The organism is Streptomyces sp. NPDC002054 (assembly GCF_040296685.1).
In the GTDB taxonomy this organism is placed as follows: domain Bacteria; phylum Actinomycetota; class Actinomycetes; order Streptomycetales; family Streptomycetaceae; genus Streptomyces.
Window position 1 is genome coordinate 110,209 of the sequence record NZ_JBEOXT010000018.1, and the last position, 57,671, is coordinate 167,879.

General features: G+C 71.6%; 46 protein-coding genes, 2 tRNA genes and 1 pseudogene (2 of these 49 only partly in view). 16 read left to right on the top strand and 33 right to left on the bottom strand.

Annotated elements, in window-relative coordinates:
- On the top strand, positions 1-870 hold the 3' portion of the coding sequence (locus ABT123_RS18995) for a COX15/CtaA family protein (RefSeq protein WP_351315616.1). Its footprint begins 90 nt before the window's first position; the window shows 870 of its 960 coding nt (coding positions 91-960); its start codon lies off the left edge, out of view; the stop codon is at positions 868-870.
- On the opposite strand, the gene ABT123_RS19000 is transcribed toward ABT123_RS18995, so the two are convergent.
- From ABT123_RS19000 to ABT123_RS19010, 3 genes and pseudogenes are all read right to left on the bottom strand, one after another.
- On the bottom strand, positions 859-2,022 hold the full coding sequence (locus tag ABT123_RS19000; RefSeq protein ID WP_351315774.1) for an amidohydrolase family protein: 1,164 nt from the start codon (positions 2,020-2,022) through the stop codon (positions 859-861). The genes ABT123_RS18995 and ABT123_RS19000 overlap by 12 nt on opposite strands.
- A 926-nt stretch (positions 2,023-2,948) precedes the next feature.
- Positions 2,949-3,260 (bottom strand): annotated as a pseudogene (locus ABT123_RS19005) (hypothetical protein); the annotation flags it as partial.
- Positions 3,261-3,284: 24 nt separating this feature from the next.
- Complete coding sequence (locus ABT123_RS19010; protein WP_502970986.1) at positions 3,285-4,226, bottom strand: heme o synthase; 942 nt, start codon at positions 4,224-4,226, stop codon at positions 3,285-3,287.
- Between the two features lie 287 nt (positions 4,227-4,513).
- Between ABT123_RS19010 and tkt the strand changes: the two genes are divergently transcribed.
- The 5 genes from tkt (at position 4,514) to pgl (ending at position 11,741) form a co-directional block, all read left to right on the top strand.
- On the top strand, positions 4,514-6,601 hold the full coding sequence (gene tkt, locus ABT123_RS19015; protein ID WP_351315620.1) for a transketolase: 2,088 nt from the start codon (positions 4,514-4,516) through the stop codon (positions 6,599-6,601).
- A 38-nt stretch (positions 6,602-6,639) separates the two neighbouring features.
- Positions 6,640-7,758 carry a transaldolase gene (gene tal, locus ABT123_RS19020; RefSeq protein ID WP_351315622.1) on the top strand — a complete coding sequence of 373 codons (1,119 nt, stop codon included), beginning with the start codon at positions 6,640-6,642 and terminating at the stop codon, positions 7,756-7,758.
- Between the two features lie 5 nt (positions 7,759-7,763).
- Positions 7,764-9,293 carry a glucose-6-phosphate dehydrogenase gene (gene zwf, locus ABT123_RS19025; protein WP_502970987.1) on the top strand — a complete coding sequence of 510 codons (1,530 nt, stop codon included), beginning with the start codon at positions 7,764-7,766 and terminating at the stop codon, positions 9,291-9,293.
- Positions 9,290-10,354: a glucose-6-phosphate dehydrogenase assembly protein OpcA gene (gene opcA, locus ABT123_RS19030; protein WP_351315625.1), complete on the top strand. Its 1,065-nt coding sequence runs from the start codon at positions 9,290-9,292 to the stop codon at positions 10,352-10,354. Before zwf ends, opcA begins: the two co-directional genes overlap by 4 nt.
- A 607-nt stretch (positions 10,355-10,961) precedes the next feature.
- Positions 10,962-11,741, top strand: coding sequence for a 6-phosphogluconolactonase (pgl, locus tag ABT123_RS19035; protein ID WP_351315628.1), 780 nt, complete (start codon positions 10,962-10,964; stop codon positions 11,739-11,741).
- 63 nt (positions 11,742-11,804) lie between these two features.
- Here pgl and ABT123_RS19040 read toward each other — a convergent pair whose 3' ends face one another.
- Genes ABT123_RS19040 through ABT123_RS19050 form a run of 3 tightly spaced genes read right to left on the bottom strand, consistent with a single transcriptional unit; the run spans position 11,805 to position 13,587 of the window.
- Positions 11,805-12,230: a cupin domain-containing protein gene (locus ABT123_RS19040; protein WP_351315631.1), complete on the bottom strand. Its 426-nt coding sequence runs from the start codon at positions 12,228-12,230 to the stop codon at positions 11,805-11,807.
- Positions 12,227-12,823, bottom strand: coding sequence for an ester cyclase (locus tag ABT123_RS19045; RefSeq protein ID WP_351315634.1), 597 nt, complete (start codon positions 12,821-12,823; stop codon positions 12,227-12,229). Before ABT123_RS19045 ends, ABT123_RS19040 begins: the two co-directional genes overlap by 4 nt.
- A gap of 20 nt (positions 12,824-12,843) precedes the next feature.
- Complete coding sequence (locus ABT123_RS19050) at positions 12,844-13,587, bottom strand: SDR family oxidoreductase (protein WP_351315637.1); 744 nt, start codon at positions 13,585-13,587, stop codon at positions 12,844-12,846.
- Between the two features lie 102 nt (positions 13,588-13,689).
- On the opposite strand from ABT123_RS19050, the gene ABT123_RS19055 reads away from it, so the two are divergent.
- Positions 13,690-14,592, top strand: a complete 903-nt coding sequence (locus ABT123_RS19055) for a LysR family transcriptional regulator (protein ID WP_351315639.1) — start codon at positions 13,690-13,692, stop codon at positions 14,590-14,592.
- A 9-nt stretch (positions 14,593-14,601) separates the two neighbouring features.
- Here ABT123_RS19055 and pgi read toward each other — a convergent pair whose 3' ends face one another.
- From pgi to ABT123_RS19115, 12 genes are all read right to left on the bottom strand, one after another.
- Positions 14,602-16,254: a glucose-6-phosphate isomerase gene (gene pgi, locus ABT123_RS19060; RefSeq protein ID WP_351315779.1), complete on the bottom strand. Its 1,653-nt coding sequence runs from the start codon at positions 16,252-16,254 to the stop codon at positions 14,602-14,604.
- Positions 16,255-16,396: 142 nt separating this feature from the next.
- A complete protein-coding gene (locus ABT123_RS19065; protein ID WP_007263454.1) occupies positions 16,397-16,732 on the bottom strand; it encodes an RNA polymerase-binding protein RbpA in 336 nt (111 codons plus the stop codon).
- Between the two features lie 65 nt (positions 16,733-16,797).
- Positions 16,798-17,034, bottom strand: a complete 237-nt coding sequence (gene secG / locus ABT123_RS19070; RefSeq protein ID WP_351315642.1) for a preprotein translocase subunit SecG — start codon at positions 17,032-17,034, stop codon at positions 16,798-16,800.
- A gap of 111 nt (positions 17,035-17,145) precedes the next feature.
- Complete coding sequence (gene tpiA, locus ABT123_RS19075; RefSeq protein ID WP_351315645.1) at positions 17,146-17,922, bottom strand: triose-phosphate isomerase; 777 nt, start codon at positions 17,920-17,922, stop codon at positions 17,146-17,148.
- 6 nt (positions 17,923-17,928) lie between these two features.
- A complete protein-coding gene (locus tag ABT123_RS19080) occupies positions 17,929-19,140 on the bottom strand; it encodes a phosphoglycerate kinase (RefSeq protein ID WP_351315648.1) in 1,212 nt (403 codons plus the stop codon).
- A gap of 117 nt (positions 19,141-19,257) precedes the next feature.
- On the bottom strand, positions 19,258-20,262 hold the full coding sequence (gene gap / locus ABT123_RS19085) for a type I glyceraldehyde-3-phosphate dehydrogenase (RefSeq protein ID WP_351315651.1): 1,005 nt from the start codon (positions 20,260-20,262) through the stop codon (positions 19,258-19,260).
- Between the two features lie 199 nt (positions 20,263-20,461).
- Positions 20,462-23,446, bottom strand: coding sequence for a M14 family metallopeptidase (locus tag ABT123_RS19090; protein ID WP_351315654.1), 2,985 nt, complete (start codon positions 23,444-23,446; stop codon positions 20,462-20,464).
- Between the two features lie 554 nt (positions 23,447-24,000).
- Entirely contained in the window at positions 24,001-24,990 is a 990-nt protein-coding gene (gene whiA, locus ABT123_RS19095; protein WP_125639393.1) for a DNA-binding protein WhiA, read from the bottom strand.
- A complete protein-coding gene (locus ABT123_RS19100) occupies positions 24,981-26,030 on the bottom strand; it encodes a gluconeogenesis factor YvcK family protein (RefSeq protein ID WP_351315657.1) in 1,050 nt (349 codons plus the stop codon). Before ABT123_RS19100 ends, whiA begins: the two co-directional genes overlap by 10 nt.
- The gene (gene rapZ, locus ABT123_RS19105) at positions 26,027-26,962 is read right to left on the bottom strand and encodes an RNase adapter RapZ (RefSeq protein ID WP_150210444.1); all 936 of its coding nucleotides are present in this window, start codon (positions 26,960-26,962) and stop codon (positions 26,027-26,029) included. Before rapZ ends, ABT123_RS19100 begins: the two co-directional genes overlap by 4 nt.
- A complete protein-coding gene (gene uvrC / locus ABT123_RS19110) occupies positions 26,959-29,040 on the bottom strand; it encodes an excinuclease ABC subunit UvrC (protein ID WP_351315660.1) in 2,082 nt (693 codons plus the stop codon). The genes rapZ and uvrC overlap by 4 nt, the downstream gene beginning before the upstream one ends.
- A gap of 505 nt (positions 29,041-29,545) precedes the next feature.
- Positions 29,546-30,697, bottom strand: coding sequence for a sensor histidine kinase (locus ABT123_RS19115; RefSeq protein ID WP_351315662.1), 1,152 nt, complete (start codon positions 30,695-30,697; stop codon positions 29,546-29,548).
- Positions 30,698-30,858: 161 nt separating this feature from the next.
- Between ABT123_RS19115 and ABT123_RS19120 the strand changes: the two genes are divergently transcribed.
- Positions 30,859-31,539, top strand: coding sequence for a vitamin K epoxide reductase family protein (locus tag ABT123_RS19120; RefSeq protein ID WP_351315665.1), 681 nt, complete (start codon positions 30,859-30,861; stop codon positions 31,537-31,539).
- Between the two features lie 98 nt (positions 31,540-31,637).
- Positions 31,638-34,244: a YfhO family protein gene (locus ABT123_RS19125; RefSeq protein ID WP_351315668.1), complete on the top strand. Its 2,607-nt coding sequence runs from the start codon at positions 31,638-31,640 to the stop codon at positions 34,242-34,244.
- Positions 34,245-34,470: 226 nt separating this feature from the next.
- On the opposite strand, the gene ABT123_RS19130 is transcribed toward ABT123_RS19125, so the two are convergent.
- Positions 34,471-37,092 (bottom strand): valine--tRNA ligase, encoded by a 2,622-nt coding sequence (locus tag ABT123_RS19130; RefSeq protein WP_351315670.1) that lies wholly within the window; start codon positions 37,090-37,092, stop codon positions 34,471-34,473.
- 97 nt (positions 37,093-37,189) lie between these two features.
- Between ABT123_RS19130 and ABT123_RS19135 the strand changes: the two genes are divergently transcribed.
- The gene (locus tag ABT123_RS19135) at positions 37,190-37,858 is read left to right on the top strand and encodes a hypothetical protein (RefSeq protein WP_351315673.1); all 669 of its coding nucleotides are present in this window, start codon (positions 37,190-37,192) and stop codon (positions 37,856-37,858) included.
- Between the two features lie 90 nt (positions 37,859-37,948).
- Positions 37,949-38,914 carry a hypothetical protein gene (locus tag ABT123_RS19140; protein ID WP_351315676.1) on the top strand — a complete coding sequence of 322 codons (966 nt, stop codon included), beginning with the start codon at positions 37,949-37,951 and terminating at the stop codon, positions 38,912-38,914.
- Positions 38,915-38,989: 75 nt separating this feature from the next.
- Here ABT123_RS19140 and clpX read toward each other — a convergent pair whose 3' ends face one another.
- The 5 genes from clpX to ABT123_RS19165 form a co-directional block, all read right to left on the bottom strand.
- Complete coding sequence (gene clpX, locus ABT123_RS19145) at positions 38,990-40,276, bottom strand: ATP-dependent Clp protease ATP-binding subunit ClpX (protein WP_007264060.1); 1,287 nt, start codon at positions 40,274-40,276, stop codon at positions 38,990-38,992.
- A gap of 155 nt (positions 40,277-40,431) precedes the next feature.
- Positions 40,432-41,103 (bottom strand): ATP-dependent Clp protease proteolytic subunit, encoded by a 672-nt coding sequence (locus tag ABT123_RS19150; RefSeq protein WP_351315677.1) that lies wholly within the window; start codon positions 41,101-41,103, stop codon positions 40,432-40,434.
- A gap of 49 nt (positions 41,104-41,152) precedes the next feature.
- Entirely contained in the window at positions 41,153-41,770 is a 618-nt protein-coding gene (locus ABT123_RS19155) for an ATP-dependent Clp protease proteolytic subunit (protein WP_215140031.1), read from the bottom strand.
- 254 nt (positions 41,771-42,024) lie between these two features.
- Positions 42,025-43,407 (bottom strand): trigger factor, encoded by a 1,383-nt coding sequence (tig, locus tag ABT123_RS19160; RefSeq protein ID WP_351315681.1) that lies wholly within the window; start codon positions 43,405-43,407, stop codon positions 42,025-42,027.
- 164 nt (positions 43,408-43,571) lie between these two features.
- Positions 43,572-43,648: transfer RNA gene (locus tag ABT123_RS19165), tRNA-Pro, on the bottom strand.
- A 179-nt stretch (positions 43,649-43,827) separates the two neighbouring features.
- Between ABT123_RS19165 and ABT123_RS19170 the strand changes: the two genes are divergently transcribed.
- Positions 43,828-43,898, top strand: a tRNA-Gly gene (locus ABT123_RS19170).
- Positions 43,899-44,016: 118 nt separating this feature from the next.
- Here ABT123_RS19170 and ABT123_RS19175 read toward each other — a convergent pair.
- The 3 genes from ABT123_RS19175 to ABT123_RS19185 form a co-directional block, all read right to left on the bottom strand.
- Positions 44,017-44,211: a hypothetical protein gene (locus tag ABT123_RS19175; RefSeq protein WP_150209745.1), complete on the bottom strand. Its 195-nt coding sequence runs from the start codon at positions 44,209-44,211 to the stop codon at positions 44,017-44,019.
- Between the two features lie 132 nt (positions 44,212-44,343).
- Positions 44,344-44,793, bottom strand: a complete 450-nt coding sequence (locus tag ABT123_RS19180; protein WP_351315684.1) for an HD domain-containing protein — start codon at positions 44,791-44,793, stop codon at positions 44,344-44,346.
- Positions 44,790-46,190, bottom strand: a complete 1,401-nt coding sequence (locus ABT123_RS19185; RefSeq protein WP_351315687.1) for a pyridoxal phosphate-dependent decarboxylase family protein — start codon at positions 46,188-46,190, stop codon at positions 44,790-44,792. Before ABT123_RS19185 ends, ABT123_RS19180 begins: the two co-directional genes overlap by 4 nt.
- A gap of 126 nt (positions 46,191-46,316) precedes the next feature.
- Here ABT123_RS19185 and ABT123_RS19190 point away from each other — a divergent pair, with 126 nt between their 5' ends.
- Complete coding sequence (locus ABT123_RS19190; RefSeq protein ID WP_351315689.1) at positions 46,317-46,985, top strand: DUF4232 domain-containing protein; 669 nt, start codon at positions 46,317-46,319, stop codon at positions 46,983-46,985.
- A gap of 22 nt (positions 46,986-47,007) precedes the next feature.
- Here ABT123_RS19190 and ABT123_RS19195 read toward each other — a convergent pair whose 3' ends face one another.
- The 3 genes from ABT123_RS19195 to ABT123_RS19205 all read right to left on the bottom strand — a co-directional run bounded on the left by ABT123_RS19195 (position 47,008) and on the right by ABT123_RS19205 (position 51,608).
- Positions 47,008-49,479, bottom strand: coding sequence for an ABC transporter permease (locus tag ABT123_RS19195; protein ID WP_351315692.1), 2,472 nt, complete (start codon positions 49,477-49,479; stop codon positions 47,008-47,010).
- Positions 49,476-50,312 (bottom strand): ABC transporter ATP-binding protein, encoded by an 837-nt coding sequence (locus ABT123_RS19200; RefSeq protein ID WP_351315695.1) that lies wholly within the window; start codon positions 50,310-50,312, stop codon positions 49,476-49,478. The genes ABT123_RS19195 and ABT123_RS19200 overlap by 4 nt, the downstream gene beginning before the upstream one ends.
- A 150-nt stretch (positions 50,313-50,462) precedes the next feature.
- Complete coding sequence (locus ABT123_RS19205; RefSeq protein ID WP_351315698.1) at positions 50,463-51,608, bottom strand: SpoIIE family protein phosphatase; 1,146 nt, start codon at positions 51,606-51,608, stop codon at positions 50,463-50,465.
- Positions 51,609-51,748: 140 nt separating this feature from the next.
- Here ABT123_RS19205 and ABT123_RS19210 point away from each other — a divergent pair, with 140 nt between their 5' ends.
- Positions 51,749-52,990 carry a GNAT family N-acetyltransferase gene (locus tag ABT123_RS19210; protein ID WP_351315701.1) on the top strand — a complete coding sequence of 414 codons (1,242 nt, stop codon included), beginning with the start codon at positions 51,749-51,751 and terminating at the stop codon, positions 52,988-52,990.
- 19 nt (positions 52,991-53,009) lie between these two features.
- On the opposite strand, the gene ABT123_RS19215 is transcribed toward ABT123_RS19210, so the two are convergent.
- Together ABT123_RS19215 and ABT123_RS19220 are read right to left on the bottom strand one after the other, a co-directional pair.
- Positions 53,010-53,828 carry an Fpg/Nei family DNA glycosylase gene (locus tag ABT123_RS19215; RefSeq protein ID WP_351315704.1) on the bottom strand — a complete coding sequence of 273 codons (819 nt, stop codon included), beginning with the start codon at positions 53,826-53,828 and terminating at the stop codon, positions 53,010-53,012.
- A gap of 29 nt (positions 53,829-53,857) precedes the next feature.
- Positions 53,858-54,346: a ribose-5-phosphate isomerase gene (locus ABT123_RS19220; RefSeq protein WP_351315707.1), complete on the bottom strand. Its 489-nt coding sequence runs from the start codon at positions 54,344-54,346 to the stop codon at positions 53,858-53,860.
- A 243-nt stretch (positions 54,347-54,589) separates the two neighbouring features.
- On the opposite strand from ABT123_RS19220, the gene ABT123_RS19225 reads away from it, so the two are divergent.
- Positions 54,590-56,032 carry an amino acid permease gene (locus tag ABT123_RS19225; protein ID WP_351315710.1) on the top strand — a complete coding sequence of 481 codons (1,443 nt, stop codon included), beginning with the start codon at positions 54,590-54,592 and terminating at the stop codon, positions 56,030-56,032.
- A gap of 79 nt (positions 56,033-56,111) precedes the next feature.
- On the opposite strand, the gene ABT123_RS19230 is transcribed toward ABT123_RS19225, so the two are convergent.
- Positions 56,112-56,696 (bottom strand): biotin transporter BioY, encoded by a 585-nt coding sequence (locus ABT123_RS19230; RefSeq protein WP_351315713.1) that lies wholly within the window; start codon positions 56,694-56,696, stop codon positions 56,112-56,114.
- A 232-nt stretch (positions 56,697-56,928) separates the two neighbouring features.
- Between ABT123_RS19230 and ABT123_RS19235 the strand changes: the two genes are divergently transcribed.
- Positions 56,929-57,671 carry the 5' portion of an amino acid permease gene (locus tag ABT123_RS19235; protein WP_351315716.1) on the top strand. It continues 682 nt past the right edge of the window, so only the first 743 of its 1,425 coding nucleotides appear in the window; it begins with the start codon at positions 56,929-56,931; its stop codon lies beyond the right edge, outside the window.

A 57,671-nucleotide genomic window follows, 5' to 3' on the forward strand; every position in this document is an offset into this window, starting at 1 on the left:
GTGGTCATCGTCGTCACCGGCGGCGCGGTGCGGCTGACCGGATCCGGTCTCGGCTGCGACACCTGGCCCAAGTGCACCGACGACAACCTCTTCGCGACCCCCGCTCAGGGGCTGCACGGCGCCATCGAGTTCGGCAACCGGATGCTGACGTACGTGCTGAGCGCGGCCGTCGGCTGGTCGATCCTCTCGGCCCGTTCGGCCAAGCCGTGGCGGCGCTCGCTGACCCGGCTCGGCTGGACCCAGTTCGCGCTGGTGCTCGCCAACGCCGTGCTCGGCGGCATCACCGTCAAGACCGGCCTCAACCCGTACAGCGTGGCCGGGCACTTCCTGCTCGCCACCGGGCTGATCGCGGTGACCACCCTCACCTGGCAGCGGGCCCGCGAGGGGGACTCCGCGCCGAAGCCGCGGGTGCCGGCGCCGGTCCGCAAGCTGTCCTGGGCGCTGATCGCCACCACCTTCGTCCTGATCGCCGCGGGCACCGTGGTGACCGGCTCGGGTCCGCACGCCGGGGACAGCAGCGAGGTGAAGCGGATGAACTTCGACTGGACCACCACCGCCCATGTGCACGCCATCGCCGCCTGGCTGGTCTGCGCGCTCGCGGTGGCGATGTGGCTGGTGCTGCGGGTGGTCGACGCCCCGGTGGACACCCGGGCCCGGGCCCGCCACCTGCTGATCGTGCTGCTCGCCCAGGGCGCCCTCGGGTACGTGCAGTTCTTCACCGAGCTGCCCGAGGTGCTGGTCGCCGCGCACATGCTCGGCTCCTGCCTGGTGTGGATCGCCGTGCTCCGGGTCGCCCTGAGCCTGCGCGAACGCCCGGTGGCGCAGGCGGAGATCCCGGCGCAGAGCGACCAGGCCCTGTCAGCGGTCTAGCAGCACCGGGGCGGACCGCTCGGCAGCTGCCGTCCCGGCCCGGCCCAGCCGGTAGACCCGCCGGGCATTGCCCGCCGCGAGCATCCCGGCCACCCGCTCGGCGTCCCGCAGGGACCAGGCCCCGTCGGCCACCCAGCCGCCGAGCACCCGGCCCAGCGCCTCCCGGAACACCCGGGCCCCCACCACGTGCAGTTCCGGCAGCTGCCGGCCGCCGCTGGAGAACAGCAGCTTGCCGAACGGCGCCAGTTCGAGGAACTCGGCCAGCACCTCGGCGGCGCGGGCCCCGGTGTGGGCGAGGGCCGGGCCCAGATCGGCGTACACGTGCGGGAACCCGGCGGCGAGATGAGCGGCCTGGCGGTGGTGCGGATAGCCGTGCAGCAGCACCAGGTCGGTGCCGAGGCCGGCGGTCGCGCGGATGAAATCGGTCAGCAGCACCGGATCGGTCCGGTCGATCCGCTGGTACGGTTCCGCCGCCCCGGCGTGCAGTTGCAGCGGCAGCCTGGACGCCACGGCGCACCACAGCAGGTGCCGCAGCAGTACGGGATCCCGCACCGGCCCGCCCTTGGCCCGCCCGGCCAGCCAGCGGCCGGCCGCCCGGCGGACCTCTCCGGCGCCGGGCGGCTCGGGGGCGAAGGCCAGCGCGGTGCCGTGGCCGGCGGCGGGCCCGCAGGTGAAGGCGACGGCGGTGACGGCGGCGGCGGCCATGGCCTCGGCGAGGTTGCCGAGGAAGGCCTCGGCCGTGCCGGAGGTGTCGGCGACCTGCTCGGCCAGCTGCTCCAGCCGGACGATCTCGTACGCCGCTGCGTCCGCGGCGGCGGCCAGCTCCTCGGGCCGGGTCAGATCCCCGGGCGGCCCGGTGTCGACCAGGTAGACCCCGACCCCGGCCCCCCGCAACAGCCGCCGCCCGACCTCCAGCACCCCCAGCTCACGCCGGCGGGCCAGGTAGTGGGCGGGGGAACAGTGGGCCTCCAGCCCGAGCAGCGGCGGACACCAGCGCCGGACGGCGAACCCGGCCTGCGTATCGAAGAAGGTGGTCCCGGCGGCAGCCGGCCCCACGGACCGCCCGAGCCGCTCCTCAAAGCTCCCGAGCCCGAGCTCGGTGCGGAGCACCCCGTGGCAGTACTGGTCCACCAGGGGCGGCGTTTCGATCAACCGGTCGATCATCCGGACACCCCGTTGCGGACGGTGGACGGCACGCTTCTTCCACCCGTCCTAACGGGTGACCCCCACCCAAGGTATTGCCACCAACCCCCCGACCCACATCCGCCTGCGGACCCCCGCAGGCTGCTGCGCCGCCGCCGAGCGCGGCACAGCAGCCCTCGGGCCGAGGGCCCGGGCGCAGCCCGCACAAGCGCGGGGCCCGGGCGCAGCCCGCACAAGCGCGGGGCCCGGGCGGAGCCCACGGCCCACGGGGTCCGGGCACAGCCCGTGCGCGCGCACGAACGCAGGCCCGGGCGAAGCCCAGGGCCGGTTGGGTGCGGGCGCAGCGCCCGCCCGCTCGAGCGCGGGCCCGGGCGCAGCCCAGGGCCGGTGGGGGCAGGGTGCAGTCCCTGCCCGCCCGCACAAGCACGGGCCCGGGCGCAGCCCAGAGCCGAAGAGGCGCAGCCGCAGCCCCTCACCGCCGGCGCGAACGCGGGTCCGGGCGCAGCCCAGGGCCGGTGGGGGCAGGGTGCAGTCCCTGCCCGCCCGCACAGGCGCGGGCCCGGGCGGAGCCCGGGGCCGGTGGGGTGCGGGGCGGCAGCCCCGGGCGGGGGCTGGGGCCGCAGGTCCCAGTTCGGGAAGGGGCGGGGTGGGGAAAGGCCCAGCGCAGCGCCCGACCCGAGCTAGGCGGAGGCGTCCGGCTTCTTTGCCTCGGGCTCCGGCTCGGCCTCGGCAGCGGCCGGCTTCGCCTCGGGCTCAGCGGCGGCAGTCGGCTCAGGCTTGGCCTCGGCGGCAGCCGGCTCGGGCTTCGCAGCAGCGGCCGGCTTGGCCTCGGGCGCAGCAGCCGCGGCCGGCTCCGGCTTGGCCTCCGCGGCGGCCGGCTCCGGCTCCACCGCGGCCGGCTCCGGCTCCGGCGCAGCGGCCGGCTTTGCCGGGGGGTTGGGGGTGCCGCCCAGTTGGATGCCCGCCATGCGGGTCCATTCGTACGGGCCCGTCCGGACCTTCGCCGCCATCTCGCCGTCGAAGGACTCCTGCAGCGTCAGCCCCGCCTTCTCCGCCGCCGCCTGCGCAACCTCGTACGTCGGCGCAACCAGGTCGCCCCAGCCGCCGTCCTCGCCCACGAGGACGATGCGGGTGCCGCCCTGGCCGATGTACGCCAGCTGGCCCTCGGCCCCGCCGTGCTGCTTGCTGAACGCGCCGATCTGCCTGGCGAGCTTCGCCGCGGTGCGCTCCTGCTTCGTGTCTGCCATGGACGGCATGCTACCGGCGAGTAATCAACGGAGGAAGGGATCCACGGCGACGGCCACGAAGAGAAGCGACACATAGGTGATCGACCAGTGGAACAGCCGCATCTCCTTGAGCTTCGCGCCGGTCACCCCCGACTTCGCCCGCGCCTGCAGCGCATGCGCCTCCCACAGCCACCAGCCGCCCGCGACCAGCGCCACCGAGGTGTAGAACCACCCCGTGTACCCCAGCGGAGTGAGCAGCAGCGAGACCGCGACCATCACCCAGCTGTAGAGGACGATCTGCCGGGCCACCACCTTGTTGCCCGCGACCACCGGCAGCATCGGCACGCCGACCCGCGCGTAGTCCTCCTTCACCTTCATGGACAGCGGCCAGTAGTGCGGCGGGGTCCAGAAGAAGATGACCAGGAAGAGGATGACGGCGGCCCAGGACATCGAGTTGGTCACCGCGGACCAGCCGATGAGCACCGGCAGGCAGCCCGCGATGCCGCCCCAGACGATGTTCTGGGCGGTGCGCCGCTTGAGCAGCATCGTGTAGACGACGACATAGAAGAGGAGCGCACCGAGCGCGAGCGCCGCCGAGAGCCAGTTCACCAGCAGGCCGAACCACAGCGTGGACACCACGGCCAGGGTGATGCCGAAGACCAGGGCCTCGGGCGGGCTGACCATGCCGGTCACCAGCGGTCGCTGCGACGTACGGTCCATCAGCGCGTCAATGTCCCGGTCGATGTACATGTTCAGGGCGTTCGCGCCGCCCGCCGACAGGTATCCGCCGATGCAGGTGACGAGCACCAGCCACAGCGACGGGACACCCTGCTCGGCGAGGAACATCACCGGCACTGTGGTGATCAGCAGAAGTTCGATGATCCGCGGCTTGGTCAATGCCACGAAAGCCATGACCCGGGCCCCGAACGGCCGGTGACCGGGGCTCGTCCCGAGCACCCCCGCTGGACGGGATTCGACGGCGGTCACGCACACCCCTGACGAAAGACTCCTGGCAAGCCCCGGACCTCGGTGAATTGGGCCTGGAGGTCCGGTGAAGACTTGCGCGTACCACGCCACTCTAGACGCTGCCATTACGTGGCCCCGCGCGGGGGTCGCCCCGTGTTGGGCCGACCGTTGGACAGAGGTGACAGGGTAGTGACGGAGCGGAGGCACTCGAATAGCTGCACGCCGCGGCGAGGGTAGGCTCAGAATTGCGCCGGTGTCACCGTTCGTCACCGGGACAACAGACATGTGGAGAGGAGCCCTGACTCACGGTGAGCACCAAGCCGACGACCACAGAGCTCGAGTGGACCGAACTGGACCAGCGGGCCGTTGACACCGCCCGGATCCTGGCCGCGGACGCGGTCCAGAAGGTCGGGAACGGCCACCCGGGCACGGCCATGAGCCTGGCCCCCGCCGCCTACACCCTCTTCCAGAAGGTGATGCGGCATGACCCGGCGGACCCGGAGTGGGTGGGCCGCGACCGTTTCGTGCTCTCCGCCGGCCACTCGTCCCTCACCCTGTACACGCAGCTGTACCTGGGGGGCTTCGGCCTGGAGCTGGACGACCTGAAGGCGTTCCGCACCTGGGGTTCCAAGACCCCCGGCCACCCGGAGTACGGCCACACGGCCGCCGTGGAGACCACCACCGGCCCGCTCGGCCAGGGCATCGCCAACGCGGTGGGCATGGCCATGGCCGCCCGCTACGAGCGCGGCCTGTTCGACCCGGAGGCCGCCGCGGGCACCTCCCCGTTCGACCACATGGTCTACGCAATCGCCGGTGACGGCTGCCTTCAGGAGGGCATCTCGCACGAGGCGTCCGCGCTGGCCGGCCACCAGAAGCTCGGCAACCTCGTGCTGCTGTGGGACGACAACCACATCTCCATCGAGGGCGACACCGAGACCGCCGTCTCCGAGGACACCCTCAAGCGGTACGAGGCCTACGGCTGGCACGTCCAGCGGGTGGCCCAGCAGGCCAACGGCGACCTCGACCCGAAGGCCCTCTTCGAGGCCCTGCAGGCGGCCAAGGCCGAGACCGGCCGGCCGTCCTTCATCGCGGCCCGCTCGATCATCGCCTGGCCGGCCCCGCACGCCCAGGGCACCGAGGCCTCGCACGGTTCGGCGCTCGGCGACGACGAGGTGGCCGCCACCAAGCGCGTCCTCGGCTTCGACCCGGAGCAGACCTTCGAGGTCTCCGACGAGGTCATCGCGCACACCCGCAAGGCGCTGGACCGTGGCCGAGAGGCCAAGGCCGCGTGGGAGAAGGACTTCTCCGCCTGGCGCACCGCCAACGCGGAGCGCGCCGCCGAGTTCGACCGGATCCAGGCCAACGAGCTCCCCGCGGGCTGGGAGGACAAGCTCCCCGTCTTCGAGCCCGGTACCGGTGTCGCCACCCGCGCCGCCTCTGGCAAGGTGCTCCAGGCGCTCGGCGCGGTCATCCCGGAGCTGTGGGGCGGCTCGGCCGACCTGGCCGGCTCCAACAACACCACCATCGACAAGAACTCCTCGTTCCTGCCGAAGGGCAACCCGCTGCCGGAGGCCGACCCGTACGGCCGCACCATCCACTACGGCATCCGCGAGCACGCCATGGCCGCGGCCATGAACGGCATCTCCCTGCACGGCCACACCCGCATCTACGGCGGCACCTTCCTGGTGTTCTCCGACTACATGCGCAACGCCGTGCGGCTGTCCGCCCTGATGCACCTGCCGGTGACGTACGTGTGGACCCACGACTCCATCGGCCTCGGCGAGGACGGTCCGACCCACCAGCCGGTCGAGCACCTCGCCTCGCTGCGCGCCATCCCGGGCCTGAACATCGTCCGCCCGGCCGACGCCAACGAGACCGCCATCGCCTGGCGCGAGATCCTGCGGCGCCACACCAAGGTGTTCGGCAAGGGTGCCCCGCACGGTCTGGCGCTGACCCGTCAGGGCGTGCCGACGTACGAGCGCAACGAGGACGCCGCCAAGGGCGGTTACGTGATGTTCGAGGCCGAGGGCGGCCAGCCCCAGGTCGTCCTCATCGCCACCGGCTCCGAGGTGCACCTGGCCGTGGACGCGCGCGAGCAGCTCCAGGCCGAGGGCATCCCGACCCGGGTGGTCTCCATGCCGTCCGTCGAGTGGTTCGAGGAGCAGGACGAGGCCTACAAGGCGAGCGTCCTGCCGGCCTCCGCGAAGGCGCGCGTCGCGGTCGAGGCCGGCATCGGCCTGACCTGGCACCGGTACGTCGGCGACGCCGGCCGGATCGTCTCGCTGGAGCACTTCGGCGCCTCCGCCGACGCCAAGGTGCTGTTCCGCGAGTTCGGCTTCACCGCCGAGGCCGTGGCCGCCGCCGCAAAGGACTCGCTCACCGCCGCCGCGCGCTGACGCACGTACCCCAAGCACCAGTAGGAGATGCAATTCCCATGACAGACGCACTCAAGCGCCTCTCCGACGAAGGCGTGGCGATCTGGCTGGACGACCTGTCCCGCAAGCGCATCACGTCGGGCAACCTGGCCGAGCTGATCGACCAGCAGCACGTGGTCGGTGTCACCACCAACCCGTCGATCTTCCAGAAGGCGATCAGCAGCGGTGACGGCTACGAGCAGCAGCTCGCGGACCTCGCCGCCCGCAAGGTCACCGTCGACGAGGCGATCCGGATGATCACCACGGCGGACGTCCGCGACGCGGCCGACATCCTCCGCCCGGTCTTCGACGCGACCGAGGGCCAGGACGGCCGGGTGTCGATCGAGGTCGACCCCCGGCTGGCCCACAACACCGTGGCCACGGTCGCCGAGGCCAAGCAGCTGGCCTGGCTGGTGGACCGCCCGAACACGCTGATCAAGATCCCGGCGACCAGGGCCGGCCTGCCGGCGATCACCGAGGTCATCGGCCGTGGCATCAGCGTCAACGTCACGCTGATCTTCTCGCTGGAGCGCTACCGCGAGGTCATGGACGCGTACCTGGCGGGTCTGGAGAAGGCCAAGGCCGCTGGCCTGGACCTCTCCAAGATCCACTCGGTCGCCTCCTTCTTCGTGTCCCGCGTGGACTCCGAGATCGACAAGCGCCTGGACGGCATCGGCACCGACGAGGCCAAGGCCCTCAAGGGCAAGGCGGCGCTCGCCAACGCCCGTCTGGCCTACGAGGCCTTCGAGGAGGTCTTCTCCTCCGAGCGCTGGGCCGCCCTGGACAAGGCACAGGCCAACAAGCAGCGCCCGCTGTGGGCCTCGACCGGCGTCAAGGACCCGGCGTACCGCGACACCATGTATGTGGTTGACCTGGTCGCCCCGGGCACGGTCAACACCATGCCGGAGGCCACCCTGGAGGCCACCGCCGACCACGGCGAGGTCGCCGGCGACGCGGTCCGCGGCACCTACGACCAGTCGCGCGCCGAGCTCGAAGCGGTCGCGAAGCTGGGCATCTCGTACGACGATGTCGTTCAGCTGCTCGAGGACGAAGGCGTCGAGAAGTTCGAGGCGTCCTGGAACGACCTGCTGAAGTCGACCGAGGCGGAGCTGGCGCGCCTCACCCCTGCGGAGGACTGAGCATTTTGTCAGTTAACGGAGCGAACAACCCGCTTCGTGACGCACAGGACCGGCGGCTCCCGCGTATCGCGGGGCCGTCCGGCCTGGTCATTTTCGGCGTTACGGGTGACCTGTCGCGCAAGAAGCTGATGCCCGCCATCTACGACCTGGCGAACCGGGGGCTGCTGCCACCGGGCTTCTCGCTGATCGGCTTCGCCCGCCGCGAATGGGAACACGAGGACTTCGCCCAGGAGGTGTACGAGGCCGTCAAGGAGCACTCGCGCACGCCGTTCCGGGAGGAAGTCTGGCAGCAGCTGGTGCAGGGCTGCCGGTTCGTCCAGGGCGACTTCGACGACGACGCGGCGTTCGAGACGCTGAAGGCGACGATCGAGGAGCTCGACAAGCAGCAGGGCACGGGCGGCAACTTCGCCTTCTACCTGTCGGTGCCGCCGAAGTTCTTCCCCAAGGTCGTCCAGCAGCTCAAGAAGCACGGGCTGGCGCAGAAGGAGGGCTCCTGGCGGCGTGCCGTCATCGAGAAGCCCTTCGGCCACGACCTGAAGAGCGCCGAGGAGCTCAACAAGATCGTTCACGAGGTGTTCCCCCGTGACGAGGTCTTCCGGATCGACCACTACCTCGGCAAGGAGACCGTCCAGAACATCCTGGCGCTCCGTTTCGCCAACACCATGTTCGAGCCGATCTGGAACCGGTCGTACGTCGACCACGTGCAGATCACCATGGCCGAGGACATCGGCATCGGCGGCCGGGCCGGCTACTACGACGGCATCGGTGCCGCCCGCGACGTCATCCAGAACCACCTGCTGCAGCTGCTCGCGCTGACCGCGATGGAGGAGCCCGGCTCCTTCCACCCGAAGGCGCTGGTGGCGGAGAAGCTGAAGGTGCTGACGGCGGTGGAGCTGCCGGAGGACCTGGGCAAGCACACCGTGCGCGGCCAGTACTCGGGCGCGTGGCAGGGCGGCGAGAAGGTCGTCGGCTACCTCGAAGAGGACGGCATCGACCCCAAGTCGAAGACCGACACCTACGCCGCGATCCGCCTGGAGATCAACAACCGCCGCTGGGCGGGCGTCCCGTTCTACCTGCGGACCGGCAAGCGCCTGGGCCGCCGGGTCACGGAGATCGCGGTGGTCTTCAAGCGGGCTCCCTACCTGCCGTTCGAGTCGGGCGCGACCGAGGAGCTCGGGCAGAACGCCCTGGTCATCCGGGTCCAGCCGGACGAGGGCGTGACGGTCCGGTTCGGCTCCAAGGTGCCGGGCACCTCCATGGAGGTGCGGGACGTGACCATGGACTTCGCCTATGGCGAGTCCTTCACCGAGTCCAGCCCCGAGGCGTACGAGCGCCTCATCCTGGACGTTCTCCTCGGCGACGCGAACCTGTTCCCGCGCCACCAGGAGGTCGAGCTCTCCTGGAACATCCTGGACCCGATCGAGCAGTACTGGGACCAGCACGGCAAGCCCGCGCAGTACTCGGCGGGCACCTGGGGGCCGGTCGAGGCGGACGAGATGCTCGCACGAGACGGACGGAGCTGGCGGCGGCCATGAAGATCGATCTCACGGAGACCAACTCCAGCAAGATCAACTCCGCGCTGGTGCAGGCGCGCCGGGACATCGGCACGCCTGCCATCGGCATGGTGCTCACCCTGGTCATCGTCACCGACGAGGAGAACGCGTACGACGCGCTCAAGTCGGCGAACGACGCGTCCCACGAGCACCCCTCGCGGATCGTGGTCGTGATCCGGCGGGTCAGCCGCTCGCCGCGGTCGCGGCGGGATGCCCGGCTCGACGCGGAAGTCCGCGTCGGGACGGACTCCGGCACTGGCGAAACGGTTGTTCTGCGCCTCCACGGCGAGCTGGTCAACCACGCCGAGTCGGTGGTCCTGCCGCTGCTGCTGCCGGACGCCCCGGTGGTGGTCTGGTGGCCGCAGGACGCACCCACGGACGTGGCCGGCGACCCGCTGGGCGCGCTGGGCCAGCGCCGGATCACCGACACCTACGCCTGCGAGGACCCGATCGGGGCACTCGGCAACCGGGCGGCGGCGTACGCGCCGGGCGACACCGACCTGTCCTGGACCCGCATCACCCCGTGGCGCTCGATGCTGGCCGCGGCGCTGGACCAGCAGGCGCTGTCGGTGACCTCGGCCACGGTCGAGGGCGAGGACGACAACCCCAGCTGCGAGCTGCTCGGCATGTGGCTGGCCGACCGCCTCCAGGTCCCGGTCACGCGCGCCCTGTCGCGGGGTCCGGGCCTGACCGCGGTCCGCCTGGAGACCAAGGACGGCGACATCGTCCTGGACCGGGCGGACGGCTCCCTGGCAACGCTGTGCATGCCGGGTCAGCCGGACCGGGCGGTGGCACTGAAGCGGCGGGAGACGGCGGAACTCCTGGCGGAGGAGCTGCGGCGACTGGACCCGGACAATACGTACGAGTCCTCGCTGAAGTTCGGGGTGGCCCGGCTGAACGTGGCGCAGGCAGGCGACGCCTCGGCAAAGGCGGACCCCGTACCCGCCGAACCAATGCCGAAGCCAAAGCCGGCGGCGGCGGACGCGGACACCAAGCCGAAGCCCGACTCCCCCCGGCCCGCCAAGAAAACCCCGTCCAAGTAACCCCCCGGCCCGCCGCCGCAGCCCCCAAGGCTCCGCCGGCGGGCCACCCCACACCCGGTTGCGGGGCTGCGCCCCGAAGGCAGTACGGGGCGAAGCCCGGGCACCGGACGGGGTCCGGGGCGAAGCCCCGAAAGCTGGCCGGGCCAAGCCCGCGCACCCGAAGGGGTGCGGGGCCGAGCCCCGAAAGGGCGCCGGGGCACAGCCCACGGCAACACCCAACCGGGCCGGGGCAAGGCTCCGGCACCCGACAGGGTGCGGGGCGGAGCCCCGAAAGCAGCGCCGGGCGAAGCCCGCGCACCCGACGGGGTGCGGGGCGGAGCCCCTAAAAGGGTGCCGGGCACAGCCCCGGCACCCAACCGGGCCGGGGCGAAGCCCCGGAAAGGGGCGCCGGGCGGAGCCCGCGTACCCGACGGGGTCCGGGGCGGAGCCCCGGTTTCGGGAAGGGGCGGGGTGGGGAACAGCTCCGCGCAGCGGCTCCGGCTCCGGCTCCGGCTCCGGCTCCGGCTCCGGCTCCGGCTCCGGCTCCGGCTCCGGCTCCGGCTCCGGCTCCGGGGAGCCAGGACGCGTACACCACCAGAACCGACAAAAAGGCGGCACCACCATGGGCATGACGACACCCCAGGTCGTCGTCCACCGCGACAAAGAGCTGATGGCGCAAGCCACCGCAGCCCGGCTGATCACCAAGATCGTGGACGCCCAGGCGGCCCGCGGCAGCGCCTCCGTGGTGCTGACCGGCGGTCGCAACGGCAACGGTCTGCTCATGGCCCTCGCCGCCGCCCCCGCCCGGGACGCCGTCGACTGGAGCCGCCTCGACCTCTGGTGGGGCGACGAGCGCTACCTCCCCGCCGACGACCCGGAGCGGAACCACACCCAGGCCCGCGCGGCCCTGCTGGACTCCGTCCCGCTGAACCCCGCCCGCGTACACGTCATGCCCGCCTCCGACGGCCCGTACGGCCCCGACGCGGACGCGGCAGCCGCCGCCTACGCGGAGGAGCTCCGCGCAGCGGCCACCCCCGAGGACCACGGCCCGGTCCCGCAGTTCGACGTGCTGATGCTCGGGGTCGGCCCCGACACCCACGTCGCGAGCCTGTTCCCCGAGCACCCGGCCACCCGGGAGACCACCCGTACGGTCGTCGGCGTGCACGGCGCGCCCAAGCCGCCGCCCACCCGGATCTCCCTCACCCTGCCCGCCATCCGGTCGGCCCGCGAGGTCTGGCTGCTGGCGGCCGGCGAGGACAAGGCCGGTGCGGTCTCGATCGCGCTCGGCGGAGCCGGCGCGGTGCAGGCCCCGGCCGCGGCGGCGTACGGGCGGAGCCGCACGCTCTGGCTCCTGGACCGCACGGCCGCGGCGAAGCTGCCCCCGGGCATGTACCCGCCCGCATCCTGACCCGTCCTCAGGGAGTGTCCGGTGGTTCGGGGCCAGGCCCGGCCCCGAACCACCCGACACCGCCTAACCCGCCAACACCAACGGCCGGTTCGCACCGCCCTTGAACTCCACCGTGACAAACACCAGCGGCGTCTCGCCCGAGTTCTCCAGGTCGTGCAGCAGGAAGCCGCCCGCCCCGAAGGTGAAGTGCCGGGTCTCCCCCGCGTCGTAGCAGACCTCGCGCGTGGTGCCATCGTCGGTGTGCTGGCGGCTCCGGCCCGCCGTCACAGCCGTCCAGAAGTAGTCCAGCACATGCCGGTGGGCCGGCAGCCGCTCGCCGGGGGCGAGGCGTATCTCCCACACCCGGGCCCGGTCGGTCTCGCTCAGCAGCCGCCCGCCGACCCGCCCGTTGTACCGGTTGGCCGCGAACTCGGCGCGCAGCTGCGGGGACCAGCCGGCGAAGCCCTCCGCCACCACAGCCCCGGCCAGCGGCAGCGCTCTCGCACTCATCCCGTGATCCCCATCTGGGCCAGCAGGGCCGTGTTGTCCTCGATGTGCCAGTCCTCGGAGATCTTGTCCTTGCCGACGTGCTGGATGTCGATCGCGTTGAACTCGATCTTCTGGCCCTTGCCCCGGACTCCGTTGAACGTCCCGGTGAAGTGCCCGCGGAAGACCAGCCGCGCCGTGATCTTGTCCCCGGTGATCAGCAGGTCGGAGAGCTCGCAGCTCAGGTCCGGGACGGCGGTCCGGAAGTTCTTCGAGGCGACCTCCTTGCCGATCCGGCCCTGCGGCCGGCCGGCCGGCAGGGTGTTGTCCTTGTACTCCGGGCTGACGGCCGCCTTGAGGTAGCCGGTATCGCCGGTGTGCCAGAAGGTGTAGAGGAGTTGGGCCAGCCGGACCTCCTGCCGGGCCCGCCGGTCGCCGAGGCCGCCGTCGACCGTGAGCGACACGGGCCGGATCAGCCCGGGGGTACGGTCGACCAGCCGGGCGGGGTCGCCGCCCGGACGCGGACGGTGGTGCTCCGGGGCGGGCGCGGCAGCCGCGATGGTGACCAGCACGGCGGCCGTGACCGCGCCGGCGATGAGGGGCTTCTGGTAACGCATGTCTTCTCCTTGAGGGGTCGTCAGACGAGGCGGGCGCCACCGTCGACGTGCAGCACGTGTCCGGTGACGAAGGGCGCGGTCAGCGTGTACAGCACGGCGTTCACCACGTCGTCGGGTGTGCCGGTGCGGCGGGCGGGGTTGCGTTCGGCGATCCCGCGCAGGAAGCCGTCCTTGCGGTCGCCGAGCCCGTCCCAGGCCCCGGAGTCGACAATTCCGGGCGAGACGGCATTGACCCTCAGCGGGGCCAGTTCGACGGCGAGTGCCTGGACCAGGAAGGCGAGCGCGCCGTTCGCGGTGGCCATCACCACCCGTTCGGGGGACGGCCGCCAGGCGGCCACGCCGGAGAGGAAGGTGCAGGAGCCGCCGTCGGCCGCCTGTCCGGCGAAGTGCTTGGCGATCAGCAGCGGGCCGAACACCTTCGCCGAGAACGCCCTTTGTACGTCGGCGAGTTCGAGCTCGGCGACCGGCCCGTTGGCCGGCATGGACGCGGTCGAGACGAGGTGGTCGAAGGAGCCGGCCGTCTTGGCGAGCTCGGCGATGGAGTCCTCGTCCGCCAGGTCGACGTGTTGGACGGCGGCCGGGCCGGCCAGGGTGGCGGCGGTGGCCTCGAGCCTGCCGGTGTCGGGGCCGGCGATGACCAGGTCGGCGCCCGCCGCCGAGGCGGTCTGGGCGAGCCGCCGGCCAATGCGCGAGCCCGCGCCGACGATGACGAGGCGCCGCCCGAGCAGTGCGTCTGCGTGCCGGACGGCCGTATCGATGGTCATGGAGGGTCCTTGCGGTGGGTCGGGTGGGGTGGTTCCCACCCTCCCCCGCCGGACTGCCATAGGTCCAAGACTTGCTTTCTACCTCTGCCATAGCATTCATGCATGGCAACGCTGAGGCAGTTCGAGTACCTGGTCACGGTCGTCGACACGGGCTCCTTCACCCGCGCCGCGGAGCTGCTGCACGTCTCGCAGCCCACCCTGTCCAACCAGGTCAGGGCGCTGGAGCGGGATGCCGGCGGCCCGTTGCTGGAGCGGCTGCCGCGCTCGGTGCGGCTCACGCCCATGGGCCGGGCGATGCTCCCGCACGCCCGTGCCGCGCTCGCCGACGCCGAGCGGGCCCGTGGCTCGGCCCGACGGGCGGCCGGGCTGGAGGGCGGCGAGATCCAGATCGCCACGGTCTACTCGCTCACCCTGGGGGTGCTGCCCCCGGTACTGCGGGCCTGGCACGCGCGACATCCGGAGGTCCGGGTCCGGCTGCTGGAGTTCCCGCACACCAGGGCCCTGCGGGCCACGATGGCCGCAGGGCGCGCGGACCTCGCGGCCGGCCCGGTCCCGGAGGAATGGGACGGGCCGGTCCGCGAGCTGGGCACTGAGGAGTTCGTGGTGGTACTCCCGGGCGACGGGCACGGCGCTGACGACGGGCGCGGCGACGGGGAGGCCACGGAGCCCGGCCGGGTCCGTATCGCCGACCTCGCCGACCGGGACTGGGTCCACTACGCCCCCGGCAACGGCCTCGCCGAACTGCTGGACGGCGTCTGCGCCCGGGCCGGCTTCCAGCCCCGTACGGCCGTCCGCACCGAGCAGACGGCCGCCGCGCCCCTGCTGGCCGCCGCCGGGCTGGGGGCCGCCCTGGTGCCCGCCAATCTGCTGCCGCCGGGGTTCGCGGGCCGGGTGCTGCGCCCCGACCCGCCGGTCCGGCGCACCCTCGCGGCGTACACCCGGCCCCACCCCGACCCGCTCACCACGGCCTTCCTGGACACCCTCAGCGCCCTGGCCCGGGTCTGACCGCGGCCGTCAGCGCCCGCGCAGCTCCCGGTACGTCGCCACCAGCGCCTTCGTCGACGGGTCCAGCCCCGGCACCTCGGTGCCCGAGACCAGCGCCGGCTCCACCCGCTTCGCCAGCACCTTGCCGAGCTCGACGCCCCACTGGTCGAAGGAGTCGATGTTCCACACCGCACCCTGCACGAACACCTTGTGCTCGTACAGCGCGATCAGCTGGCCCAGGACGGACGGGCTGAGCTCGGCGGCCAGGATGGTGGTCGTCGGGTGGTTGCCGCGGAAGGTCTTGTGCGGAACCAGCTCCTCTGCGACGCCCTCCGCCCGGACCTCGTCCGGGGTCTTACCGAAGGCCAGCGCCTGGGTCTGCGCGAAGAAGTTCGCCATCAGCAGGTCGTGCTGGGCGGCCGGCGCCGGCGGGAGCTCGGCGACCGGGCGGGCGAAGCCGATGAAGTCCGCGGGGATCATCTTGGTGCCCTGGTGGATCAGCTGGTAGTAGGCGTGCTGCCCGTTGGTGCCGGGGGTGCCCCACACCACCGGGCCGGTCCCCCAGTCCACCGGATTCCCGTCCCGGTCCACCGACTTGCCGTTGGACTCCATGTCCAGCTGCTGCAAGTAGGCCGTGAAACGCGACAGGTAGTGGCTGTACGGGAGCACCGCGTGCGACTGCGCGTCGAAGAACGCGCCGTACCAGATGCCCAACAGGCCCATCACCAGCGGGGCGTTGTCCTCGGGTGCGGCGGTCCGGAAGTGCTCGTCGACCAGCCGGAAGCCGGCCAGCAGCTCCCGGAAGGCGTCCGCCCCGATGGCGATCATCAGGGAGAGGCCGATCGCCGAGTCGAAGGAGTACCGGCCGCCGACCCAGTCCCAGAACTCGAACATGTTGGCCGGGTCGATGCCGAACTCGGTGACCTTCTCGGCGTTCGTCGACAGGGCGACGAAGTGGCGGGCCACCGCGGCGTTGTCACCGCCGAGCCCCGCCAGCAGCCACCCGCGGGCCGAGGTCGCGTTGGTGATCGTCTCGATGGTGGTGAAGGTCTTCGAGGCGACGATGAACAGGGTCTCGGCCGGGTCCAGTCCGTGGACCGCCTCGTGCAGGTCCGCGCCGTCCACATTGGAGACGAACCGCAGGGTGAGCTCGCGGTCGGTGAAGGCACGCAGCGCCTCATAGGCCATCGCCGGTCCGAGGTCGGAGCCGCCGATACCGATGTTGACCACGTTCCGGATCCGCTTGCCGGTGTGGCCGGTCCACTCGCCGGAGCGGATCCGGCCGCTGAAGGCGGCCATCTTGTCCAGGACGGCGTGCACGCCCGGGACCACGTTCTCCCCGTCCACCTCGACGACCGCATCGGCCGGTGCGCGCAGCGCGGTGTGCAGGACCGCCCGGTTCTCGGTCGTGTTGATCTTCTCGCCGCGGAACATGGCCTCGCGGAGTTCCGCAACGCCCGTGGCCGCCGCGAGTTCCCGCAGCAGTGCCAGCGTCTCGTCGGTCACCAGGTGCTTGGAGTAATCGATGTGCAGGTCACCGACCTGCAGGGTGTAGCCGGTGCCCCGGCCCGGGTCCGCCTCGAACAGCTCCCGCAGATGTGTCTGCCCCAGTTCTTCCCGGTGCTTGCCGAGTGCCAGCCACTCGGGGGTCCGGTTGAGCCTGCTGCGGCCGTCTGCGTTCATCTCGGACATCAACCCACTTCTTCCGTCCTGTTGTGCCCCGCCACCCCCCAACTTAAAGGATCAGAACCGGACCGAGGCCCACAAACAGGCCCGGCCCGCTGGAGAAGCTCTCCAGCGGGCCGGGCCCGAAGTCCTGCACGGTTCAGATCTCGCCACGAAGCTTGGCGAGGGCCTCGGCGAGGATCGCCTCGCCGTCGGCGTCGGTACGGCGCTCCCGTACGTATGCCAGGTGGGTCTTGTACGGTTCGGTGCGCGGCGGCGCCGGGGGGTTGTCCCGGTCCTGGCCGGCCGGGAAGCCGCAGCGCGGGCAATCCCAAGTGTCCGGAACCTGCGCATCGCTGGCGAAGCTCGGCTGCGTCTCGTGCCCGTTGGAGCACCAGAAGGAGATGCGCAGGCGGGGTGCGGACTCGCCGCGCTCGGCCTCGCCCATCGGCCCCGCTCCGACCCGACTTCCACGGATCGCGTTGCCACTTGCCACGGTCGTAACTCCCTGCGTGATGGTGCCGCGAAGCGTGAGTGTACCGCGCTGTACCCGAGTTGGGGTCAGGTGCTGGACTTCATCAGCAGGCCGAGGGCGACAATGCACGCGAACCACAGCAGACCGATCACGACGGTGATCCGGTCGAGGTTGCGCTCGGCGACCGAGGAGCCACCGACGGAGGACTGCATGCCGCCGCCGAACATGTCGGAGAGGCCGCCGCCCTTGCCCTTGTGCATCAGCACCAGCAGCATCAGCAGCAGGCTGAAGACGATCAGGGCGATCGAGAACCCCATAATCACGGCTGGACCCTACTTCCTTGGAATTGATGCGGGGGCCAGTGGCTGCCGATGCAGCCCCCTGGCCCCCGCAAGGGTACGACGGATCCGTCCTACCGCATACTCACGGCAACCTTACTGGTCGCGGAAGCGGACGATCTTGACGAACTCGTCGGCGTCCAGCGCCGCGCCGCCGATCAGGGCGCCGTCGACGTCCGGCTGGGCCATGATCGCGGCGATGTTGCCGGCCTTCACCGAGCCGCCGTACTGGATGCGGACCTTGTCGGCCAGCTCCTGGGAGTACAGCTCGGCCAGCCGGCCGCGGATCGCCCCGCAGACCTCCTGGGCGTCCTCGGGGGTGGCCACCTCGCCGGTGCCGATCGCCCAGACGGGCTCGTAGGCGATCACGATGGACTCGACCTGCTCGGCCGGGATGTCCTTGAGGCCGCCGTCGACCTGGCTCAGCGTGTGCGGGACCTGCTGGCCGGCCTTGCGGACGTCCAGGCCCTCGCCGACGCACAGGATGGGGGTGAGCCCGTTCCGGTACGCGGCCTTGACCTTGGCGTTGCAGATGTCGTCGCTCTCGCCGTGGTACTGGCGGCGCTCGCTGTGGCCGACGGCCACGTACGTGCACTTCAGCTTCGACAGCATCAGGCCGGAGATCTCGCCGGTGTAGGCACCGGAGTCCTGCGCCGAGATGTCCTGGGCGCCGTACTTGATCTTCAGCTTGTCGCCGTCGACGAGGGTCTGGACCGAGCGGAGGTCGGTGAAGGGCGGCAGCACCGCGACCTCGACGGCCTCGTAGTCCTTGTCGGCGAGCGCGAAGGCGAGCTTCTGGACGTGGGCGATGGCCTCGAGGTGGTTGAGGTTCATCTTCCAGTTGCCCGCCATCAGCGGGGTACGGTCAGTCACTTTGTTTCAGTCCTCCAGAGCGGCGAGGCCGGGAAGCGTCTTGCCCTCGAGGTATTCGAGGCTGGCGCCGCCACCGGTCGAAATGTGGCCGAAGGCATTCTCGTCGAAGCCCAGCGTACGGACGGCCGCGGCCGAGTCGCCGCCGCCGACGACGGTGAAGCCGGGGCTGCCGAGCAGGGCCTGGGCGATGGCCTTCGTGCCGTTGGCGTAGTCGGGGTGCTCGAAGACGCCCACCGGGCCGTTCCAGAAAACGGTCTCGGCGTCAGCGATCTTCGAGGCGTAGAGCTCGCGGGTCCTGGGACCGATGTCCAGGCCCTCCTTGTCGGCGGGGATCTTGTCCGCGTCGACGGTCTCGTAGTCGGCCGGGGTCTTGCCCTTGAGGTCCGGGAAGTCCGCGGAGACCAGCACGTCCACCGGGAGGACCAGCTCGACGCCATTGGCCTCGGCGCGGGCCATGTACTCCTTGACCTTGTCCACCTGGTCCTTCTGGAGCAGGGAGATGCCGACCTCATAGCCCTTGGCGTAGAGGAAGGTGTAGGCCATGCCGCCGCCGATCAGCAGGCGGTCGGCCTTGCCGAGCAGCTCGTCGATGACGGCGAGCTTGTCGGAGACCTTGGCGCCGCCGAGGACGACCACGTACGGGCGCTTGACATCGGCGGTGAGCTTCTTGAGGACGCCGACCTCGGTGGCGATCAGGTAGCCGGCCGCGTGCGGGAGGCGCGCGGGCAGGTCGAAGACCGAGGCGTGCTTGCGGTGCACGGCACCGAAGCCGTCGCCGACGTAGAGGTCGGCGAGCTCGGCGAGCTCGTCCGCGAAGGCGCCGCGCTCGGCGTCGTCCTTCGAGGTCTCACCGGCGTTGAAGCGCAGGTTCTCGAGGACGGCGACCTGGCCGTCGGCAAGGGCGGCGACGGTCTCCTTGGCGGAGGAACCGACCGTGTCGGTGGCGAACGCGACGTTGGCACCGAGCAGTTCGCCGAGCCGCCGGGCGGCGGGGGCGAGCGAGAAGGCCGGGTCCGGAGCGCCCTTGGGGCGGCCCAGGTGCGAGGCGACGACCACGCGGGCGCCGGCTTCGGCGAGCTTCGCGATGGTCGGCTGCACGGCGCGGATGCGGCCGTCGTCGGTGATGGTGCCCTCGGAGAGCGGCACGTTGAGGTCGGCGCGGACGAAGACCCGCTTGCCGGCAACGCCCCCGGCGAGAAGTTCGTCGATCGTCTTCATTATCTGTGTGACTCCTTGAAGCAGTGAAGCCGTGCTGAGGCAAGCAACAGGGCCCGCACGGCGCTTCATCGCGCTGCCCGAGCCCTGTGCTTCACATCGTGGTGCCCGCCCTAGGTCCTAGAGCTGGCCGCCGACGAAGACAGTGAGGTCGACAAGACGGTTGGAGTAGCCCCACTCGTTGTCGTACCAGCCGACGACCTTGACCTGCTTGCCCTGGACCATGGTCAGGGAGGAGTCGAAGGTGCAGGAGGCCGGCCAGTTCACGATGTCGGAGGAGACGATCGCGTCCTCGGTGTAGTCGAGGATGCCCTTGAGCTGGCCCTCGGCGGCCTTCTGGAAGGCGGCGTTGATCTCGTCCTTGGTGACCTCGCGGTCGAGCTCCAGGACCAGGTCGGTGACCGAGCCGGTGGGGACCGGGACGCGCATGGCGATGCCGTCCAGCTTGCCCTTGAGCTGCGGGAGGACCAGCGCGGTGGCCTTGGCGGCACCGGTGGAGGTCGGGATGATGTTCTCGGCGGCGGCGCGGGCGCGGCGCAGGTCCGAGTGCGGGAAGTCCAGGATCCGCTGGTCGTTCGTGTACGCGTGGACCGTGGTCATCATGCCCTTGACGATGCCGAAGTTCTCGTCGAGAACCTTGGCCATCGGCGCCACGCAGTTGGTGGTGCAGGAGGCGTTGGAGATGACGTGGTGGTTGGCCGCGTCGTACTTGTCCTGGTTGACACCCATCACAATGGTGATGTCCTCGTCCTTGGCCGGAGCCGAGATGAGGACCTTCTTCGCGCCGGCCGCGATGTGCTTCGCAGCGTCGGCCTTCTTGGTGAAGATGCCGGTGGACTCGATGACGATGTCCGCACCCAGCTCGCCCCAGGGGAGGTTCGCGGGGTCGCGCTCGGCGAAGGTCTTGAAGGTGTTGCCGCCGACGGTGATCGTGTCATCGGTGTGGCTGACCTCGTGCTTCAGCCGGCCCAGGATGGTGTCGTACTTGAGCAGGTGCACCAGGGTGGCGTTGTCAGTCAGGTCGTTGACACCGACGATCTCGATGTCCGCTCCCTGCTCCAGGAGCGCCCGGAAATAGTTACGGCCAATGCGGCCAAAACCGTTGATGCCTACGCGGATCGTCACGAACCGATCTCCTCGTTGGTGCGCCGGTTAGTGCGCCGGCGAGCTGAAATGGGATGTCCCCGACCGCTTACGACCCTACCTCTCCGTGAGGCTCCGAGTGACATCGCGTGCCGCCCGACTCGCCCCGGCGGCCCGTACCAATGCGGCAGGTACGGGCCCTCCGGGACTTTGGTCCTCGTCACGCAGAGTCAGGATCGGGTCAGCGGTGCAGCGAACGCAGTGCCTTACTGATCAGTACGGCTCTGTCCCCGGCCACCGGGAGGTGCTCGAGGCCGAAGCCGAGGAGCACCGTGTCACGCGTAGTGACGGCGGCGAAGGACTTGAACAGCTCTCCGGTACGAGACCAATCGCCCGGAACTTCGGGACTTCCGGCCGGTGCGCCCTGCGCGGTCCAGACCCCGAGCGAGGTCTCGAACCCCTCCGCGACCTGGTCGGTTCCGCCGACGGACAGCCGCGCCTCGTCCATGAACACGCCCCGGCCGCCGGAGCCCGGGTCGGTGATGTAGGCGAGGGAGAGTTCGACCTTCTTGCCCGCATATGCGCTCAAGTCGAACGCGACCTGTTTCCAGCCGGCGGACGAGCCGGTGAAGCTGTTCCACCGGCCGCTGCTGCCGGCCGGGGTGCAGCCGTCCGCGGCCCGGGTCAGGTAGCGGCCCAGGAAGGGATGGCCGTCGAGGAAGAACCCGGCCTCGCACTCCGCGGGCACGGTCGTGGTGGTCAGCCCGCCGGCCTCGGGCAGCGTGGTCCAGTCGTCGCCGTCGGCGGTGCGGGCCTCCAGGACCGCGTGGTCGTAGCCGGGTTCGGTGTTCCAGTGGAGAGCCATCTTCAGGGCCGGCTTGTCGGCGGCGGTGACCCCGGTGAGGTCCACCGTCCGGGACAGCCGCTTCCAGTCGTCGTCCTCGTGGGCGGCCGAGGCCATTCCGGTGCCGGCGTAGGGGGCGTACGGGTTGGTCACCCCGGCGTACTGGCCTGCCTGCGCGCTCTTGAACTGCGGGAACTGCGCGGGGGCGAGGGTGTCGGAGGTGACGGTGTAGGAGCCGGGGGTGTCCAGCGGGTTGCCGGCGGCGCCGGTCAGTCCGCCGGTGGCTCCGCCCAGCGTGCCCGCGCCGGTGAAGCCGTTGGGGCCCTTGACCGCGGCCCGCCCGTAGGCGCCCAGCCAGTACTGGCTGAAGTCGTCGGTGACGGCCGGGCCGACCTGGGCGTTGCCGCCCGCCCGCTCGCCCGCCTCGATCAGCTTGCCGCCCTCGTTGAGGAAGGCGCGGAGCGCGAGCTGGGTGGTTCCGCCGGGGACCTTGTCGCCGGTGTAGTGGACGGCGGTGGAGAAGTGGGAGAGGACCCCGAGCCGGTGCGGGGCGCCCTGGACGGCGACGTCCCAGACGGCGGCCGACTTGCCGTTGGCGCGCAGCGCGTCGACGTAGGACCGGGCGTGCTGGGCGGCGGCCCCCTCCTCGGCGATCACCAGGACCTCCGCCCGGGGCCGCTCGGCCACGGTGTAGGTGAAGTGCTCGCTGGCGACCTTCTTGCCGGTGGTGCGGTCGCGGCCGGTGAACCAGACCTCGACCTTGTCGCCCGGCCGGGCGTTCTCGACCTCGGCCCGGTACTCGTCGAACCAGTGGTTGTCCTCGCCGCCGTAGGTCTCGCCGCCCTTCCAGGCCTTGAGGTCCTCGTCGTGGGTACGGCCGCCGTTGATGCGGTAGTTGAGCTCCTTGTCGCGCAGCGACTTGCGGGCGGTCACCGCGATCTCCTGGTCCTGGCCGCGGCCGGCCCAGGAGGTGGTGAAGGGATCGAGGGTGAAGTCCGCGGCGCTCAGGCCGACGGCTGAGGCGGGCCGGTCGGGGTGGCGGGCGGTCTCGGCGACGGAGAGTGCGAAGGGGATGTTCTTGGCGAACTCCGCCTGGATGAGCTTCTCGTCGTCCGGGAAGTTGAACCCGGAGGCACAGTCCTCGGGCCGCCACGGGTCGCCTGGGTCGCTCTGGGAGGCGGTCCGGCAGGTGGTCATCTCGGGCGTGAACATCATCATGCCGTTGACGTTGGAGGCGTGGCCGTCCGCCTCGCCGTTGGTGGTGTACAGCTCGGAGGAGAGCTGCGGGTGGTAGCCGGGGACGGCCGGGTTCTCCGGGGTGCCGGCGAGTGCCTTGTAGAGCACGTCGTCGGGGGTGGGGGTGGCCACCTGCCAGCCCACGCCGTAGAGGAGCAGCTCGGCGGCGGAGTGGTAGTTGATGCCGTACTCGAAGCCGATCCGCTTCTGGAAGCGGTCCAGGGCGACGGTCTCGGGCTCGGAATTGGGCCCGGTGCCGCGGAAGGTCTCGCTGGACTGGTTCGGCGAGGAACCCTCGTTGTCGTAGCCCCACTTGTAGGCGAAGTTCCGGTTGAGGTCGACCCCGTCTCCGGTGGTGATCTTCCCGTCGCCGTTGTTGTCGTGGAGGTTCTTGCGCCACAGCCGTTCGCCGCCGGGGGCGTGGGTGTAGTCGTACCCGTCCGGGTTGGCTGAGATCAGGAACCAGAGTTCGGTGGAGTCGACCAGCTGTGTGATGCGCTGGTCCTTGCCGTAGTTGTCGAGGTAGTGGTGGAGCAGCCGCCTGGTCATCTCCGGCGTGATCCACTCGCGGGCGTGCTGGTTGGACATGTACAGCACGGAGGGCTTGGAGCCGTCCTTGGCCTGCCGGGCGTTCTTGCTGACCTTGACGGCCAGGATGTCCTTGCCCTGGACGGTCTTGCCGAGGGAGACGACCTTGGTGAGGCCGGGGTGGGCCTGGCCGGTGCGGACGATCTCCTCCTGGAGGCCGCCCTTGCCGCTGTACGGGCGGAAGACGCCGTCCCCGGCGGCCCGGGCGCGGGCCAGGGCGCCGGCGGGGGTCTTGCGTTCGGCGAGCTTGACGCCCTGGGCGCCGAGGCTTCTGGCCTGGGCGCCGGTGAGGAAGAGCTCGACCTTGGCGGTGCCGTGCTCGGGGGCCCGTTCGCCGAGCTCGTGGGCGTCCTGGCCAGCGGCGAGGACGAGCGGTACCTGTTCCTTGGTGATGTCGGCGTCGTAGACCCGCACCTCATCGGCGGCGACGGCGGGGCCGCCGCCGGGCTGGGCCTGGGTCTGGGCCTGGGCCTGGGCCTGGGCCGCCACGGGTACGGCGGCGAGTGAACCGAAGACGAGTGCGCTAGCGGCGAGGATCGATCTCGCGCGGTGCCTCATATGCCCCCCTGGGCGTCGTCAGCCACGAAAGCGTCGGACGACAGGCTCACGACCGTCCCATGCCCATGTCAATGGGGCGTGCCGCGGCGCACCTGCTTTTCCCGCCCCTGGCCGTGTGTGCACACGGCCGGCCGTGTGGGCAACACGGGCACGACGGCCCGCACCCGCCGTGTGGGCAGTCGTGCCGCTGGGGCGGCACGGGTGGGCACACGGCACGACGGCGGCGCGCTGTGTCGCGCAGCGTGCCCCGCACCCCCGGCCGGCGGCTCGTACCCCGGCCGGGGTACGGCAACGGCCACCGCCCCGGGGGCGGTGGCCGTTGTACACGCTGCGCGGTCCCTGCGGGCCGCCGTTCCGGTGTGCCCACCCGTTCCGCCCTGCGGAACGATTGCCCACACCGCCGGGCCGGTGCGGGGCGGGGGTAGCCCCGCGGAACGACTGTCCACACCGCCGGGCCGGTGCGGGGCGGGGGTAGCCCGGCGGAACGACTGCGCACACCGCGGGCCGGTGCGGGGGCGGGAGTGGCCCGGCGGAACGAGTGCCCGCACCTGCCTTCAGCCGGCCAGGTTGTCGGCCATTTCTTCGGTGAGGTTCGACTCCGTACCCGGGATGCCGAGATCCTGGGCCCGCTTGTCGGCCATCGCCAGCAGGCGCCGGATCCGGCCCGCGACCGCGTCCTTGGTCAGCGGCGGGTCGGCAAGCGCGCCGAGCTCCTCCAGAGAAGCCTGCTTGTGCTCCATGCGCAGCCGGCCGGCCGCGGCAAGGTGCTCGGGGACCTCCTCGCCGAGGATCTCCAGAGCCCGCTGCACCCGCGCACCCGCAGCCACCGCAGCCCGCGCCGAACGGCGCAGGTTGGCGTCGTCGAAGTTGGCCAGGCGGTTGGCGGTGGCGCGGACCTCGCGCCGCATCCGCCGCTCCTCCCAGGCCAGCACCGACTCGTGCGCGCCGAGCCGGGTCAGCAGCGCCCCGATCGCGTCGCCGTCCCGGACCACGACCCGGTCCACCCCGCGCACCTCGCGCGCCTTGGCGGCGATGGAGAGCCGGCGGGCGGCACCCACCAGGGCCAGGGCGGCCTCCGGGCCCGGGCAGGTGACCTCCAGGGAGGAGGACCGGCCGGGCTCGGTCAGCGAGCCGTGGGCCAGGAAGGCACCGCGCCAGGCCGCCTCGGCGTCACAGGTGGCCCCGGAGACCACCTGCGGGGGCAGACCTCGGATGGGCCGTCCGCGGCCGTCCACGAGCCCGGTCTGGCGGGCCAGCTGGTCTCCGCCGGCGACGACCCGTACGACGTACCGGCTGCCGCGGCGCAGCCCGCCGGGGGCCATCACCACCAGGTCCGAGGAGTGGCCGAAGATCTCCAGGATGTCCTTGCGCAGCCGGCGGGCCGCGATCCCGGTGTCCAGCTCCGCCTCGATGACGATCCGGCCGCTCACCAGGTGCAGCCCGCCCGCGAACCGAAGGATCGCCGAGACCTCCGCCTTCCTGCAGCAGGTCCGGGTGACGGGGAGCCGCGAGATCTCATCCTTCACCGCTGGCGTCATCGCCATGGGCCGATCCTTCCATGCATCCGAAAAATACGGTCGTACGCGGCGGCCAGCAGCTCCGGGTCGTGCTTCGGAGAGCCGTCTTCCCTGGCCACCGGCGCCAGCTCGACCGCGGCACCGAAGCGTTTTGCGGCATCGGCGAGGGACTCGCGGTCGGGCACGGCGGCCTGGTCGGCCAGCACCACGTCCAGGGCGAGTTTAGGGGCGTGTCGGGCCAAAACCTCCAAATGACGCTGCGGAGAGAAGCCCTCTGTTTCGCCGGGCTGCGGCGCGAGGTTCAGCGAGAGGACCCGCCGGGCCTTCGTCCGGGACAGCGCATCGAGCAGTTCGGGCACCAGCAGGTGCGGGATCACGGAGGAGAACCAGGAGCCCGGGCCGAGCACCACCCAGTCGGCGTCCAGCACCGCCTCGACGGCCTCCGGCACGGCCGGCGGGTCGGACGGGACGACATGCACGGACTGCACCTCGCCCGGGGTGAGGGCCACCGTGGCCTGCCCGCGGACGGTCTCCAGCTCCTGCGGGCGGGCCGGGTCGTGGCCGCGGACCAGGGCCTGCAGCTCCAGCGGAACGGCCGACATCGGCAGCACCCGGCCGTGCGCCCCGAGCAGCTTCCCGACCAGGTCGAGGGCCTGGACGTGGTCGCCGAGCTGCTCCCAGAGCGCGACGATCAGCAGATTGCCGACCGCATGCTCGTGCAGGTCGCCGCGGGACTCGAAGCGGTGCTGGATGACCCGCGACCAGGTCTGGCCCCAGTCGTCGTCCCCGCACAGCGCGGCCAGCGCCTTGCGCAGGTCACCCGGGGGCAGCACGCCGAGCTCCTCGCGGAGCCGGCCGCTGGAGCCGCCGTCGTCGGCGACGGTCACCACGGCCGTCAGGTCCCCGGTGATCCGGCGCAGCGCGGCCAGCGAGGCCGACAGGCCCATGCCGCCGCCGAGAGCGACCACCTTGGGCTGGGCGCCGCGCCGACGGGCCGCCCGGGACGTCTCGTCACGCCCCGCGGTCAGCCGGCGCAGGCGGCGCAGCCGCAGGCTCCGTCCGGTCACTCGCGCCCCATGTCCCGGTGTACCACGACGGTCTCGACTCCCTCGGAGGCGAGGCGGGCTGCGAGCTTCTCGGACATGGCCACGCTGCGGTGCTTGCCGCCGGTGCAGCCGACCGCGATGGTCACATAGCGCTTGCCCTCGCGGCGGTAGCCGGTGGCGATGAGCTGGAGCAGCTCGGCGTACCGGTCGAGGAACTCCTTGGCGCCGGGCTGGTTGAAGACGTAGCCGGACACCTCCTCGTTGAGGCCGGTGAAGGGGCGCAGCTCCGGGACCCAGTGCGGGTTGGGGATGAAACGGCAGTCCACCACGAGGTCGGCGTCCACGGGGAGCCCGTACTTGTAGCCGAAGGACATGACGGTGGCGCGGAGCTCGGGCTCCTCGTCCCCGGCGAACTGGGCGTCCATCTTCGCGCGCAGCTCGTGCACGTTCAGGCTGGAGGTGTCGATCACCAGGTCGGCGTCCCCGCGCAGCTCGCGCAGCAGGTCGCGCTCGGCGGCGATGCCGTCGACGATGCGGCCGTCACCTTGGAGGGGGTGCGGGCGGCGGACCGACTCGAAGCGGCGGACCAGGGCGTCGTCGGAGGATTCCAGGAAGACGATGCGCCGGGTGACCCCACGGGAGTCGAGGTCGGCGAGGGCCTCGCGGAGGGCGTCGAAGAACTGGCGGCCACGGACGTCGACGACGACGGCGATCCGCGCCACATTGCCCTGGGAGCGGGCGCCCAGCTCCACCATGGTGGGGATGAGAGCCGGCGGGAGGTTGTCCACGACGAACCAGCCGAGGTCCTCGAGACACTTGGCGGCCGTGCTCCGGCCTGCTCCGGACATGCCGGAGATGATCACCAGCTCCGGGATGGCCGCCTCGGCGGCCTCGCCGGGCTCCACTGTCGTGCCCGTACTCACCTGTGCTCCGTCTCGGTCGTGCGCGGTCATTTCTCGGCTCCCCGTTCAGATCCCGGTGCGGACACCGGTTCAGATCCCCGTTCGAATGCTGGCTCGGATCCTGCCTCGGATCCGCGTTCAGGTCCCGCAGGTGCGGGGCTCTCATCCTCAATGATCTCCCCTGTCGCCGTGTTGACGGCAGGGCCGGCGGGGGCCGCCTGGGCGAGGGCCGCGGCCACGGTCTCGGCCGTCTTGCGGCCTATGCCCGGGACCTCGCAGATCTGGTCAATTGTGGCCTGTCTCAGCTTCTTCACCGAACCGAAATGCTTGACGAGGGCCTGTTTGCGGCTTTCGCCGAGGCCGGGCACCTCGTCCAGCGGACCGGCCTTGAGCCGCTTGCCCCGCTTGCTGCGCTGGTACTGGATGGCAAACCGGTGGGCTTCGTCACGGACCCGCTGCAGGAGGTACAGCCCCTCGCTGGTGCGGGGCAGGACGACCGGGTCGTCCTCGCCGGGCAGCCACACCTCCTCCAGCCGCTTGGCCAGGCCGCAGACGGCGACGTCGTCGATGCCGAGCTCCGCCAGGGCCCGCGCGGCGGCGGCGACCTGCGGCTGCCCGCCGTCGACCACGACCAGCTGCGGCGGGTAGGCGAACCGCTTGGGCCGTCCGTCGTCCTCGGGCAGGCCCTCGCCGGCACCGCCCTCGTCGCCCTCCCACTCCCCCGTCTTCAGCTTCTCCTGGAGGTAGCGGCGGAACCGCCGGGACACCACCTCGTGCATGGACCGTACGTCGTCCTGCCCGGCGAAGCTCTTGATCTGGAACCGCCGGTACTCGCTCTTGCGGGCCAGCCCGTCCTCGAACACCACCATCGAGGCGACCACGTCGTCCCCCTGGAGGTGCGAGATGTCGAAGCACTCGATGCGCAGCGGGGCGCCGTCCAGGTCCAGTGCCTCGGCGATCTCCTCCAGGGCCCGCGAGCGGGTGGTGAGGTCGCTGGCGCGTTTGGTCTTGTGCAGGGCGAGGGACTGCTGGGCGTTGCGGTGAACGGTCTCCATGAGGGCCTTCTTGTCGCCGCGCTGCGGGATGCGCAGGCTGACGTTCGACCCGCGGCGCGCGGCGAGCCACTCGCTCAGGGCGGGGGTGTCCTCGGGCAGCGCCGGTACCAGCACCTCCTTGGGCACGCTCTCGCCGGTCTCCTCGCCGTAGAGCTGCTGGAGGGCGTGCTCGACCAGGCCGGCGGTGTCCACGGCCTCCACCTTGTCGGTGACCCAGCCGCGCTGGCCTCGGACCCGGCCGCCGCGCACATGGAAGATCTGCACGGCGGCTTCGAGCTCGTCCTCGGCGACCGCGATCAGGTCGGCGTCGGTGGCGTCGGCGAGCACGACGGCATTCTTCTCCATCGCGCGCCGCAGCGCCCCTATGTCGTCGCGCAGCCGGGCGGCCTTCTCGTACTCCATCTCCTCCGCGGCCTCGTGCATCTGCTTCTCGAGGCGGGAGAGGTACGTCCCGGTCTTCCCGGCCATGAAGTCGCAGAAGTCCTCGGCCAGTTCCCGGTGTTCCTCGGGCGTGACCCGGCCGACGCAGGGTGCCGAGCACTTGCCGATGTAGCCGAGCAGGCAGGGCCGGCCGATCTGGGCGGAGCGCTTGAACACACCGGCGGAGCAGGTCCGTACGGGAAACACGCGGAGCATGAGGTCGACGGTCTCGCGGATGGCCCAGGCGTGGGCGTACGGCCCGAAGTAGCGCACGCCCTTCTTCTTGGGGCCGCGCATGACCTGGACGCGGGGGTAGTCCTCGTTGAGGGTCACCGCGAGGGAGGGGTAACTCTTGTCGTCGCGGTACTTGACGTTGAACCGGGGGTCGTACTCCTTGATCCAGGAGTACTCCAGCTGGAGGGCCTCGACTTCGGTGGACACCACGGTCCACTCGACGGAGGCGGCGGTGGTCACCATGGTGGCGGTGCGGGGGTGCAGGCCGGCCACGTCCTGGAAGTAGTTGGCCAGGCGCTGGCGCAGGCTCTTGGCCTTCCCGACGTAGATCACCCGGCGGTGCTCGTCGCGGAAGCGGTAGACGCCCGGGGAGTCGGGGATCTGTCCCGGTTGGGGGCGGTAGCTGGAAGGGTCGGCCATGCCAACCACCCTACTGGCGCCCTCCGACAACACCCCCGCACCGTCCCCACCCCGCTCGGGCCCGACCCGACCCGGCCCACGTTCCGGCCCGGCCCGGCCGAGCTCCGCTGTGGTGCGGTGCCGCTGCGCGGAGCTGTCCCCACCCCGCCCCTTCCCGAAACCGGGACCTGCGGCCCCGGCCCCCGCCCGTGGGGCTCCGCCCCACACCCCGGGTGCCCAGGCTCCGCCCGGCACCCCGTTCCCGGGGCTCCGCCCCGGACCCCACGCGGGGCTTCCGCCTCGGGCCCCGTGCCGGGGCTCCGCCCGGCACTCGTGGTGGGGCCCGCCCCGAACCCCGCGGGGCGCCCCGCCCGGCTCGCAGCCTGCGCGGGCGAGTGAGCCGAAGGGGGCGCGCCGAGGGAACAGGGGCGAGCGCCCGGAGGAAACCGCGAGGAACGAGCGGTTTTCGAGGACGTACGACCCTGTGAGCTCGGCAGCAAGCGCCCCGGAGGCGAACCGAGCCCCCTTAAAAGCGCGGCAGGGTGGCTACGACCTCGTACGCGTTCGACGTGCGCCTCGCCGTCAGCGTGCCGCCCAGGCTGCGGACGCGTTCCGCCATGCTGGCGGTGCCCGAGCCCGCGGATACCGGGGCCCGGCCGGCCGCCGTCCGGGTGGGGAGGGTGTTGCTGACGGCGATCCGGAGTTCGGTGCCGTCCGTGGAGATGGACACGTCGACGGTCTCCCCGCCGGCGTGTTTCGCGGCGTTCGTCAGGCATTCCTGGACTACCCGGTACACCGCGGCCTGCCGCAGCGGGGACAGCGTGTGCACGTCCGCGTCCATGGCCAGGCGGACCGGGGAGCCGGCCCGGCCGCTCTCGTCGGCGAGGGCGGGCAGCCCGTCCACGCCGGGGGTGGCAGCCCGTTCGCCGCGCTGCACGATGATCTCGTTGAGGACGAGGTGGGCCCGGCGGGCCGTGTCGGCGAGCTCCTCGAAGTCCTTCGCGTACGCGGTTTCGCGGGAGCGCAGGGACAGCACCTCGGAGCGCACGGTCAGCAGGGTGAGTTCGCGTCCGACGAAGTCGTGGACGTCCCGCGCGACCGAGGTGCGCTCCTGCTGGACGGCCTGCAGGACGGCGGATTCGGCGCGGCGGGAATCGAGTTCCCGCACCAGGTCCTGCCGGTAGGCGGCGATGCCGACGGCGGAGGCCAGTGCCCCGATGGGGACGACCAGGCTGAGGAAGGAGCTGAAGCTCGCGGCCCGGTCGAGCGGCCAGCCCGGCACCGTGAACAGGATGAGGGTGAAGGCGAAGTAACCGAGGGTGGCGAGGACGCCGGCGAGCCGGCCCCGGAAGCGGCCGACGGAGTAGAGGGCGAACTGGATGAGGGTGAGCTCGTGCAGCCAGCCTATGAAGACGAGGGCGACGGCGAGCGACAGCCAGGGCAGCCGGCGGCGGACCAGGAGGGTGGCGGAGCCGAGGGCGAGGACCACCGCGGCCATCGGGCCGCTGAGGGAATTGTCGGCCGCGGCGAGCCCGGGGAGGTCCAGGGCCATGAGGGCAAGGCAGCTCAGCGCGGTCAGGACGTCGAGCGCACGGGGTGACCCGGCCCAGCTCTCGGCGAGCCGGCGGCCGGTGGCCGCGGCCCACTGGACGGCCGAGGCGGCGGGCTTGACGTGCATGCTTCCCATCATCCGTGGTCGACGGCGAGGATCGGTTCTGCGAGGCGGGCAGAATAAGTGATATACGGCACTCCGGATATGCCGGAAAGGGCCGGAAGGCCCGTCGGGCCGAGGCTTTCTCCCCCTCCCTGGGCCGCGGGCCGCTGCCTACCGTCGGAGGAATGACCTCCGACGTTTCCCCCGGCCGCCGCCCGGATGGCGCCGCCTCGCATAGCGCCGCCCCGGACCGCGCCGCTCCGGACCGCGCCGCCCTGGATGGCGCCGCCCCGCACCACCCCGCTCCGGACGGCGCCGCCCCGCATGGCGCCGCCCCGCGCGGCCTCGCCCTGCTCGTCCTGTGCAGCGGTCTGGTCGGCGCCCTCGCCTCGGGGGTCCTGGCGTACGACCGGATCCGCTCCCTGGAAGATCCGTTCTTCACACCGGGGTGCAACATCGGCCCGGTGCTCAGCTGCGGGAACGTGATGAGCAGCTGGCAGGGCAATCTGCTGGGCTTCCCGAACGCGCTGCTCGGCCTCGCCGGCTTCGCCGCGCTCGCCGGCCTGGGGACCGCGCTGGTCGCCGGGGCGGTGTTCCCGCGGTGGCTGTGGCGCGCGCTGTGGGGCGGGATCGCCGCCGGATTCCTGTTCACGGTGTGGCTCATCGGCCAGTGCGTGTTCGTCATCGGGGCGCTGTGCCCGTGGTGCGTGGCGGTGTGGGCAGTGATGATTCCGCTGTTCTGGTACGTCAGCCGGCATCTGAGCGAGCCGGGTTCGCGGCTGCGGAGGATTCCGCACTGGCTGGTACCGGCTGTGCTCTATGCGCTCGTGGCCGCGCTGGTCCTTTCCGAGTTCGGGCTGCGGTAAACGGTTGTTCCGTCGGAATACATAGGATGCGGGTAGCCGACGGCCCTTGACCTGGGCGGCCGGGGGGACACTCATCAAGGGCTCAAGGGCTTTCACATATGACCACCGCTTCCATCACGGCTGCCTCGGCGCGCCCTGCGCCGGGTCGCCGGCCGGGGTCCGCGGACCCCGCCGCGCGCCGGAACCGGCGACGCGGGGCCGTCGCCGCGCTCACCGCCGCGCTCATATCCATGGCCGCGTACGCCGCGGGCCTCGCGGCGCACGGCACCTATCCGTTCGGCCCGGCGCCACGCGCCGTCAATGACCTGCGCCATCAATACGTGCCGTTCCACACCTATTTGTGGGACCTTCAGCACGGCACCGCGCAGGGCGATCTGTTCTTCAACTGGCAGAGCGGTTACGGGGTCGGTTTTCTCGCCGACTTCTTCACCTACCTGACGAATCCTTTCTCCTGGCTCACCGGACTTTTCTCCCGCGACCAGGGCGAACTCTCCGCCTTCCTGGTCAGCCTGCTCAGCATGGGCCTGGCAGCCGCCACGATGACCGTCTTCCTCGGCCGGCTGCGCCACGGCTCGCCCTGGTTGCGGGCGCTCCTCGCCACCGGCTATGCCGTCTGCGGCTGGGGGGTGGTCGAGGGCACCGTCGTCCCCATGTGGACCTGGGGCCTGGTCGCGCTCCCGCTGCTCGGCATCGTCGCCGACTGGGCGCTGACCGGCCGCCGTTGGGTGCTCGGCAGTCTCGCCGTCGCCCTGTGCTGGTTCGCCAACTTCTACACCGCCGCCATGGCCACCATCGGGGTCGCCCTGATCCTGGTCCTGCGGCTGCTGCTCGCCGACACCGACTGGCGCGCCCGCGGCCGGGTGTTGTGGCGGGCCGCCACCATGACCGGCACCGGCCTGCTGCTGGCCGCCCCCGTCGTCCTGGTGGCCGGGCTGGCCAACGCCCAGTCGCAGCCCACCGACCGGTTCGTGGTCAGCGTGGACACCGAGCCGCTCACCTACCTCTCCATGTTCCTGCCGGGCACCCTGCCGAAGTACCCCGCCCCCAACGTGTTCGCGGGCGTCCTCGCGCTGCTGCTGGTGCTGGCCCTGCCGTTCCAGTCGAAGGTCCGGGTCAGGGAACGGGTCGGCTGGCTCGCCCTGTTGCTGCTCACCGCCGTCTCCTTCGTGGTCACGCCGACGGCGAAGCTGTGGCAGGGCGGGACCCTGCCGCACGGTGCGCCGTTCCGGGAGTCCTTCGTCCTCAGCGGCTTCATGGTGATGGCCGCCTGGATCTGCCTCGCCCACATGCCGCGGCCCCGGGCGCTGCTCGGCGGGGCCGGGCTGCTCGGCGTACTGGTCCTGCTGACGTACGACCTCCAGCCGGTCAACGACTACGCGCTGGCCCTGGCGTTGCTCGGCGGGGCGGCCGTGACCGTGCTGCTGGTGCTGTACGCGCGCGGGCTGCGGCGGCCGGCCCGGATCGCCGTGGTCGGCCTGCTCGCCGCGTCGGTGTTCGGCAGCACGGTGTACGCCGTGTACGGGATCGCCGTACTGCACGACCCGCGGCTGCGCGGGCCGGCCCGCGCCCAGACCATGAGCACCCTCGGCCAGAGCGCGCAGCAGGCGCTCGCCCGGCAGAACGGCTGGCCGGCCGGCCGCACCGACCCGGGCGGCGGCGTGTTCGTCACCAACAACGACCCGATGCTGATCGGCGGCCAGGGCGGCTCGTACTACAGCAGCTACGTCACCGTGGAGTCGGCGACCGGGCTGCGCGGGCTGGGCCTCGGCTACGCCATGGGCGGGCGGCACCTGTGGCCCGCCCGCGACCCGGTCCTGCAGTCTCTGCTCTCCATCACCGGGGTGCTGGAACCGGTCGGCAAGGACCGGGCCGGGATCCGCCGGATGGCCGCCCCGCCGCTGGTCACCGTACGGGCGCCGGGCAGCGACCGGGCGTACGGTGCGCCCGAGGGCTCCGTCTGGGCGCGGCAGCAGGCGGCGCTGGGAGCAAAGGTCTACACCGTGCCGGAGCTCACCCACACCGGCGGGCCGGCCGGCGAGCGGACGGCCGACGGCTCCGGCTTCCGGCTCCGCCGGGCGCAGGGCGAGGGCGCGGACCAGTGGACCACCTTCACCGCCCGGTGCACGCCGGGGGCGCGGGCCTTCCTGTACGCGCCGGACCTGAACGGGGCCGTGCGCGGCGGGGACGGGCCGAAGCAGGGCTTCCAGGGGAATCCGCCGCTGGTCAGCGCGACGATGAAGGAGCTGGCCGCGGTGCCGTCGGACGGGCTGCTCTCCCTCGCGGTCCGGGCCGGCAAGGACGGGCAGACCCTGCCGGGCAGCGCGCTCGGCTGTCTGGACCCGGGGGCGCTGGACGCGCGGGTGGCGCAGCTGAAGGCGGGCGGCGCGGTCTCGGTCGAGGCCGGCGGCCACACGATCGCGGCGGAGCTGCCGCGCGGCTCGACCGGCACCGCGGTGATCGCCACCAGCGCCCCGCAGGGCTGGCTGTGCTCGGTCGACGGCGGCCCGGCGCGGAAGCCGGTGTCGTACCAGGGCCTGCTGGGCGTCCCGCTCGGCGCCACGGGAGCGGACCGGCTGTCCTGCACCTACACCCCGCCAGGCCTGAAGGCAGGCCTGACCGGCACCGCCGCAGGCGCCACAACCCTGGCCGCGGTCCTGCTGTACCCCCCACTCCGCCGCCGCATCACCACGTCCCGCCGCGCCTGAACCCGGGAGGCCCGGCCCCACGGCGTTGCCCGGCCGGCACCGAGCTGGGGCTGGCCGGTCGGCCCCGCGCGGCGCCCCGCCGTCCTGCGGGCATCGCCCGCACCGGCGCCTCGGAGACCGGACTCGCCGTGTCCGCGACGGCGGCACGCCGAGGGGCCCGGACCACATGGTCCGGGCCCCTCGAGCATGGCCCGGCCGGGCCGGGGGCCGCGCCCCTGGACGGCCGTTACGCGGGCGGGAGTGCCGCCAGCTGGGCCTCGATGCGGGCGATGTCCGCGTCCGCCTTGGCCAGGCGGGCCTTGATCTTGTCGACCACGTTGTCCGGCGCCTTCGCCAGGAACGCCTCGTTGCCGAGCTTGGCTCCCGCCTGCTGCTTCTCCTTCTCCGCAGCGCCCAGGTCCTTCGTCAGGCGCTTGCGTTCCGCCGCCACGTCGATCGTGCCGGACAGGTCCAGCGCGACCGTCGCGCCCGCGACCGGCAGGGTCGCGGTGGCGCTGAAGGAGTCGCCCTCGGGCTGGAGGCGCAGCAGCTGCCGGATGGCCGCCTCGTGCGCGGCCAGCTGCGTACCGGCCAGGTCCAGCCGGGCAGGGACCTTCTGGCCGGGCTGCAGGCCCTGGTCGGCGCGGAACCGGCGGACCTCGGTGACGACCTGCTGGAGGTTCTCGATCTCGGCCTCGGCGGCCTCGTCGCGGAAGCCGCTGTCCTTGGGCCACTCGGCGATGACCAGGGACTCACGCCCGGTCAGCGTGGTCCACAGGGTCTCCGTGACGAACGGGACGATCGGGTGCAGCAGTCGCATCAGGACGTCGAGGACCTCGCCGAGGACCCGGCCCGAGACCTTCGCCTGCTCGCCGCCCGCGAAGAACGTGGTCTTCGACAGCTCGACGTACCAGTCGAAGACCTCGTCCCACGCGAAGTGGTAGAGGGCCTCGGACAGCTTGGCGAACTGGTAGTCGTCGTAGAGCGCGTCGACCTGCGCGACGGTCTTGTTCAGCCGGGACAGGATCCACCGGTCGGTGGCGGACATGGCCTCGACGGGCGGCAGCTCACCCTCGATGGTGGCGCCGTTCATCATCGCGAAGCGCGTGGCGTTCCAGATCTTGTTGGCGAAGTTCCGGGACGCCTGGACCCAGTCCTCACCGATCGGGACGTCGGCACCGGGGTTGGCGCCCTTGGCGAGGGTGAAGCGGACGGCGTCGGAGCCGTACTTGTCCATCCAGTCCAGCGGGTCAACCGCGTTCGGGTTGGACTTCGACATCTTCTTGCCGAACTCGTCACGGACGAGACCGGTCAGGGAGATGGTGTGGAACGGCGCCTCTCCGTCCATCGCGTACAGACCGAACATCATCATCCGGGCGACCCAGAAGAAGATGATGTCGTGACCGGTCAGCAGGACGTCGGTGGCGTAGAACTTCTCCAGGTCCGGGGTCTTCTCCGGCCAGCCGAGGGTGGAGAACGGCCACAGGCCGGAGGAGAACCAGGTGTCGAGGACGTCCGGGTCCTGGGTCCAGCCCTCGCCCGTGGGCGGCTGCTCGTCGGGGCCGACGCAGACGACCTCGCCGTCCGGGCCGTACCAGATCGGGATGCGGTGGCCCCACCACAGCTGGCGCGAGATGCACCAGTCGTGCATGTTGTCGACCCAGTCGAAGTAGCGCTTCGACATGTCCTCGGGGTGGATCTTGACCCGGCCGTCGCGGACGGCGTCGCCGGCCGCCTGCGCCAGCGGGCCGACCTTGACCCACCACTGCATCGACAGCCGCGGCTCCACCGTGGTCTTGCAACGGGAGCAGTGGCCGACGGAGTGCATGTACGGACGCTTCTCGGCGACGATCCGGCCCTGCTCGCGGAGGGCGCCGACGATGGTCGAGCGCGCCTCGAAGCGGTCCAGGCCGAGGAAAGGCCCGTGGACGGTGATGATGCCGTGCTCGTCCATGACCGTCAGCGCGGGCAGGCCGTGGCGCTGGCCGATCGCGAAGTCGTTCGGGTCGTGGGCCGGGGTCACCTTGACGGCGCCGGTGCCGAACTCCGGGTCGACGTGGGTGTCGGCGACGACCGGGATGGTGCGGTCGGTCAGCGGGAGCTTGATCTGCCGGCCGATGAGGTGGGCGTACCGCTCGTCGTCCGGGTGGACGGCGACGGCCGTGTCACCGAGCATCGTCTCGGCGCGGGTGGTGGCGACGACCAGGCTGTCCTCGCCCTCGCCGTAGCGGATGGAGACCAGCTCACCGGCGTCGTCCTGGTACTCCACCTCGATGTCGGAGATGGCGGTCAGGCAGCGCGGGCACCAGTTGATGATGCGCTCGGCGCGGTAGATCAGCTCGTCCTCGTAGAGCTTCTTGAAGATCGTCTGGACGGCCTTGGACAGGCCCTCGTCCATGGTGAAGCGCTCGCGCGACCAGTCGACGCCGTCGCCGAGGCGGCGCATCTGGCCGAGGATCTTGCCGCCGTACTCTTCCTTCCACTGCCAGACCCGGTCGACGAACTCCTCGCGGCCCAGGTCGTGGCGGGACTTGCCCTCCTCGGCGAGCTGCTGCTCGACCTTGTTCTGGGTGGCGATGCCGGCGTGGTCCATGCCGGGCAGCCACAGGGACTCGTACCCCTGCATCCGCTTGCGGCGGGTGAGGGCGTCCATGAGGGTGTGCTGGAAGGCGTGGCCCAGGTGGAGCGAGCCGGTGACGTTCGGCGGCGGGATGACGATGGTGTACGCGGGCTTCTCGCTCGCGGCATCGGCCGTGAAGTACCCACGCTCTACCCAGCGCTCATAGAGCTTCCCCTCTACCTCGGCCGGCGCGTACTGGGTCGGCAGTTCGGAGTTGGGGCTGCTGGGTGTCTGCGTGTTCTCGGTCACGGGGCACAGGATACGGGCGGCGCCGCCTCCGTTACGAATCCATACCGCACCGGAAGGCTTTGTTGACCTTCGGCGGGCCGGGCCGTCTGATGCGGGCATGAACGAGATACCCCAGCAGCCCACTACGGCGCCCATCGCCGCCCCTGTCCCCCCGGCCTTCCCGGCCGTCCCCCCGCCGCCGCCCGCCCGGAACCGGCGCGGCCTCAAGATCGCGGGGACGGTGCTGGCGATGGCCGCGGGCCTGGTGATCGGCAAGCTGGCCATGGGTGCGGTGCTGGGCTCCGACGCCCCCGAGGACGCGGGCCGGTACGAGCTGGTGCCCCCGGCCGCCTTCCAGGGGCTGACCCTGCAGGAGTCCGGGCCGCGGGTCGACGCCATCAAGGCGGGCCAGGGGCCGGCGAAGCCGGGGGTCCGGCAGGTGGCCGTGGTCTACGCCGATGCGTCGGGCACCGCCCAGCTGGTGGTCAGCGGCGCCGCCGGCACCTTCCAGGACCGGGACCCGGGCGCGGAGCTCACCGCGGGCCTCAAGGGCATGGGCGCCAAGGAGGCGGAGATCACGGAGCACGAGGCCGGGAAGCCCGCGGGCGGCGCGATGCGGTGCGCCACGGTCACGTTCCGCGGCACTCCGGTGCCGATGTGCATGTGGGCCGATCACAGCGCGCTGGTCACGGTCAGCGTGCCGGTCGAGAACAAGCCGGTGCCGATGGACGAGCTGGCGGAGCGGGCGCGGGCGCTGCGGGGCGCGATGGAGGTGCCGGCGTCGTAGTTCCGTAACGCCTGGACCCCCGGGGCCACGACAGTGGTCGTCTTCCGACAGGATGTGACCAACATAAGAGGTTCCTAAAGGGGGACAGAGATGAGTTACAACCAGCCGGGCCCGTACGGCCAGCAGCCGCAGCAGCCGAATCCCTACGGTGGGCAGCCGCAGCAGCCCAACCCGTACGGCCAGCCGCCGCAGGGCCAGCCGGGCTACGGCTACCCCCAGCAGGCACCGCAGGGCGTACCCCAGCAGGGCTACCCGCAGCAGCCGGGCACGCCCCCGCAGGGCCAGCCGGGCTACGGCTACCCCCAGCAGCCGGGCATGCCCCCGCAGCCCCCGTACGGCCAGCCGCCGAAGAAGTCGAAGACGGGCATCATCGTGCTGGCCGCGGTGGTCGCGGTCGCTGCGATCGGGACCGGCGCGTGGTTCCTGCTGAGCGGGGACAGCGCGGGCAACGGTGACGTGTCCTCGTCCACCAAGGGCTACAAAATCGTCCCGCCGGAGTCGGTGGACGAGTTCAAGAAGGACAGCAAGAGCAAGAGCGACGACTTCGACGCAGAGGACAAGAGGGAAGCCGAGGCCATCGGCGTCAAGAACGCCGAGCAGGCCGACCAGGAGTACGAGGCGGGCAGCAAGGAGAACCCTCTCCAGGCCAAGATGCTCAAGTTCACCGGCCTTTACGGCGAGATCGACGACCCTGCCAAGACGCTCGACGGCGCCTTCGAGATGATGAAGAAGGAGAGCCAGAAGGACCAGGCCAAGAACAAGGGCACCACCGAGTTCTCGTGGGTCGGCGACGCCGAGGAGAAGAAGCCGGCCGGCTTCTCCGGCGCGCTGATGAAGTGCCAGGACGCGAAGCTCATCAACAAGAAGCCTTCGGACAACCCCATGGAGCCGAAGGAACTCCTGATGACGTTCTGCATCTGGACCGACTACAGCACGATGGGCGTCGTGGTTCCCATGGATCTGGGCGCCATCGTGACCGGCAAGCAGAGCTACACCAAGGACCAGGCTGCCGAGCTGACCGCGAAGCTCTACAAGACGTCGCGCGTCAAGAAGTGACGCGGAACTGACCGCAGCGCACGCGAAGGGGCGCCCCGGATTCCCGGGGCGCCCCTTCGCGTTGTTCGGGTGCGGCTACGCCGACTTCTCGTGGGGGCCCTGGTCCTTCGGGACGATGCGGGGGACCAGCGTCGGGTTGACGTTGGAGCGGACCACGTCCGCCGTGATGACCACGCGGGCCACGTCCTTGCGGGACGGGACCTCGTACATCACCGACATCAGCACCTCCTCCATGATGGCGCGCAGACCGCGCGCGCCCGTCTGCCGGAGGATGGCCTGGTCGGCGATGGCTTCCAGCGCCTCGCGCTCGAAGTCCAGTTCCACACCGTCGAGTTCGAACAGCCGCTGGTACTGCTTCACCAGCGCGTTGCGCGGCTCGACGAGGATCTGGAGGAGCGCTTCGCGGTCCAGGTTGTGGACCGAGGTGATGACCGGGAGGCGGCCGATGAACTCGGGGATCATCCCGAACTTCACCAGGTCCTCCGGCATGACCTCCTGGAACTGGTCGCTGGCCTCGATCTCCCGCTTGGAGCGGATCGTCGCGCCGAAGCCGATGCCCTTGGCACCCGCCCGCGACTCGATGATCTTCTCCAGGCCGGCAAAGGCACCACCCACGATGAACAGCACGTTCGTCGTGTCGATCTGGATGAACTCCTGGTGCGGGTGCTTACGGCCGCCCTGCGGCGGGACCGAGGCCGTGGTGCCTTCCAGGATCTTCAGGAGGGCCTGCTGGACGCCTTCGCCCGACACGTCGCGCGTGATCGACGGGTTCTCGCTCTTGCGCGCGACCTTGTCGATCTCGTCGATGTAGATGATCCCGGTCTCGGCCTTCTTGACGTCGTAGTCCGCCGCCTGGATCAGCTTGAGCAGGATGTTCTCGACGTCCTCGCCCACATACCCGGCCTCCGTGAGCGCCGTCGCGTCCGCGATGGCGAACGGGACGTTCAGCATCCGGGCCAGCGTCTGCGCGAGCAGGGTCTTGCCGGAGCCGGTCGGGCCCAGCAGCAGGATGTTGGACTTGGCGAGCTCGATCGCGTCGTCCCGGCCCTGCGCGCCGCCGTTCTCGCCCGCCTGGACCCGCTTGTAGTGGTTGTACACCGCTACCGAGAGCGCCTTCTTCGCCGGCTCCTGGCCGACGACGTAGCTCTCCAGGAACTCGTAGATCTCGCGGGGCTTGGGAAGTTCCTCCCAGCGCACCTCGCTCGTCTCCGCGAGTTCTTCCTCGATGATCTCGTTGCAGAGGTCGATGCACTCGTCGCAGATGTACACACCGGGCCCTGCGATGAGCTTCTTCACCTGCTTCTGGCTCTTCCCACAGAACGAGCACTTGAGCAGGTCGCCGCCGTCACCGATGCGTGCCACGAGGTGCTTCCCCTTCGCCTGGGAGACGCTTGGTTCAGCGCTCCTGGTGCCTCATATCCGACGGTACCTTGCCGGGGCCCCGGTACGGGGCCCCCTTGGCGTGGTTCACATCGCCGAACGCGGCGACGCGGGCCCACACCAAGGGGCCGCAAGGATCAGTGCGAGCTCTTGCGGGTGGAAATGATCTGGTCGATCAGGCCGTACGCGAGCGCGTCCTCGGCAGTGAGGATCTTGTCGCGCTCGATGTCCTCGCGGATCTTCTCGATCGGCGTGGTGGAGTGCTTGGCCAGCATGGTCTCCAGCTGGTCGCGCATGCGCAGGATCTCATTGGCCGCGATCTCGAGGTCCGAGAGCTGCTCACGGCCGGTACCGCCGGACGGCTGGTGGATCAGCACGCGGGCGTTCGGCAGGGCCATGCGCTTGCCGGGGGTGCCGGCGGCGAGCAGGACCGCGGCGGCGGAGGCCGCCTGGCCCATGCAGACCGTCTGGATGTCCGGCTTCACGAACTGCATGGTGTCGTAGATGGCCGTCAGCGCGGTGAAGGAGCCACCCGGGCTGTTGATGTAGATCGAGATGTCGCGGTCCGGGTCCATCGACTCCAGGCACAGCAGCTGCGCCATGACGTCGTTGGCGGAGGCGTCGTCGATCTGCACGCCGAGGAAGATCACGCGCTCCTCGAAGAGCTTCGCGTACGGGTCGTACTCGCGCACGCCCTGCGAGGTGCGCTCGACGAAGCGCGGGATGACATAGCGGTTGTCCACCTGCGGGCCGGTGTAGAGGCCGCTCGCGGGAGAGAGGTTGTTCATCTGCATCTGGGTGTTCACCATCCTGGTGGCGTTCGGCGGGCTGGGCTGTCCGTGTACGGGTGGACCGGGGTCAGGCCCCGGTACCGCCGCCGCCCGGAACGTTGGACGCGGCCGAGATGATCTCGTCGATGAGGCCGTACTCCTTGGCCTCCTCGGCGGTGAACCAGCGGTCGCGGTCGCCGTCGCGGATGATCGCCTCGACGGTCTGGCCCGAGTGGAACGCGGTGATCTCGGCCATGCGCTGCTTGGTGCGCAGCAGGTACTGGGCCTGGATCTTGATGTCCGAGGCGGTGCCGCCGATGCCGGCGGAGCCCTGGTGCATCAGGATGTCGGTGTTCGGCAGGGCGAAGCGCTTGCCCTTGGCGCCGCCGGTGAGCAGGAACTGGCCCATCGAGGCGGCCATGCCCATGCCGATGGTGACGACGTCGTTCGGGATGTACTGCATGGTGTCGTAGACCGCCATGCCGGCCGTCACCGAGCCACCGGGGCTGTTGATGTACAGGTAGATGTCCTTCTCCGGCTCGGCGGCCAGGAGGAGGAGCTGCGCCGTGATCTTGTTGGCGATGTCGTCGTCGACCTGCTGGCCGAGGAAGATGATGCGCTCGCCGAGCAGCCGGTTGTAGACATGGTCGCCGAGGCCGCCACCGATGGACGGCTCACCCGCGGCGTAAGGCTTCAGATTCGTCACGTATCCACCTGCTCGTCTCCGACGGCTCACGTGCCGTCTCAGCGTCTTGTTCGGAGGGCAGTGCCCTCATAGTCATGGACCCTAACGCGCAGGTCGGACAACGCCATCCCGCTTCCCGAACTGTTCGCTCGGAGCGCAAGGTACGAAGGCCCCGCACAAGGGTCCGCAGAAGGCTCCGCCAGGGGGATGAGGAAGGGCCCGGACGCGCACGCGTCCGGGCCCTTCCGCCGCAGCTCGAAGGAGCCGTGCGGGACTTACTTGGCCTCGGCCTCGGCGTCGCCGTCGACCGCGTCGGCGGCGACCTCGGCGGCCTGCTCGACCTCGTCCTCGTCGGAGAGGTCGACGAGCTCACCGTTGGTGTCGACGACCTTGGAGCCCTCGACGACCAGCGCGAGCGCCTTGCCGCGGGCGACCTCGCCGACCAGCATCGGGACCTGGCCGCCCTCGACGACCGCCTGGGCGAACTGGTCGGGGGACATGCCGGAGGAGGCCGCACGCCGCATGAGGTGCTCGGTGAGCTCCTCCTGGTTGACGTTCAGCTTCTCCTTGTTGACCAGGGCGTCCAGCAGGAACTGGGTCTTGATGCCCTTGACCGCCTGCTCCTTGGTCTCGGCCTCGAACTCCTCGACCGTCTTGCCCTGGAACTCCAGGTACTTCTCGATGGTCAGACCCATCTGGCCGAGCTGGTGGTGCTCCAGGTTGTGCTTGCGGGTGTTGACCTCGTCCTCGAGCAGCTTCTCGGGGACCGGGATCTCCGCGAGCTCGATGAGCTTCTCCAGCACGCGCTCCTGGGCCTGGGTGGCCTGGTCGTACTGCTTCATGTTCTCGAGGCGCTTGCGGCTGTCCGCCTTCAGCTCCTCCAGGGTGTCGAACTCGCTCGCCATCTGCGCGAACTCGTCGTCCAGCTCCGGGAGCTCCTTGGCGGCGACCTTGGTGACCTTGACGGTGACCTCGGCGTCCTTGCCCTCGGCGGAGCCGCCCTTCAGCTGCGAGGTGAAGGTGGCCTCGCCGCCGGCCTCGAGGCCCTTGACGGCCTCGTCGATGCCGTCGAGGAGCTCACCCGAGCCGATGGTGTAGGCGACGTCGGAGGCGACGCCGTCGGGCAGCACCTCGCCGTCGACCTTGGCCTCGAGGTCGATGGTGACGACGTCACCCTCGGCCGCGGCGCGCTCGACCGTGTTGGTGGAGGCGAAGCGGTTGCGCAGCTGCTCGACCGACTTCTCGATGTCCTCGTCGGAGACCTCGACCGCGTCGACCTCGACCTCGATGCCGGAGTAGTCCGGGATCTCGATCTCGGGACGGACGTCGACCTCGGCGGTGAAGGAGAGCAGCTCGCCGTCCTTCAGCTCGGTGATGTCGACCTCCGGCTGGCCCAGCGGGTTCAGCTCGGCCTCGTTGATCGCCTCGGTGTAGAACTTCGGGAGGGCGTCGTTGACAGCCTCCTCCAGAACCGCACCGCGACCGAAGCGCTGGTCGATGACCCGGGCCGGGATCTTGCCCTTGCGGAAGCCCTTGACCGTGACCTGCTGGTTGATCTTCTTGTACGCCGCGTCGAGGCTGTCCTTGAGCTCCTCGAAGGGCACCTCGACAGTGAGCCGAACCCGAGTCGGGTTCAGGGTCTCCACGGCGCTCTTCACGGTTCGGTCTCCTTGTGGCTGACTTCTGGGGGTTCTGCCGACACTGATCTGCAGCGGTTCGGCGGATCGGGCCCGGCACATCAGACACACGGGCACGCAGCTTGCATAGTAACCGCAAGCGGGAAGCAGCCCACAACGCGATCATCGCGGGTGGCAGTGCTGGATGGTCGGGGTGGCCGGATTCGAACCGACGACCTTCCGCTCCCAAAGCGGACGCGCTACCAAGCTGCGCCACACCCCGTCGGTGCGACACGTAGGGTACATGCCCACGGACGGTCCGACGCGCAGGGTTTTCCTGCTGCGCTTCCCGGTGGGGTTTCGGGCGCTGCCCCGCTCCCCGGCAATGGGGTGTGCGATCGGCGGGCGGGACCCGCTAGGATGCTGTTCGTGCCGCGGTCCACGACCTGCGGCGCGCGCTGTGCGGGCGTAGCTCAATGGTAGAGCACTAGTCTTCCAAACTAGCTACGCGGGTTCGATTCCCGTCGCCCGCTCTCAATGGCTCAGGGCCAGGTCAGAGGATGTTTCCTCCACCTGGCCCTGTTGCGTTTCCGGGGCGGGTGGAAGCCTGAGAGCCGGTCCCCCGGTGGGGGCCGGCTCCGGTGTGTCAGGTCAGAGCTTGATGCCGGCGATGGTGTCGGCGAGGGAGTTCAGGAATCGGTTGACGTCCGGGGCGATCGAGCTGGAGGCCAGGAAGAAACCGAACAGGACCGCGACGATGGCCGGGCCTGGCTTGATGTGGTTGCTGCGGATCAGCACCACCATGATGACCGCCAACAGAACCACCACTGACAGCGAAATGGCCACTACTGATCACACCTTCGGTCGTCCCCTGGTCGGCCCGAGGGTACGGCCGCGCACCCCCACATGGACCATCGTGCCACCAACGGGCCCCCGCTATCCGCCCCGTGGGAACGAATTCCGCCAACTCGGTTGGGTTTAGAGGCCCAAGAGGGCGCGGACGTGCGCGTACTTCGCGGTCAGCCGGGTGCGGGTGGGCTCGTCGAGTACGGCGAGCCGGGCCGGGTCCGCGTTGTGTGCGAGATCGGCCTCCTTGACAAGGAGGGCGCCCGGGGTGGCGAGGATGCGGGCCGTGTAGTCCTCCGGGGATTCGCCCGGGTGTTTGGTGACCGCGAGGACCATCTCCTTGACCGAGGGCGGGAGATCGGCTGATTCCAGCCAGGCGAACGGGAGTGCCTCGTCCTCGATGGCGTCGTGCAGCCAGGCCACGGCCTGCTGTTCGGGGCTGCCGCCGCGGGCCCGGACGCCCTCGGCGACCGCCGCGAGGTGTTCGGCGTACGGGCGGCCGGCCTTGTCGGTCTGGCCTTCGTGTGCCGCGCGGGCCAGGGCCTCGACCTCGGGGAGGGTGAGGGGGGTCGTGCGCGTCATGCGAGTCCCTTCGCCGCGGTACGGAGGGCCTCGGCGGCCCGGCGTACATCCGCCTGGGTGGTACGCCAGTTGGAGAACGCGGCACGCAGGGCCGGGGTTCCCCCGAGGACGGTCGGGGTGACGAACACCTCGGCGGCAGCGGCGTTCCGCAGGGCGGTGAGGCGCTCGGGGGTGGGGTCCTCGGCGAGGGTGAAGCAGACCACGTTGAGGCGGACCGGGGCGAGCAGCCGGAAGGCGGGGTCGGCGGCGAGCCGGTCGCCGAGGGCGCGGGCGCAGGCGATGTCGCGTTCGACGATCTCCCGGTGGCCCTGGCGGCCGTACGCGCGGAGGGTGAACCAGGTGGCGAGGGCGCGGAGCCGGTGGGAGTTCTCAGGGGTGAGATGCACCAGGTCGGGGTGCTCGCCGAGGGGGCCTAGGTAAGCGGCAGCGTTCTGGAAGACCCGGGCCTGCAGGTCCTGGCGGCGGGTGAACTGGACGGCGCTGTCGTAGGGGACGTTGAGCCATTTGTGCAGGTCCACGCAGACGGAGTCGGCGAGTCCGAGGCCGCGGGTGAGGTGGGCGTGGTCCGGGGAGAGCGCGGCGAAGGCGCCGAACGCGGCGTCGGTGTGCAGCCAGAAGTCGTGGTGTTCCTTCAGGGCGGCGAGCGCGGCGAGGTCGTCGAAGTCGACGGTGTTGACGGTGCCGGCATTGGCCACGACCACGCAGGGACCGGGGGTGTCGGCGAGGGCCCGGGCGAGGGCGGCCGGGTCGACGGCTTCGCGGCCGGGCAGGGTGGGGACGGGGACGAGCGCGTTCCGGCCGAGGCCGAGGACGGCGAGGGCCTTGGCGATGGAGGAATGCGGGGCTCCGGAGAGGACGCGGACCGGCCCCAGGGCGCCGACGCCGTCCTCGGCCGGGGAGACGCCGAGCCGTTCGCCGAGCCATTCGCGGGCGATGGCGAGGCCGACGGTGTTGGAGAGGGTGGCGCCGCTGACGAAGGTGCCGGTGTGGTCGGGGCCCAGGCCGAAGAGCTCGCGGAGCCAGTCGACCGTGTGGCGCTCCAGGGCCTGGCCGGCGCCGTCCAGGGCGGAGTTGGAGTTCTGGTCGTGGGTCGCGGTCAGCCAGTCGCCGGCGAGGGCGGCGGGGGTGGCCCCACCGGTGACGAAGCCGAGGTAGCGAGGGCCGGCGGAGGCGGAGAGCCGGGGCGCCCACTGGTCGGCGAACGCGGCCAGGGCCCGGTCGAGGCCCTCGCCGCGGTCGGGCAGCGGCGGGAGCCCGGCGGCCGGGCCGGCGGTGGCGTCGGCAGCCGGTACGACGGGCCGGTCGGCGAGGGCGGCGAGGGCTTCGGCGGCCTGGCGGGCGGTACGGCCGAGCAGCTCGGGGAGGCGGTTCAGGTCGGCGGCGAGGGAGGCGTCCATGGGGGCACGGTAGGGGGCCGGGGCGGTGGCGCACCGGGCCAATCGCCGGCAAGTGGCCGCCGCTCCCCGGGAGTCCGGCGGGGCCGGGTGTGGAGCGGGGCGGGCCGGGACCGTAGGGTCGGGCGGATGATCGCGAAACGGTGGGGACGGGGACGCAGGGTGGTCGGGGCTTTGGCCGGCGGCCTGGCCGTGGTGCTGGTGCCGGTGCTGGCCGGATGTGAAGCGGCGCCGCCACCGGAGCGGGCGCCGCGGCCGACGGCTCCGGTGGCTCTCCCGTCGAAGCCGACGACCCCGGCGACGCCGGGAAGCACGCCGACGCCGGGAAGCGCGGCGAAGGTGCCGGGGGCTCCCGGGCCGGAGTGCCCCGAGGGCGGGTTCCTGCTCTCCGAGGACACCGGGGACTCCGCGATGGGGCTGCGGGTACAGAACATCCGCCTGGCCAACTGCGGCACCGCGCCGTTGGTCCTGGACGGCTACCCGGACCTGCGGCTGCAGGACAAGGACGGGGCTCCGGTGCAGGTGCACGTGGGCAAGGGTGCCAACGGCGTCGCCACGGGAACGGGCTTCGACAGGCCGGCGCAGAAGGTGGTCCTGCAGCCGGGCGAGGCGGCCTCGTTCGGCCTGCTGTGGCGGAACCTGGTCACCGAGGTGGATACGCCGGCGGTCAACGGGTGGTTCCTCGACGTCATGCCCGCGCCGGGCCGGCCGCGCCAGGTCCTCAAGCTGGAGGGCCCGGTGGACCTGGGCAACACCGGCAAGCTGGGAATCTCCCCGTGGACCAAGGAACCGCGGTGACCTCCGGGGCGCGGCTCCCGGGTCAGGCGGTCCGCAGGGTGTGGCGGGCCGGGAGGGTGGTGGCGGTCAGGCCGAGGGTGAGGATGGCCGCCGCGAAGGCTCCGTAGACCAGCGGCGGGATGTACGGGGACTCCCCCGTGATCGCTGCCACCAGCGGGAACAGGGTGGCCAGGGCGATGGCGGTGCCGAGGGCGAGGCCGGCGCCGGCGACCAGCAGGGCCTCCCAGCGGATCATGCCCAGGACCTGGCGGCGGGTGGCGCCGACCAGGCGGAGCATCGTCAGCTCGCGCCGCCGGTCCAGGACGGTCATCACCAGGGTGTTCGCCGCGGCGATCGCCGCGAACCCGCCGAGGACGGCGGCCATGGTGGTGTTGGCCCAGGCGTTGAGCTGCCGGTCCAGGCCCTGTGCGGTGGCCCAGCCGGCCTTGTCGGTGACCGTACCGAGGGCGCCCAGGGCGCCCAGGGCGGCCGGTGAGCCGCCGCGGACCAGGAGTTCGGTGGCCGCGGCGGAGGTGGTGTGCCCGGCGAGGTCGGCGGCCGGCAGGCTGACCTGGCCGAGGCCCAGGCCACGGGTGTAGACGGCGACGATCTCCGGGGTGACGGGGGTGCCGTCGGGGAGCCGGGCGGTGAGGCGGTCGCCGACGCCCACCCGGGCGGAGTCGGCGAGGGAGCGGTCGACGGCGACGGTGCCGGGACGCAGGGCGGCGAGGCTGCCCTCGCGGACCCCGAGGTCCTGTACGGCTGCCAGATCGCCGCGTACGCCCTGTGCGGGGGCGCTGAGCAGGTAGCGGTCGCCGCCGGAGCCGGCGGTGACCAGCAGGGTGGTCCGGGTGACCGGGACGGCGGCGGTGACCCCCGGGGCCGCGGCGGCGCGGGCGGCGGCGTCGGAGGCCAGGCCGGTGGTGCCGGGGGCGGGGGTGACCACGTGGTCGGCGAGCAGTCCGGCGGCCTGCTGCCGGGCGATGGCCCGGTCCTCGCTGGTGTGCAGGAAGACCAGGACCGAGGAGAAGGACACCGCGAGCACGATCGGGGTGATCGCGGAGGCGAGCCGGCGGGCGTTGCTCAGCGAGTTGGCGGCGGCCAGTGAGGCCGCCGGGCCGGCCGCCCGCAGCGGGAGCCCGAAGAGGGCGGCGCAGGTGCGGGCGATCAGCGGGCCGAGCAGGGCCACGGCCAGCATGAACAGCATGACCACGCCCAGCGCGGCATTGGCGGCGTCGTCGCCCTGGCCGGTGGCGGCCAGTCCGGCGCAGGCGATGCCGCCGCCGAGGGCGAGCAGGCCCAGCGGGGTGCGGACCCAGCCGGGGCGGACGCGTTCCACGGCGGCTGCGGCCAGGGCCTGGCCGGGCCGGATCCGGGCGGGCCGACGGGCGGCGGCCCGGCCGGCGATCAGGGCGGTGACCAGGCCGATGCCGACGGCGGAGAGCAGCGGGATCCAGGAGACGGCCAGTGGGACCGGCTCGGGGACGGCGCCCTTCTCCTTGAGCTGCCCGAACCACCAGGTGGCGAGGGCGATCCCGGGTACGCAGCCCAGCACGCCGGCAACGGGGGCGACGAGCAGGGCCTCGGTGGCGACGGTACGGCGGATCTGGCGCGGGGTGGCTCCGACGGCGCGCAGCAGGGCGAACTCGCGGGAGCGCTGGCCCACTCCGAGGGCGACGGTGCCGGCGGCGGTGAACACGGCGACCATGGTGGCGATTCCGCCGAAGGAGCCACCGAGGGCGGTCAGGGCCTCCTTGGCGCTGACGAGTGCGCCGTCCACGGCGCGGTCGTGGCCGGTGAGGACCTGGGCGTGGGTGCCGGCAACGGCCTGTTCGGCCCGCCCGGCCAGGGTTGCGGCGTCGGTGTCGGTGCCGGGGTGCGGGAGCAGGGCGATGGCGTCGAGGGCCTGCGGGTGCCCGGAGAGGGTGCGGGCCTCGTCGTCGGCGAACCAGACGCCGGGGGCCCCGGACCAGCCGGCGACGCGGAACTCCCGCTTCCCGACCGGGGTGTCGAGGGTGATCCGCTGCCCGGCGGCGGTGGCGGGGGCATCGGCGCCCAGGACGACCTCGCCCGGGCCCGGCGCGCGGCCCGAGCCGAGCGGCGCGGGTGCGAAGGCGGTCGAGCCCCAGCCGTGGGCCGTGGCCTCGCCGGAGCCGGAGCCAGCGCCGGCAACAGTGGAGCGGACCGGGAAGGACAGGTCGGGGACGGCCCGGCCCAGCGGGGCGAGCCGGTCGAGGAGGGCCGCGTCGACCCGGGCGTGGTCGGGGACCCGGGCATGGACGTCGTAGGCCTCCTCACCGCTGCCCACCCGCAGGGTGGCCTGCTGGTCGGCGGCGATGACCACGGGCGCATCCGCGTACCGGGTGGGCGGCAGGGACGCCCGCAGGCCGGTCTCCAGGAGGATTCCGCAGGCGGAGACGATGGCCACGGTCAGGAACAGGGCGACGAAGGTCCCGGCGAAGGCGGCGGGCCGGAAGCGCACCGCCGCCCGGGCCAGGCCGTTGGGGCGTTTCATGCCGCTGCCCCCGCGTACGTGCGGGCAGTGCGGGCGGCGTCGGCGGTCAGGGCGGTCATCCGGGCGGCCACCGCCTCCGCGGACCCGCGCGGCATGCGGTCCGCGATCAGCCCGTCGGCCAGGAAGAGGACCTGGTCGGCGTGGGCGGCGGCGGCCGGGTCGTGGGTGACCATGACCACGGTGGCACCCAGGGTGTCCACCGCGCTCCGCAGCAGGGCGAGGACCTCGGCGGCGGTGGTGGTGTCCAGGGCACCGGTGGGTTCGTCGGCGAAGATCACGTCGGGGCTGGTGACGAGCGCGCGGGCGATGGCCACGCGCTGCTGCTGCCCGCCGGAGAGTTCGGCGGGCCGGCGGCGGCCCTTGCCGGCGAGGCCGACCTGGTCGAGCAGCCGGGCGGCCCGCTCCCGGTCCTGGCGGCCCCCGGCCAGCCGCATCGGGAGCAGCACGTTCTGCTCCACGGTGAGCGAGGGCAGCAGGTTGAAGGCCTGGAAGACGAAGCCCAGCCGGCTGCGGCGGAGTTCGGTGAGCCGGTTCTCGTTCATCCCGGTGATCTCGGTGCCGCCGAGGCGGACCAAGCCGGCGGTGGGCCGGTCGAGCCCGGCGGCGCACTGGAGGAAGGTGGATTTGCCGGAGCCGGAGGGGCCCATCACGGCGGTGAAGGTGCCGCGGGGCAGGGTGAGGTCGATCCCGCGCAGGGCGTGCACGGTGCCGGAGCCGCGCCCGTACGCGCGCTGTACGCCGCGCAGTTCGACCGCGGCGTCGTACGCCGGGCCCGCCGTCCCGGTCCGCTCCTCGGCCGCCTGCTGCCGGCGTGTGCTCCTGCGCAACCCCATGGGGTGCCTGCCTTCCCTTGCTCCGCTGTGCCCGGTGGTGGGCTCCTCACCGAAGCTACGGATCACGGGGCGGGCCGGGCCATGGCGGAAACCGGCGGATCGGGGGTGGGGCAAACCCCACCCGGCGCCTTCCGGACCAGGCGGGACGGCCTAGGCGGAGCGGCGGATCAGCAGCAGGGCGCGGTCGTCGTTGACGTCCTTGGCCACCTTTTCGATCAGGTGCCAGGTGGCGCCCTCCCAGCCGGCGGCGACATACCGGTCGGCCTCGCCGGTGAGCCGGTCGATGCCCTCGCTGATCTCCCGGTCGGCGGTTTCGACCAGCCCGTCGGTGAACAGCATCAGGACGTCGCCGGGGCGCAGGTTGCCGCGGGCCGGCTCGAATTCCGCGCCGTCGTAGACGCCGAGCAGCGGGCCGGTGCCGGATTTCTCCTGCCAGCGGCCGGTGCCGGCCGACAGCTGGAGGGCGGGCAGGTGGCCGGCGGACAGCAGCTCGTAGTCGCCGGTGTCCAGGTCCAGTACGAGGTGGACGGAGGTGGCGAAGCCCTCGTCCCAGTCCTGGCGGAGCAGATAGCCGTTGGCGGCGGGCAGGAAGTCCGGCGGGGGCAGGGAGCCGAGCAGGCCGCCGAAGGCGCCGGAGAGCAGCAGGGCGCGGGAGCCGGCGTCCATGCCCTTGCCGGAGACGTCGGTGAGGACGACCTCCAGGGTGCGGCCACGCGGGCCGGTGCGGGCGGCGACCACGAAGTCGCCGGAGAAGGACTGGCCGCCGGCCGGGCGCAGGGCCATCTCGCGGTGCCAGCCGGGTGGCAGGACGGGCAGTTTGCTCTGGACCCGGATGCGTTCGCGGAGGTCGAAGAGCATGGTGCCGCCGCGCCGCCAGGGCACTCCGACCCGGCTCCGGAACTGGGCGATGACCAGCCCGAAGAATCCGCAGGCGGCGACCACGAGCACGGTTCCGGGGGTGACCCGGGCCGGGCCCTGGGTATAGGGGCCGAGGACCAGGGCCTCGACGATCAGGGCGGCGGCGGAGGCGGCGTACAGGGCGAGGAGGCTGGCGGGGCGGAGCAGCAGGCCGCCCGCGACGATCGGGAGGACGAGGGCGGAGGGCGAGAACCAGACGGGCAGCATCAGCGTGCCGCAGGTGATGGCGGGGACGGTGAGCAGCAGGACGGCGAAGGCCAGCCAGTCCGAGGCATCGCCGCGGAAGTAGTCCACCGCGGACTTGCGCAGGACGGTACGGACCCGGTGCGACAGCTTCCGCATCCGGGCCCTGAGAGTTTCTGCACGTGCTCCGGCCATTGTCCGGGACCCTATCCATCCTGGCTGTGCGCGCGCAGGGGTACCCCTGGTTGGGGGCCGTGGGCGGGGGCACCAAAGGGGGCGGGCAGGGGCCCGAAATCTGGTCGACGCGCAGCGAATGCCCTGATAACCATGGCCTTATGCCATATGAGATGCGGGTCTTGCGTCCCGAGGAGTGGGACACCTGGTACGACGGTCTGGAGCTGGCTTTCGGCGGTGCGCCGGAATCGCCGGAGGAGCGGGAGCTGTACAGGTCCCTCACGGAGCCGGAGCGTTCGCTGGCGGTGTGGGACGGCGGGGACTGGGTGGGTTCGGCGAGTGCGTTCTCCTTCCGTCTGACGGTTCCGGGCGGTGCGGTGGTGCCGGCGGCCGGGGTGACGATGGTGGGGGTGGCGCCGACACACCGCCGGCGCGGCATCCTGACCTCGCTGATGCGCCGCCAGCTCGACGACATCCGGGCGGGCGGCGAGCCGCTGGCCGTGCTGACGGCCTCGGAGCCGGAGATCTACGGCCGGTTCGGGTACGGGGTCGGCACGTACGCGCTGTCGGTGGACATCGACACCACCCGGGTACGGCTGAACCTGCCGCCGGGCACCGACGGGATCCGGCTGCGGCTGGTGGATCCGGAGAAGGTGCTGCCGGAGTGCGAGCGGGTGTACGCGGCGCTGACCTCGCGGCGGGCTGGGATGCCGGTCCGGCAGCCGGGCTGGGAGCGGCAGGGCCTGCTGGACCCGCCGGGTGAGCGGGGCGGGGGCTCGCCGCTGAAGTGCGTGCTCGCGGAGGGCGCGGACGGCGAGGTGCTGGGCTATGTCCGCTATCAGGTGAAGCCGAACTGGGACCTGGACGGTTCGGCGGGCATCGTCGACGTCCGCGATCTGGACGCGGTGGACCCGGCGGCGTACGCGGCGCTGTGGCGGTACGTGTTCGAGATCGATCTGACCTGGCAGGTGCGGGCGCACAAGCGGCCGATGGACGATCCGCTGCGGCATCTGGTGACGGACATCCGGCGATGCCGGCCCCGGGCCCGGGATTCGCTGCACCTGCGGCTGGTGGACCTGCCGGCGGCGCTGACGGCCCGGACATACGACTCGCCGGTGGACGTGGTCTTCGAGGTGGCGGACGCGTTCTGTCCGTGGAACGAGGGCCGCTGGCGGCTGACCGGCGGTGCGGCCGGTGCGGCCGGTGCGGTGTGTGTGCGTACGGAGGACCCGGCGGACCTGGCGCTGTCGGTGCGCGAGCTGGGCTCGGCCTACCTGGGCGGGGTCGCGCTGAGCTCGCTGGCGGAGGCCGGCCGGGTGACCGAGCTGCGGCCGGGCGCGCTGGCGGAGGCCTCCCGGGCCTTCCGGGGCGAGCTCGCACCCTGGCTGCCGCACCAGTTCTAGGCCGGGCCGGCTGGGGCGGCTAGCGGACCTGGCAGGCCGGGCACCAGAAGAGGTTGCGTGCGGCGAGACCGGCGGTGCGGATCTCGCCGCCGCAGAGGTGGCAGGGCAGGTTCGCCCTCCGGTAGACGTACACCTCGCCGCCGTGGTCGTCCACACGCGGCGGGCGGCCCATCGCCTCCGGGGTGTGTTCGGGGCGCACGGTGTCGATCCGGTTGTTCCGCACGCCCTCGCGCATCAGCTCCGCCAGGTCGGCCCACATGGCCTCCCACTCGGCCCGACCGATGTCCCGGCCGAGCCGGTACGGGTCGATGCCGTGCCGGAAGAGGACCTCGGCGCGGTAGACGTTGCCGACGCCCGCGACGATCTTCTGGTCCATGAGGAGCGCGGCGATCGTGGTCCGGGAGCGGGAGATCCGCGCCCAGGCCCGGTCCGGTCCGTCCGCGGCCCGCAGCGGGTCGGGGCCGAGCCGGTCGTGTATCGCCCGCTTCTCGCCCTCGGTGATCAGCTCGCAGGCAGTGGGGCCGCGCAGGTCGGCGTAGTGGGCGTCGTTGGCCAGCCGGAGCCGGACGGTGTCGGTGGCCGGTGGGGCCGGGGCGGGCCCGAAGCCGTACTTGCCGAAGAGGCCGAGGTGGATGTGGACCCAGTCGGCGCCCGGTCCCCCGTCGAAGCCGAGGAACAGGTGCTTGCCGTGGGCCTCCGCAGAGGTCAGCTCACGGCCGTCGAGCAGTGCCGCGCTCCGGTCGAACCGGCCCTGGGGGCTGCTCACCCGGACCGCCCGGTCGGCGAACCGTTCGGCGTGGTCCTGGGCCAGGCGGTGGATCGTATGCCCCTCGGGCACGGCACTGCTCCTGTACGTACGGGTGGGTACTAGCCCTGCTGCGGGTGGTGGGCGGGGATCGGGGGGAGCTCGCCGGTCTGCTCGTAGGCGCTGAGCATGTCGATGCGGCGGGTGTGGCGCTCCTCGTTCGAGTACGGGGTCGCCAGGAAGGCCTCGATGAAGGCGGTGGCCTCCTCCTCCGTGTGCATCCGGCCGCCGACGGAGATGACGTTGGCGTTGTTGTGCTCACGGCCGAGCTTCGCGGTCTCCACGCTCCAGGCGAGGATGGCGCGGACGCCCTTGACCTTGTTGGCGGCGATCTGCTCGCCGTTGCCGGAGCCGCCGATCACGATGCCGAGGCCCTCCGGGTCCGCGGCGGTCTTCTCCGCGGCGCGCAGGCAGAACGGCGGGTAGTCGTCCACCGCGTCGTAGATGTGGGGCCCGCAGTCGACGGGCTCGTGGCCGTTGTTCTTGAGCCAGTCCACCAGGTGGTTCTTGAGCTCAAAGCCGGCATGGTCGGATCCGAGGTACACGCGCATGGTCACGAGTGTGGCACGAGGGGCGCCAAAGGCCGGGGACGGGGTGTCGCATAAGTCACTCCGAGGTCGGCGCGAAAGCTCAAGTTATCCGCAAGTGCCCAGTTCAGACAGGGGTGCGGCATTCAGGACCAACGTCCTGGACCTTCGCCTCCCGGCAACGATCCGGATTCAGGTCTTCCGCCTCGCGTTCATCCCGGGTTTTACTTCCGGGGCCTCGCAACCCGAGAACTTAAGGATTCGTCCATGAGCTCCACGACGACCCTGCAGAAGACAGGTGGCCCCACCGGTGAACCCGGTGGCCAGCAGTCTTCCGACGGTCTGAAGGCCGGTCTCAAGAACCGCCACCTGTCCATGATCGCCATTGGCGGCGTCATCGGAGCGGGACTCTTCGTCGGCTCCGGTGGCGGCATCGCCAAGACCGGTCCCGCCATCCTGATCTCCTACGCGCTGGTCGGCGCGATGGTGGTCTTCGTCATGCGGATGCTGGGCGAGATGGCCGCGGCCAGCCCGAACTCCGGCTCCTTCTCGGCCTACGCCGACCGGGCGCTGGGCCGCTGGGCCGGTTTCTCCATCGGCTGGCTGTACTGGTTCTTCTGGGTCGTCGTCCTGGCCGTCGAGGCCACCGCCGGCGCGGTCATCCTCGAAGGCTGGGTTCCGGCCGTCCCGCAGTGGGCCTGGGCCCTGATCGTGATGGCCGTCCTGACCATCACCAACCTCGGCTCGGTCGCCTCCTACGGCGAGTTCGAGTTCTGGTTCGCCGGTATCAAGGTCGTCGCCATCGCCGCGTTCGTCGGCATCGGCCTGCTGGCCGTGTTCGGCGTCCTGCCGGGCTCCGACAACCCGGGTGCGGGCTTCGCGCACCTCACCGACACCGGCGGCTTCATGCCGCACGGCTGGGGCTCCATCCTCACCGGTGTGCTGATGGTCGTCTTCTCCTTCATGGGCAGCGAGATCGTCACCCTGGCCGCCGGCGAGTCCGAGGACCCGCGCCGCGCCGTCACCAAGGCCACCAACTCGGTCATCTGGCGCATCGGCGTCTTCTACCTGGGCTCGATCTTCGTCGTCCTGACCCTGCTGCCGTGGAACGACAAGTCGATCACGGAGAAGGGCTCGTACGTCGCCGCCCTGGACTCCATCGGCATCCCGGCCGCCGGCCAGATCATGAACGTGATCGTCCTGACCGCCGTGCTGTCCTGCCTGAACTCGGGCCTGTACACCGCCTCCCGCATGGCGTTCTCGCTGGGCGAGCGCGGTGACGCTCCCAAGGCCTTCGCCAAGGTCAACAAGCGGGGCGTACCGACCATCGCGATCCTGGGCTCCACGGTCTTCGGCTTCGTCGCCGTCGTCTTCAACTACACCAACCCGGACTCCGTCTTCAGCTTCCTGCTGAACTCCTCCGGTGCGATCGCGCTCTTCGTGTGGCTGGTCATCTGCCTGACCCAGCTGCGCATGCGCAGGATCCTCGAGGCCGAGGCGCCGGAGAAGCTGACCGTCAAGATGTGGCTGTTCCCCGGGCTGACCTGGGCGACCGCGGGCCTGATCACCTTCGTGATCGGCTACATGTTCTACGACGACGCCAACCGTGAGGTGGTCACCCTGTCCACCCTGGTCGCCGCCGTCGTCGTGGCCATCGGCTTCGTGCTCGACCGGCGCCGCAAGGCCGCCGCCCCCGTCGACGCCGCCTAGCCGCACCCCGTAGATACGACAGAGCCCGGCCCGCCGTGATCGGCGGGCCGGGCTCTGTCGTACGTAATGCACTCCCGGATCAGCCGCGGCGGCCGGCCAGCTTCCAGGCGGCCGGCAGGGCGCCCATCGCCAGGGCGGCCTTGAGGGCGTCGCCGATCAGGAACGGGGTGAGGCCGGCGGCCACGGCCGCGGTCAGGGACATGCCGGTGGCGGCCATCAGGTACGGGACCCCCACCGCGTAGATGACCGCGGAACCCAGCACCATGGTGGCGGCGGTACGCGCCACCGAGCGGTCGGCGCCGCGCCGGGCCAGCCCGCCCACCAGCGCCGCAGCCAGCACCATGCCCAGCACATAGCCGAAGGAGGCGCCGCCCGCCCCCGAGGTGCCGTTCGCGAACCACGGCACCCCGGCCATGCCGACCAGGGCGTAGAGGGCCAGCGCGAGGAAGCCGCGGCGGGCCCCGAGCGCGGTGCCGACCAGCAGCGCGGCGAAGGTCTGGCCGGTGACGGGCACCGGGGAGCCGGGCATCGGGACGGCGATCTGCGCGGCGATACCGGTGAGCGCGGCACCGCCGGTCACCAGGACGGCGTCCCGGACTCGGGTCGCGGGCAGCAGATCGGCGAGGACCAGGCCCGGCCGGGTGACGACGGAAGCAGTGCTCATGAGGGACTCCGCGGTGGTGCAGGGAGGAACGGGACGGCACGACGCTAATCGCGGTGACCGGCCGGTCACCCCGCGTCCCGGGACAAGCCGCCGGGGCGCGCTTGGTGGGGAACCAACAAAGCGGCGCCGTATGCGCACAAGCGGAACGTCCGAAGTGATGTGAATCACGCAGGGTTTTGGTTGGCAGGCGCCCGTTTTGCCTCGCCGCTCCCCGCTCGGGGACACTGTCGGAATGTCACAAGCACCCCTGCCGGAACTTGCCGAAGAACCCCTCGGCCACGGCTTGAAGCAGCGCCACCTGACCATGCTGGGACTGGGCGGGGTCATCGGCGCCGGCCTGTTCGTCGGCTCCGGCGCCGGGATCACCGTGGCCGGCCCCGGCATCGTCCTCTCCTATCTCTTCGCGGGCACCCTCGCGATGCTGGTGATGCGGATGCTGGGCGAGATGTCCGCCGCGATGCCGGCCTCCGGATCCTTCTCCGTGCACGCGGAACGGGCGATGGGCCGCTGGGCCGGCTTCTCGGTGGGCTGGCTGTACTGGTTCCTGCTCGTGGTGGTGCTCGCCGTGGAGGCGACCGGCGCCGCGAAGATCGCGAACGGCTGGGTGCCGGCCGTGGACCAGTGGGTCTGGGTGCTGGTCTTCATGGTGGTGTTCACGGTCAGCAACCTGGCCGCGGTGCGGAACTTCGGCGAGTTCGAGTTCTGGTTCGCCGCCCTCAAGGTGGGCGCGATCGTGCTCTTCCTGATCCTCGGCACCCTCGCGATCTTCGGGCTGCTGCCGGACACCGACCCGATCGGGTTCACCAACCTCACCGGCCAGGGCGGCTTCCTGCCCAACGGCTGGGAGGGCGTGATCTCGGGCGTGCTGGCCGTGGTCTTCGCCTTCGGCGGCCTGGAGGTCGTCACCATCGCGGCGGCCGAGTCCGAGGACCCCGCGCGGTCGGTGGCGCGGGCGGTGCGCAGCGCGGTGTGGCG

Excerpts from the sequence above, each read along its gene's own strand:
- tal (WP_351315622.1), top strand. The coding sequence starts at position 6,640 with ATGACAGACGCACTCAAGCGCCTCTCCGACGAAGGCGTGGCGATCTGG.
- opcA (WP_351315625.1), top strand. The coding sequence starts at position 9,290 with ATGAAGATCGATCTCACGGAGACCAACTCCAGCAAGATCAACTCCGCG.
- pgl (WP_351315628.1), top strand. The coding sequence starts at position 10,962 with ATGACGACACCCCAGGTCGTCGTCCACCGCGACAAAGAGCTGATGGCG.
- ABT123_RS19040 (WP_351315631.1), bottom strand. The coding sequence starts at position 12,230 with ATGAGTGCGAGAGCGCTGCCGCTGGCCGGGGCTGTGGTGGCGGAGGGC.
- ABT123_RS19045 (WP_351315634.1), bottom strand. The coding sequence starts at position 12,823 with ATGCGTTACCAGAAGCCCCTCATCGCCGGCGCGGTCACGGCCGCCGTG.
- ABT123_RS19050 (WP_351315637.1), bottom strand. The coding sequence starts at position 13,587 with ATGACCATCGATACGGCCGTCCGGCACGCAGACGCACTGCTCGGGCGG.
- ABT123_RS19055 (WP_351315639.1), top strand. The coding sequence starts at position 13,690 with ATGGCAACGCTGAGGCAGTTCGAGTACCTGGTCACGGTCGTCGACACG.
- pgi (WP_351315779.1), bottom strand. The coding sequence starts at position 16,254 with ATGAACGCAGACGGCCGCAGCAGGCTCAACCGGACCCCCGAGTGGCTG.
- ABT123_RS19080 (WP_351315648.1), bottom strand. The coding sequence starts at position 19,140 with ATGAAGACGATCGACGAACTTCTCGCCGGGGGCGTTGCCGGCAAGCGG.
- ABT123_RS19090 (WP_351315654.1), bottom strand. The coding sequence starts at position 23,446 with ATGAGGCACCGCGCGAGATCGATCCTCGCCGCTAGCGCACTCGTCTTC.
- whiA (WP_125639393.1), bottom strand. The coding sequence starts at position 24,990 with ATGGCGATGACGCCAGCGGTGAAGGATGAGATCTCGCGGCTCCCCGTC.
- rapZ (WP_150210444.1), bottom strand. The coding sequence starts at position 26,962 with ATGACCGCGCACGACCGAGACGGAGCACAGGTGAGTACGGGCACGACA.
- uvrC (WP_351315660.1), bottom strand. The coding sequence starts at position 29,040 with ATGGCCGACCCTTCCAGCTACCGCCCCCAACCGGGACAGATCCCCGAC.
- ABT123_RS19115 (WP_351315662.1), bottom strand. The coding sequence starts at position 30,697 with ATGCACGTCAAGCCCGCCGCCTCGGCCGTCCAGTGGGCCGCGGCCACC.
- ABT123_RS19120 (WP_351315665.1), top strand. The coding sequence starts at position 30,859 with ATGACCTCCGACGTTTCCCCCGGCCGCCGCCCGGATGGCGCCGCCTCG.
- ABT123_RS19125 (WP_351315668.1), top strand. The coding sequence starts at position 31,638 with ATGACCACCGCTTCCATCACGGCTGCCTCGGCGCGCCCTGCGCCGGGT.
- ABT123_RS19135 (WP_351315673.1), top strand. The coding sequence starts at position 37,190 with ATGAACGAGATACCCCAGCAGCCCACTACGGCGCCCATCGCCGCCCCT.
- ABT123_RS19140 (WP_351315676.1), top strand. The coding sequence starts at position 37,949 with ATGAGTTACAACCAGCCGGGCCCGTACGGCCAGCAGCCGCAGCAGCCG.
- ABT123_RS19150 (WP_351315677.1), bottom strand. The coding sequence starts at position 41,103 with ATGGTGAACACCCAGATGCAGATGAACAACCTCTCTCCCGCGAGCGGC.
- ABT123_RS19180 (WP_351315684.1), bottom strand. The coding sequence starts at position 44,793 with ATGACGCGCACGACCCCCCTCACCCTCCCCGAGGTCGAGGCCCTGGCC.
- ABT123_RS19185 (WP_351315687.1), bottom strand. The coding sequence starts at position 46,190 with ATGGACGCCTCCCTCGCCGCCGACCTGAACCGCCTCCCCGAGCTGCTC.
- ABT123_RS19190 (WP_351315689.1), top strand. The coding sequence starts at position 46,317 with ATGATCGCGAAACGGTGGGGACGGGGACGCAGGGTGGTCGGGGCTTTG.
- ABT123_RS19195 (WP_351315692.1), bottom strand. The coding sequence starts at position 49,479 with ATGAAACGCCCCAACGGCCTGGCCCGGGCGGCGGTGCGCTTCCGGCCC.
- ABT123_RS19200 (WP_351315695.1), bottom strand. The coding sequence starts at position 50,312 with ATGGGGTTGCGCAGGAGCACACGCCGGCAGCAGGCGGCCGAGGAGCGG.
- ABT123_RS19205 (WP_351315698.1), bottom strand. The coding sequence starts at position 51,608 with ATGGCCGGAGCACGTGCAGAAACTCTCAGGGCCCGGATGCGGAAGCTG.
- ABT123_RS19210 (WP_351315701.1), top strand. The coding sequence starts at position 51,749 with ATGCCATATGAGATGCGGGTCTTGCGTCCCGAGGAGTGGGACACCTGG.
- ABT123_RS19220 (WP_351315707.1), bottom strand. The coding sequence starts at position 54,346 with ATGCGCGTGTACCTCGGATCCGACCATGCCGGCTTTGAGCTCAAGAAC.
- ABT123_RS19225 (WP_351315710.1), top strand. The coding sequence starts at position 54,590 with ATGAGCTCCACGACGACCCTGCAGAAGACAGGTGGCCCCACCGGTGAA.
- ABT123_RS19230 (WP_351315713.1), bottom strand. The coding sequence starts at position 56,696 with ATGAGCACTGCTTCCGTCGTCACCCGGCCGGGCCTGGTCCTCGCCGAT.